The sequence below is a fragment of the Sphingopyxis jiangsuensis genome (genome assembly GCF_016734905.1).
Classification (GTDB): domain Bacteria; phylum Pseudomonadota; class Alphaproteobacteria; order Sphingomonadales; family Sphingomonadaceae; genus Sphingopyxis; species Sphingopyxis jiangsuensis.
This window is the reverse complement of record NZ_JAERPO010000001.1, coordinates 1-57,671: the sequence shown is the minus strand read 5'-3', so window position 1 is coordinate 57,671 and position 57,671 is coordinate 1. Positions and strand designations below refer to the sequence as shown.

General features: G+C 63.1%; 50 protein-coding genes, 1 tRNA gene, 1 other RNA gene and 2 pseudogenes (1 of these 54 running past the window's edge). 33 read left to right on the top strand and 21 right to left on the bottom strand.

Features of this window, described 5'->3' with window-relative positions:
- Together JI743_RS00270 and JI743_RS00265 are read right to left on the bottom strand one after the other, a co-directional pair.
- Positions 1–687, bottom strand: the 5' portion of a protein-coding gene (locus JI743_RS00270; protein ID WP_236659640.1) for a glucoamylase family protein. The gene continues 675 nt to the left of window position 1, outside the view; the window shows 687 of its 1,362 coding nt (coding positions 1–687); its start codon is at positions 685–687; the stop codon falls past the left edge of the window.
- Between the two features lie 206 nt (positions 688–893).
- Positions 894–3,956, bottom strand: a complete 3,063-nt coding sequence (locus JI743_RS00265; protein WP_330901881.1) for a TonB-dependent receptor — start codon at positions 3,954–3,956, stop codon at positions 894–896.
- Between the two features lie 250 nt (positions 3,957–4,206).
- Here JI743_RS00265 and bglX point away from each other — a divergent pair, with 250 nt between their 5' ends.
- Both bglX and JI743_RS00255 read left to right on the top strand, forming a co-directional pair.
- A complete protein-coding gene (bglX, locus tag JI743_RS00260; RefSeq protein WP_201924823.1) occupies positions 4,207–6,525 on the top strand; it encodes a beta-glucosidase BglX in 2,319 nt (772 codons plus the stop codon).
- Between the two features lie 11 nt (positions 6,526–6,536).
- Entirely contained in the window at positions 6,537–8,126 is a 1,590-nt protein-coding gene (locus JI743_RS00255; protein WP_330901880.1) for a sulfatase family protein, read from the top strand.
- Here JI743_RS00255 and JI743_RS00250 read toward each other — a convergent pair.
- On the bottom strand, positions 8,123–9,010 hold the full coding sequence (locus tag JI743_RS00250) for an SGNH/GDSL hydrolase family protein (protein WP_201924822.1): 888 nt from the start codon (positions 9,008–9,010) through the stop codon (positions 8,123–8,125). The genes JI743_RS00255 and JI743_RS00250 overlap by 4 nt on opposite strands.
- A gap of 36 nt (positions 9,011–9,046) precedes the next feature.
- Positions 9,047–9,673: a cation efflux transmembrane domain-containing protein gene (locus tag JI743_RS00245; RefSeq protein WP_201924821.1), complete on the bottom strand. Its 627-nt coding sequence runs from the start codon at positions 9,671–9,673 to the stop codon at positions 9,047–9,049.
- 69 nt (positions 9,674–9,742) lie between these two features.
- Between JI743_RS00245 and JI743_RS00240 the strand changes: the two genes are divergently transcribed.
- Positions 9,743–10,153, top strand: coding sequence for a MerR family transcriptional regulator (locus JI743_RS00240; protein WP_201924820.1), 411 nt, complete (start codon positions 9,743–9,745; stop codon positions 10,151–10,153).
- Positions 10,154–10,174: 21 nt separating this feature from the next.
- Here the strand turns inward: JI743_RS00240 and JI743_RS00235 are convergent, their stop codons facing one another.
- Positions 10,175–11,179 (bottom strand): NADPH:quinone reductase, encoded by a 1,005-nt coding sequence (locus JI743_RS00235; protein ID WP_201924819.1) that lies wholly within the window; start codon positions 11,177–11,179, stop codon positions 10,175–10,177.
- A 116-nt stretch (positions 11,180–11,295) separates the two neighbouring features.
- Between JI743_RS00235 and JI743_RS00230 the strand changes: the two genes are divergently transcribed.
- Both JI743_RS00230 and JI743_RS00225 read left to right on the top strand, forming a co-directional pair.
- The gene (locus JI743_RS00230; RefSeq protein WP_201924818.1) at positions 11,296–11,673 is read left to right on the top strand and encodes a winged helix-turn-helix transcriptional regulator; all 378 of its coding nucleotides are present in this window, start codon (positions 11,296–11,298) and stop codon (positions 11,671–11,673) included.
- A 70-nt stretch (positions 11,674–11,743) separates the two neighbouring features.
- A complete protein-coding gene (locus tag JI743_RS00225) occupies positions 11,744–12,241 on the top strand; it encodes a CinA family protein (RefSeq protein WP_201924817.1) in 498 nt (165 codons plus the stop codon).
- A 38-nt stretch (positions 12,242–12,279) separates the two neighbouring features.
- Here the strand turns inward: JI743_RS00225 and ssrA are convergent.
- Positions 12,280–12,634, bottom strand: a transfer-messenger RNA (tmRNA) gene (gene ssrA / locus JI743_RS00220).
- 36 nt (positions 12,635–12,670) lie between these two features.
- Complete coding sequence (gene mscL, locus JI743_RS00215; protein WP_201924816.1) at positions 12,671–13,096, bottom strand: large conductance mechanosensitive channel protein MscL; 426 nt, start codon at positions 13,094–13,096, stop codon at positions 12,671–12,673.
- 123 nt (positions 13,097–13,219) lie between these two features.
- Here mscL and JI743_RS00210 point away from each other — a divergent pair, with 123 nt between their 5' ends.
- From JI743_RS00210 to JI743_RS00195, 4 genes are all read left to right on the top strand, one after another.
- Positions 13,220–13,816: a LemA family protein gene (locus JI743_RS00210; protein ID WP_201924815.1), complete on the top strand. Its 597-nt coding sequence runs from the start codon at positions 13,220–13,222 to the stop codon at positions 13,814–13,816.
- 128 nt (positions 13,817–13,944) lie between these two features.
- Positions 13,945–14,763, top strand: coding sequence for a TPM domain-containing protein (locus JI743_RS00205; RefSeq protein ID WP_330902139.1), 819 nt, complete (start codon positions 13,945–13,947; stop codon positions 14,761–14,763).
- Between the two features lie 12 nt (positions 14,764–14,775).
- Positions 14,776–15,465, top strand: a complete 690-nt coding sequence (locus JI743_RS00200) for a TPM domain-containing protein (RefSeq protein WP_201924813.1) — start codon at positions 14,776–14,778, stop codon at positions 15,463–15,465.
- Positions 15,466–15,469: 4 nt separating this feature from the next.
- The gene (locus tag JI743_RS00195; RefSeq protein ID WP_201924812.1) at positions 15,470–16,012 is read left to right on the top strand and encodes an NUDIX hydrolase; all 543 of its coding nucleotides are present in this window, start codon (positions 15,470–15,472) and stop codon (positions 16,010–16,012) included.
- Positions 16,013–16,115: 103 nt separating this feature from the next.
- On the opposite strand, the gene JI743_RS00190 is transcribed toward JI743_RS00195, so the two are convergent.
- From JI743_RS00190 to carA, 5 genes are all read right to left on the bottom strand, one after another.
- Positions 16,116–16,751, bottom strand: coding sequence for a rhomboid family intramembrane serine protease (locus JI743_RS00190; RefSeq protein WP_201924811.1), 636 nt, complete (start codon positions 16,749–16,751; stop codon positions 16,116–16,118).
- Between the two features lie 13 nt (positions 16,752–16,764).
- Positions 16,765–17,241: a transcription elongation factor GreA gene (gene greA, locus JI743_RS00185; protein ID WP_201924810.1), complete on the bottom strand. Its 477-nt coding sequence runs from the start codon at positions 17,239–17,241 to the stop codon at positions 16,765–16,767.
- A gap of 96 nt (positions 17,242–17,337) precedes the next feature.
- Entirely contained in the window at positions 17,338–20,658 is a 3,321-nt protein-coding gene (gene carB, locus JI743_RS00180) for a carbamoyl-phosphate synthase large subunit (protein WP_201924809.1), read from the bottom strand.
- Positions 20,658–21,020 (bottom strand): ribonuclease E inhibitor RraB, encoded by a 363-nt coding sequence (locus tag JI743_RS00175; protein ID WP_201924808.1) that lies wholly within the window; start codon positions 21,018–21,020, stop codon positions 20,658–20,660. The genes carB and JI743_RS00175 overlap by 1 nt, the downstream gene beginning before the upstream one ends.
- A complete protein-coding gene (gene carA / locus JI743_RS00170; RefSeq protein ID WP_201924807.1) occupies positions 21,017–22,288 on the bottom strand; it encodes a glutamine-hydrolyzing carbamoyl-phosphate synthase small subunit in 1,272 nt (423 codons plus the stop codon). The genes JI743_RS00175 and carA overlap by 4 nt, the downstream gene beginning before the upstream one ends.
- 132 nt (positions 22,289–22,420) lie before the next feature.
- Here carA and JI743_RS00165 point away from each other — a divergent pair, with 132 nt between their 5' ends.
- The 8 genes and pseudogenes from JI743_RS00165 to JI743_RS00130 all read left to right on the top strand — a co-directional run bounded on the left by JI743_RS00165 (position 22,421) and on the right by JI743_RS00130 (position 30,244).
- A complete protein-coding gene (locus JI743_RS00165) occupies positions 22,421–22,876 on the top strand; it encodes a GatB/YqeY domain-containing protein (protein WP_201924806.1) in 456 nt (151 codons plus the stop codon).
- A 108-nt stretch (positions 22,877–22,984) separates the two neighbouring features.
- Positions 22,985–23,373, top strand: a pseudogene (locus tag JI743_RS00160) (endonuclease domain-containing protein).
- Positions 23,370–25,265: a DNA primase gene (dnaG, locus tag JI743_RS00155; RefSeq protein ID WP_201927175.1), complete on the top strand. Its 1,896-nt coding sequence runs from the start codon at positions 23,370–23,372 to the stop codon at positions 25,263–25,265. The pseudogene JI743_RS00160 and the gene dnaG overlap by 4 nt, the downstream one beginning before the upstream one ends.
- A 23-nt stretch (positions 25,266–25,288) precedes the next feature.
- Positions 25,289–27,301: an RNA polymerase sigma factor RpoD gene (gene rpoD / locus JI743_RS00150; RefSeq protein ID WP_201924805.1), complete on the top strand. Its 2,013-nt coding sequence runs from the start codon at positions 25,289–25,291 to the stop codon at positions 27,299–27,301.
- Positions 27,302–27,628: 327 nt separating this feature from the next.
- Complete coding sequence (locus tag JI743_RS00145) at positions 27,629–27,925, top strand: PspC domain-containing protein (protein ID WP_201924804.1); 297 nt, start codon at positions 27,629–27,631, stop codon at positions 27,923–27,925.
- Between the two features lie 267 nt (positions 27,926–28,192).
- Entirely contained in the window at positions 28,193–28,864 is a 672-nt protein-coding gene (locus JI743_RS00140) for a DUF6975 family protein (RefSeq protein ID WP_201924803.1), read from the top strand.
- Between the two features lie 110 nt (positions 28,865–28,974).
- Positions 28,975–29,820: an AAA family ATPase gene (locus tag JI743_RS00135; RefSeq protein ID WP_201924802.1), complete on the top strand. Its 846-nt coding sequence runs from the start codon at positions 28,975–28,977 to the stop codon at positions 29,818–29,820.
- 4 nt (positions 29,821–29,824) lie between these two features.
- Positions 29,825–30,244 carry a GFA family protein gene (locus JI743_RS00130; protein WP_201924801.1) on the top strand — a complete coding sequence of 140 codons (420 nt, stop codon included), beginning with the start codon at positions 29,825–29,827 and terminating at the stop codon, positions 30,242–30,244.
- Here the strand turns inward: JI743_RS00130 and JI743_RS00125 are convergent.
- Positions 30,241–31,638, bottom strand: coding sequence for a methyl-accepting chemotaxis protein (locus tag JI743_RS00125; protein ID WP_227339547.1), 1,398 nt, complete (start codon positions 31,636–31,638; stop codon positions 30,241–30,243). The two genes, JI743_RS00130 and JI743_RS00125, sit on opposite strands and share 4 nt — an antisense overlap.
- Positions 31,639–31,806: 168 nt before the next feature.
- Between JI743_RS00125 and JI743_RS00120 the strand changes: the two genes are divergently transcribed.
- Genes JI743_RS00120 through JI743_RS00110 form a run of 3 tightly spaced genes read left to right on the top strand, consistent with a single transcriptional unit; the run spans position 31,807 to position 34,598 of the window.
- A complete protein-coding gene (locus JI743_RS00120) occupies positions 31,807–32,985 on the top strand; it encodes a vWA domain-containing protein (protein ID WP_201924799.1) in 1,179 nt (392 codons plus the stop codon).
- Between the two features lie 7 nt (positions 32,986–32,992).
- A complete protein-coding gene (locus JI743_RS00115; protein WP_227339545.1) occupies positions 32,993–33,691 on the top strand; it encodes an immunity protein Imm33 domain-containing protein in 699 nt (232 codons plus the stop codon).
- Positions 33,684–34,598, top strand: coding sequence for a DUF817 domain-containing protein (locus JI743_RS00110; RefSeq protein WP_227339544.1), 915 nt, complete (start codon positions 33,684–33,686; stop codon positions 34,596–34,598). The genes JI743_RS00115 and JI743_RS00110 overlap by 8 nt, the downstream gene beginning before the upstream one ends.
- On the opposite strand, the gene JI743_RS00105 is transcribed toward JI743_RS00110, so the two are convergent.
- From JI743_RS00105 to JI743_RS00095, 3 genes are read right to left on the bottom strand one after another with little or no spacing between them, the layout of a single operon-like run.
- Positions 34,529–35,773 carry a M24 family metallopeptidase gene (locus tag JI743_RS00105; RefSeq protein WP_201927171.1) on the bottom strand — a complete coding sequence of 415 codons (1,245 nt, stop codon included), beginning with the start codon at positions 35,771–35,773 and terminating at the stop codon, positions 34,529–34,531. The genes JI743_RS00110 and JI743_RS00105 overlap by 70 nt on opposite strands.
- A gap of 14 nt (positions 35,774–35,787) precedes the next feature.
- Positions 35,788–36,990 (bottom strand): exo-beta-N-acetylmuramidase NamZ family protein, encoded by a 1,203-nt coding sequence (locus JI743_RS00100; RefSeq protein WP_201927169.1) that lies wholly within the window; start codon positions 36,988–36,990, stop codon positions 35,788–35,790.
- Between the two features lie 2 nt (positions 36,991–36,992).
- Positions 36,993–37,496, bottom strand: coding sequence for a DOMON-like domain-containing protein (locus JI743_RS00095; protein ID WP_227339542.1), 504 nt, complete (start codon positions 37,494–37,496; stop codon positions 36,993–36,995).
- 100 nt (positions 37,497–37,596) lie between these two features.
- Between JI743_RS00095 and tyrS the strand changes: the two genes are divergently transcribed.
- Together tyrS and JI743_RS00085 are read left to right on the top strand one after the other, a co-directional pair.
- Entirely contained in the window at positions 37,597–38,823 is a 1,227-nt protein-coding gene (tyrS, locus tag JI743_RS00090) for a tyrosine--tRNA ligase (protein ID WP_201924797.1), read from the top strand.
- Positions 38,824–38,897: 74 nt separating this feature from the next.
- On the top strand, positions 38,898–39,239 hold the full coding sequence (locus tag JI743_RS00085) for a PilZ domain-containing protein (protein ID WP_201924796.1): 342 nt from the start codon (positions 38,898–38,900) through the stop codon (positions 39,237–39,239).
- On the opposite strand, the gene recG is transcribed toward JI743_RS00085, so the two are convergent.
- Positions 39,236–41,302: an ATP-dependent DNA helicase RecG gene (recG, locus tag JI743_RS00080; RefSeq protein WP_201924795.1), complete on the bottom strand. Its 2,067-nt coding sequence runs from the start codon at positions 41,300–41,302 to the stop codon at positions 39,236–39,238. The genes JI743_RS00085 and recG overlap by 4 nt on opposite strands.
- A 146-nt stretch (positions 41,303–41,448) precedes the next feature.
- Between recG and JI743_RS00075 the strand changes: the two genes are divergently transcribed.
- Positions 41,449–41,709 carry an FAD assembly factor SdhE gene (locus JI743_RS00075; protein WP_201924794.1) on the top strand — a complete coding sequence of 87 codons (261 nt, stop codon included), beginning with the start codon at positions 41,449–41,451 and terminating at the stop codon, positions 41,707–41,709.
- On the top strand, positions 41,706–45,209 hold the full coding sequence (gene mfd, locus JI743_RS00070; RefSeq protein ID WP_201924793.1) for a transcription-repair coupling factor: 3,504 nt from the start codon (positions 41,706–41,708) through the stop codon (positions 45,207–45,209). The genes JI743_RS00075 and mfd overlap by 4 nt, the downstream gene beginning before the upstream one ends.
- Positions 45,210–45,301: 92 nt before the next feature.
- Here mfd and JI743_RS00065 read toward each other — a convergent pair whose 3' ends face one another.
- Entirely contained in the window at positions 45,302–46,498 is a 1,197-nt protein-coding gene (locus tag JI743_RS00065) for a bifunctional diguanylate cyclase/phosphodiesterase (protein WP_201924792.1), read from the bottom strand.
- A 60-nt stretch (positions 46,499–46,558) separates the two neighbouring features.
- On the opposite strand from JI743_RS00065, the gene moaA reads away from it, so the two are divergent.
- From moaA to JI743_RS00050, 3 genes are all read left to right on the top strand, one after another.
- Positions 46,559–47,569 (top strand): GTP 3',8-cyclase MoaA, encoded by a 1,011-nt coding sequence (gene moaA / locus JI743_RS00060; protein ID WP_201924791.1) that lies wholly within the window; start codon positions 46,559–46,561, stop codon positions 47,567–47,569.
- Between the two features lie 25 nt (positions 47,570–47,594).
- Positions 47,595–48,365 carry an NAD kinase gene (locus tag JI743_RS00055; RefSeq protein ID WP_201924790.1) on the top strand — a complete coding sequence of 257 codons (771 nt, stop codon included), beginning with the start codon at positions 47,595–47,597 and terminating at the stop codon, positions 48,363–48,365.
- Between the two features lie 109 nt (positions 48,366–48,474).
- Positions 48,475–48,549: transfer RNA gene (locus JI743_RS00050), tRNA-Asn, on the top strand.
- Here the strand turns inward: JI743_RS00050 and JI743_RS00045 are convergent.
- Positions 48,535–49,032, bottom strand: coding sequence for a hypothetical protein (locus JI743_RS00045; RefSeq protein ID WP_201924789.1), 498 nt, complete (start codon positions 49,030–49,032; stop codon positions 48,535–48,537). The two genes, JI743_RS00050 and JI743_RS00045, sit on opposite strands and share 15 nt — an antisense overlap.
- Before the next feature lie 335 nt (positions 49,033–49,367).
- Positions 49,368–51,068: a winged helix-turn-helix domain-containing protein gene (locus tag JI743_RS00040; RefSeq protein ID WP_201924788.1), complete on the bottom strand. Its 1,701-nt coding sequence runs from the start codon at positions 51,066–51,068 to the stop codon at positions 49,368–49,370.
- Positions 51,069–51,372: 304 nt separating this feature from the next.
- On the opposite strand from JI743_RS00040, the gene JI743_RS00035 reads away from it, so the two are divergent.
- The 6 genes from JI743_RS00035 to JI743_RS00010 are packed head-to-tail and all read left to right on the top strand — an operon-like array spanning position 51,373 to position 57,054.
- Positions 51,373–52,155 (top strand): SDR family NAD(P)-dependent oxidoreductase, encoded by a 783-nt coding sequence (locus JI743_RS00035; protein ID WP_201924787.1) that lies wholly within the window; start codon positions 51,373–51,375, stop codon positions 52,153–52,155.
- Positions 52,156–52,168: 13 nt separating this feature from the next.
- Complete coding sequence (locus tag JI743_RS00030; protein WP_201924786.1) at positions 52,169–52,753, top strand: VOC family protein; 585 nt, start codon at positions 52,169–52,171, stop codon at positions 52,751–52,753.
- Entirely contained in the window at positions 52,746–53,192 is a 447-nt protein-coding gene (locus JI743_RS00025; RefSeq protein ID WP_201924785.1) for a nuclear transport factor 2 family protein, read from the top strand. Before JI743_RS00030 ends, JI743_RS00025 begins: the two co-directional genes overlap by 8 nt.
- The gene (locus JI743_RS00020) at positions 53,189–54,496 is read left to right on the top strand and encodes an NRAMP family divalent metal transporter (RefSeq protein ID WP_201924784.1); all 1,308 of its coding nucleotides are present in this window, start codon (positions 53,189–53,191) and stop codon (positions 54,494–54,496) included. The genes JI743_RS00025 and JI743_RS00020 overlap by 4 nt, the downstream gene beginning before the upstream one ends.
- Before the next feature lie 18 nt (positions 54,497–54,514).
- Complete coding sequence (locus JI743_RS00015; RefSeq protein WP_201924783.1) at positions 54,515–55,492, top strand: sulfotransferase domain-containing protein; 978 nt, start codon at positions 54,515–54,517, stop codon at positions 55,490–55,492.
- Positions 55,489–57,054, top strand: a complete 1,566-nt coding sequence (locus JI743_RS00010; protein WP_201924782.1) for an SMP-30/gluconolactonase/LRE family protein — start codon at positions 55,489–55,491, stop codon at positions 57,052–57,054. Before JI743_RS00015 ends, JI743_RS00010 begins: the two co-directional genes overlap by 4 nt.
- Before the next feature lie 409 nt (positions 57,055–57,463).
- Here the strand turns inward: JI743_RS00010 and JI743_RS00005 are convergent.
- A pseudogene (locus tag JI743_RS00005) lies at positions 57,464–57,671 on the bottom strand (IS110 family transposase); the annotation flags it as partial.

Sequence of the window (57,671 nt, the reverse complement as noted above, 5' to 3'; positions counted from 1 at the left end):
GTAGCCGTAATAGGGGCCCCAATCCTTTTCGAGATTGGCCGCCCATCCCTTGTCCCACGCATCCGTGTCGACGGGGTGCGTCGGCGACCCGAGCGCGAGAATATAGACGAGCATCCCTTCGTTATAGCCGACCCAGTCGTGCGTGCCGAAGTCGCCGCCCTCGCCCCGCTCGGGATACCAGCCCATCGCAATCGACTTGGGACCGCCGCCGTTGCGCGAGGCGATGCTGCTGTTACCGCGCTGGACGAAGGTCCAGTCGACGCGGCCGTAAATTTTCTCGGCCAGGTCGCGGATCTCGGTCTCGACCGGCGTGGCGCGGTCGAAATAGCTTTGCGCAAAAAGCACGCCGCCGAGGAGCAGCGATGTATCGACCGTCGACAGCTCGGTCTTGCCGCGCCGCGTCCCGTCTTCGCTGTTGAGGAAATGATAGAAAAAGCCCTTGTGGCCGGTCACGCCGGAAACGGCGGGCCCCTGCGGAGCTTGCCAGTAAAAGCGCAGGCAGTCGCGCGTGCGCGCTGCGGCTTCGTCGCGGCTGACGTAACCACGCTCGGCGCCGATGCCATAGGCGGTGAGCGCAAAGCCGGTCGCCGCGATGCTCGAAAAGGGATTGCTCGGCCAGCGATCGGGCGCGAGGCAGCGCTGGGTGTCGGTCGTATCCCAGAAATAGCGGAAGGTGCGTTCGGTCAATTCTTCCGAAAAAGCCGCCTCGCTGATCGGTGGGAGCGTGTCCGACGCTGTATCGGGCAAAACCGCTGGCGGCGGCGTGGTTGAACAGGCTGCAGTAAGCGCCAGAAGGGGCAAGGCGAACGACCCGAGCCGAGAGACCATCTGTAACTCCAAAAGAAAAGGCGCCGGTCACGGGAGGAATGTGACCGGCGCCGATGTTAGATCGGTTAGAACGAGAAGCCGACCGAGAATTTGAACGTCCGCGGCGGGTAACCGCCTGTACCGAAATTCGAGATATCGCCGAAAGATCCGTTGACGTCGTTGGGATTATTGTCGTTCGCGTTGCCGTTGTAATTCACGTAATTCTTCTCGTTGAGCACGTTGAACACGTCGACGCGGAGGCGAATGCGCGAATCCTGGCTCAGGAACGGCAGGCCCACATATTTGGTCAACGCGAGGTCTAGCTGACGGATCGCCCAGATGTCGCCGACGATGAACGGCTTTTTGTTATTGCCGAACGTCCCGACGATCCGGCGCTCGCCGGTGACAGGGTCGTTGGTGAAGCCCTTCAGATAGGGCGGCGACGCAAGCGTGAGTTTGCTCGACAGGGTGAAGCCCAATGGAAGATCGACCGCGCCCGCCGTTACGAAACGGTGGCGGGAAACGCCCGACGAACGGAGCACCGGATAATCTTCGATCGACGGAAAATCGAGCGAGAAGGTTTCGCCGAACGCGCGATTTTCTTCGGCCTCGGTGAAGGTATAGGTCGCCGTGATGTTCCACGGCGAGCTTTGCGTATAGCGCTTCACCAGCTTGATATAGGCCGAGTCGGCGCTTGTCTCGATTCCGTTCGTACCGATGATGATGCTTCCGCGTCCCGGAGGCGCATTGCCGAACGGCGAACTCTGCGGCGTCGGTGCCGGCGCAAAGAAGCTGCCGTCGGGACGACGGTTGCCGAGGAGCCACGCAAAGCCATCATGGCTTTCGATGTGCGTATAGCCGATTTCCGCGTTGAGGAGGCCGAACTGACGGCGCAGGCCGAGGCTGAACTGGTCCGAATAGGGGACCTTCAGATCATTATCGATGAAGCGAAGTTCGGCACCGCCTTGCGAACCGACCGACGCCACCAGCTGCTGGCGGCCAGCCTCGGTCAAATAAATCGGATCCCAGGGTACGCAAGTCGGCGACGGTGTGCAGTTGTTGCGCGTATCGCCCGGCACCTGGAAGCGGAAGGTGCGCGTCGTAAACCCGCCGACGCTCGTTTCCTGCTGGATGAAGTCGAACTGGTTGCGGTCGTACGAGCGTCCGAAACCGCCGAACAGAACGAACTGGCTTTCGGGATCGATTTCATAAGTGAAGCCGATACGCGGCTGGAAGGCGCCCGTGAAGGTCTTGCGTTCGCTGCCAGTCGATATGAAGTCGTTGATGTCATAATCGGCGTTGACGAGGTTAGGATAATTGGCCGCCGAAACAGCGGCCAACGCCTGCGCCGAATGTACGAAATTCACGAATGCGGGCGTGCGGTCATAGTCCCAACGCAAGCCCACGTTCAGCGTAAGCCGATCGGTCACTTCCCAATCGTCCTGGACATAGAGGCCGAGCTGGAAGTTTTTCGATTTGACCACCGGGTTGCCGCCGAGGCCTGAATCGAAACCGAACTGAACCTGATAGGGGATCGTGTCGTTCCACGTCGCCCCATTGTACATCGTGTTATAGGTGAACACCGGATTGAAGAGGTTGAGCTGCAGCGAATTGAGCTTGACCCACTTCGCCTTCACGCCCGCCTTGATCGTGTGGCGCTCGGTCCCGGTCCAGGTGAAATCATTCTGGAACGAAAAACCTTTTTGCCCCTTGTCCTGATAGTTGGAGCCGCCGCCGGTCTGGAAAATCTGGCCGCCCGTGGCGTCCTGGTAGCGGAACGCATTCTCGAACGTACGCGGCGTCGGCGCCCAGCTAACATTCTCATAGGTCAGCTTGAGGTCGTTGATCCAATTGTCTGCCGTATGCTCCCAGCGCAACAGGCCGCGATATTCGGTAACATTCTGATCGATGGTTGTCGAACGAAGGTTCGAGCCCGAGTTGATGCCGTCGCCGGTTTCGCGGCGATATTTGAGCGACGCCTGGAACAGGTCCGACGAATTGGGCGTGAAGTCGAGCTTGCCGAAGATCAGATCTTCGTTGAAGCGCTTGCTGAAACCGCCAAATTCACCCGCAAATGCGGCGGGGATATTCGCGACATTGTTTGCACTTCCCGGCTGGATGTCGAGCGGCTGGTCAATCCGCTTGCCTTCGTAGGCGCCAAAGAAGAACAGCTTGTCCTCGATGATCGGCCCGCCCAGCGAGACGCCGAACTGCATGTCGCGCATCGGCGTCTTCGGCACATCGATTTCTGTAGGCACATTGGGTGAACCGCTGAATTTCTCGTCGGGACGCCGCGAACGAAGATGCTCGTCAGCATACTCGAAGAAAGCGTCGCCGTGGAATTCATTGGTACCCGAACGGGTTACGGCAGTGACCGCTACCGAACTCACCTGATCGAACTCTGCCTTATAGTTTGACGTGAGCACGCGATATTCGCCGATGGCCGACTGCGGGAAAGGGTTGCCGACGCTCGAATCCTGGCCGGTGATGCCGTTCTTGAGGACGTAATCCTTCTGCCCGACGCCATCGATAAAGATGTTTGTGGTGCGGCTGTCCTGCGCGCCGCCCTGCAGACGCGATTGCCCGGCCGCATTGGTCACGAACTGGACGCCCGGCGCCAGATCCGCGAACGCCAGGAAGTTGCGGTTCGACTGCGGCAGCGTCTCGATCTCGCGCTGCGTGATATTGAGACCGACTTCGCCGCCTTCCATCGTGCGGATGCGGCTGCCGGTCACGATGATCGCATTGTCATCACCGGTCGCAATTTCGGGCGCCGACAAATCGAAATCGAGCACCGCATCCTGCGCGACCAGCAAGGTGAATTCGTCGGTACGGCGAACACCGCCCGGCGTCGTCAGTTCAAGACGATACGTCCCCGGCGGCAGCGAGGCAAAGGTATAGGCGCCACCAGCCGTGACTGTCGAGGTACGCGACAGTCCGGTATTCACATTGACAGCCGTGACCTGCGTCACGCCACCTTCGGCAGCGACGGTACCACGAAGCGATGCGTTGACCTGCTGCGCAAAGGCCGGCGCCGAAAATCCGACGGCGAGCGCACCAGCGGCGCTGCTCCACGCCAATGCGGCGGCGAGCGCACGAGCGCGCGACGGGCGCGCAGAATGAACCTGACTCTGACGAAATGACTTCACGGCATCCTCCCTTACGGTGTCCCCGGACCCCCGCCTTCGCCTTTCGAACCCGCGCGGCTTTTGAACCGTCGCGGCGACGAATCGCAGGAAATCCCGTTGCTGCTTTTTTGATTTGTAACCGGTTTCATGATGACTGTATAGGGGGAAGTGCAATCGACGGACGATATTTGTCCGTCGCGCCAAAAGTCGCCATTTTCTGCGGCCCAAGGCACAAAGGCATTGTAATAGATCTGTTTGGGAAGGACGAATCATGTCGCCGATTTCGCGCAACCTCACCCGTTTGACGCTGGTGTCGCTGCTGGTCGCAGCACCGCTGGTGCCGACGCCCGCACTCGCCAAGTTCGCACCCAACGCGACTGCTGGCGAACTGGTGGACTCGACTGCCTGGACGCGCGCTGACCCCAAGATGGATCGCTTTGTCGCCAACCTCATGGCGAAGATGACGCTCGACGAGAAGATCGGCCAGTTGACCCTGCTCACCAGCAACTGGGAGTCAACCGGCCCAACGATGCGCGATTCTTATAAGGAGGACATTCGAAAGGGCCGCGTCGGCGCGATCTTTAACGCCTATACCGCCAAATATACGACCGAGTTGCAGCGCCTCGCGGTCGAAGAAACGCGCCTCAAAATCCCGCTGCTCTTCGGTTATGACGTGATCCACGGCCATCGCACCATCTTCCCGATCTCGCTCGGCGAAGCGGCGAGCTGGGACCTTCAGGCCATTGAAAAAGCAGCGCGAATTTCGGCGCTCGAAGCATCGGCAGAGGGCATTCACTGGACCTTCGCGCCGATGGTCGACATTGCGCGCGACCCGCGTTGGGGCCGCATTTCCGAAGGGTCGGGCGAAGACGTCTATCTCGGCAGCCTGATCGCCAAGGCGCGCGTGCGCGGTTATCAGGGCAGCGACCTGTCGCGCCCCGACACGATCCTTGCGACCGCCAAGCATTTCGCCGCCTATGGCGCTGCGCAGGCGGGCCGCGACTATCACACCGTCGACATCAGCGAACGCACGCTGCGCGACGTCTATCTGCCGCCGTTCAAGGCTGCGGTCGATGCCGGAGCGGCGACGTTCATGACCTCGTTCAACGAGGTCGACGGCGTCCCCGCCTCGGGCAGCCGCTACCTCCTCACCGACGTGCTGCGTCATAAATGGGGGTTCAAGGGTTTTGTCGTAACCGATTACACGTCGATCAACGAAATGGTCCCGCACGGCTATTCGGCCGACCTCAAACAGGCGGGCGAGCAGGCAATCAATGCCGGGGTCGATATGGACATGCAGGGCGCGGTCTATATGGAAAACCTTGCCAAATCGGTCGCCGATGGCAAGGTCGACGTCGCACGCATCGACGCCGCGGTGAAGGCAATTCTCGAGATGAAATATCGCCTCGGTCTGTTCGACGATCCCTATCGCTACGCCGATGAGGCGCGCGAGAAGGCGACGCTCTACAAGCCCGAATTCCTAGAGGCTGCGCGCGACGTTGCGCGCCGGTCGATGGTGCTGCTCAAGAACAAGGACAATACCCTTCCCCTCGCCGCTTCGGCCAAGTCGATTGCAGTCATCGGGCCGCTCGGAAACAGCAAAGAGGACATGATCGGAAGCTGGGCCGCCGGCGGCGATCGCCGCACACGCCCGGTAACGGTCCTCGAAGGATTGCAGGCGCGTGCGCCAAAGGGCGTCAGCGTCGCCTATACCAAAGGCGCGGGTTATAATTTTGACGATGCGGGCAAGGCCGAGGGCTTCGCCGAAGCCCTTGCTCTCGCGGAGAAATCCGACGTCATCATCGCCGCAATGGGCGAGCATTGGAACATGACCGGCGAAGCAGCAAGCCGCACCTCGCTCGACCTTCCCGGCAACCAGCAGGCGCTGCTCGAAGAGCTCAAGAAGGTCGGCAAGCCGATCGTCCTCGTGTTGATGAGCGGCCGTCCGAACAGCATCGGCTGGGCCGAGGAGAATGTCGATGCGATCCTGCACGCTTGGTATCCGGGAACACAAGGCGGTCACGCCATCGCCGATGTGCTGTTCGGCGATTACAACCCATCGGGCAAATTGCCCGTCACCTTTCCGCGCAATGTCGGGCAGGTGCCGATCCATTACGACATGAAGAACACAGGCCGACCGATCGAACTCGGCGCGCCGGGCGCGAAATATGTCTCGCGCTATCTCAACACGCCGAACAGCCCGCTCTATCCATTCGGCTATGGCCTCAGCTACACAAGCTTCACCTATTCGCCGGTGACGCTCAGCAAAGCGAGCATCCGTCCGGGCGAACCGCTGACGGCGACCGTGACCGTGACGAACAGCGGCAAGCGCGACGGCGAAGAAGTCGTGCAGCTTTATGTCCGCGATCTCGTCGGGTCAGTGACGCGTCCGGTAAAAGAACTGAAGGGCTTTCAGAAGGTCATGCTCAGGAAGGGCGAAAAGCGTACGCTGCGATTCACGCTGACCGACGCCGACCTTGCCTTCACACGGCAGGACATGAGTTGGGGCAGCGAACCCGGCAAATACAAGCTGTGGATCGGCCCCTCGTCGGCCGAGGGGTCGGAGACCGAGTTCGAGCTGACGCAGTAAGGAGATTGTCCGTGCGATACCATCTCTCGATCGCCGCGCTCGCCGTCCCGCTGATGCTGGCGGGCGCGGCGCAGGCGAAGGACCAGAAGGGCACGACCCCGCAGCGTCCGAACATCGTCTACATCATGTCGGACGATCACGCTTATCAGGCGATCTCCGCCTATAGATCGGAGGTGTCGAAGCTCGCGCCCACGCCCAATATCGACCGCATCGCCCGCAATGGCGCGATCTTCACCAACAGTTTCGTCGGCAACTCGCTCTGCGGGCCTAGCCGCGCGACGCTGCTGACCGGCCGGCAAAGCAACGCCCACGGCTTCAAGCAGAATGGCAACAAGTTCGACAACAGCATCTGGGTGTGGCCACGCGCGCTGTCGCAGGCGGGCTATGCCACCGCGCTGTTCGGCAAGTGGCACCTCAACTATTCGCCCGAAGGCATCGGCTTCGACGATTGGAAGGTGCTCGACGACCAGGGGGAATATTATAACCCCGACATCATCACGCCCAAGGGGCGGAGCATCGTCGAAGGCTATGCGACCGACCTGACGACGCAATACAGCCTCGAATGGCTCAAGAGCGGGCGCGACAAGTCGAAGCCCTTTGCGATCCTGATCCACCACAAGGCGCCGCACCGCAATTTCATGCCCGCGCTGCGTCATCTGCAGAAATATCAGGGCGTGACATTTCCCGTCCCGACCAATTATTTCGACGATTACGCCGGACGTCCGGCGGCGGCGGCGCAGGAAATGAATATCTACCGCGACATGTATGAGGGGCACGACCTCAAGATGACGGTTGCGGAGGGCACCGCGCAATTGCGCTACAATCGCTGGCCGGGCGGCTTCGACCGCATGACCCATGCGCAGCAGGCCGAATGGGACCGGCTGATGCAAGCCCACAACGACCGGATGAACGCAGCGAAGCTGACGGAACGCGAATTGGCGGTCTGGAAATACCAGCGCTACATGCAGCAATATCTGGGCACCATCGCCTCGGTCGACGAAGGCGTCGGCGCGGTGCTCGATTATCTGGAGGAAAGCGGCCTCGATAAGAATACGGTTGTCGTCTACACCTCCGACCAGGGCTTTTACCTTGGCGAGCATGGTTGGTTCGACAAGCGCTTCATCTATGAAGAATCGATGCGCACGCCCTTCCTGATCCAATATCCGGGGCATATCCGCCCCGGCACGCGGGTCGCTGCACCGATCCAGAATGTCGACTATGCCCCGACCTTCCTCGAGCTTGCCGGCGTCAAAGGTCCCGACACGCTGCAGGGCCGCTCGCTCCGCGCACTGTTTGCCGGACGCACCCCCGCCGACTGGCGCAAAGACGTCTATTATCACTATTATGAATATCCCGGCTTTCACGCGGTGCGGGCGCATTATGGCGTGCGAAGCGACCGCTACAAGCTCGTCCGCTTTTACAGCAAGGACATCAACAATTGGGAATTCTATGACCTGAAGACCGATCCGTCGGAGATGCACAACCGGATCGACGATTCGAAACTGCAGCGACAGATCGCGCAAATGAAAAAGCGCCTCGTCGCACTCCGCCGCCAATATGGCGACAACGACGGCCCGGCTGTTGACGCGCCGCTGAACTAACGCTCTACGCCGCCGGGCAGCCGGAGCTGTTCGGCGGCAACGCGCTGCAAGACCGCGGTCACGCGCGGATCGAGGCCAATTTCGTGCGCCGCCTTGTCGCCTGCGCCCAAGGTGCGCGGATCGACGCCGGTTACGCGCCCGAAGACGACGAGCGCCTCCAGGTAAGATCCTGCGGCGCTCGCGTGATATTGGTCGTAACTCCACAGATCGACCTGCCCGAAGCTGGTCCCGTCATAGGGATTGGGATCGGCGATCCCCGCCGCCATCGCGCGGTTCCACGCCGCGCCCACCGGGATGACGCCGTCGATGGCATCCGATGCGGCGTCGATCCTGTCCAGCGCCCGCTGTACATCCTCTGCCATGCTGGCGACCGGTCGGCCGTACCAATGGCCGGCGGGCGTATAGATCTGGTCGGCGCGCGACCAGGTTGCCATCAGATAGATGGCGGCACCGGGGTTGGCCTTCTCGATATGGCGCGCGAGTTCGGGAGCGGTTTTGGCCGTGATTTCGGCATTGCCCGGTCGCTGAGGGTCGAGCGTGCTATATTCCTGCAGCACCGCCACGTCCCACCGACCCGCCATCAACGGCAGCCGCTCGCGGATATGGTCCGCCAGGGTAGCGCCGCCGCGCGTCACATGGACGACGCGCCAAATCTGCCCCGTCTGCTCGGCGAAACGTGCGAACAGCGCGGGAATGCCGCCGACATCGGCCTCGACGCGTCCCTCGACCGATTGCGGGCGATAGCGCAGCACCGCCGAATTGGCGCCTTGGGTAAAGCTGTTGCCGACGAACAGGATTGATCGCGCCTCTTCGGCGAAGGCGGGCAGCGACAGACCGGAAAGGGTGAGCGCGAGCAACGCCGCGCGGACCGAAGCAATGGACATATGCGCGACCTGCCAGCCGCGCGCCACGACGTCAATTCACTGCGCGCGAACCGTCGCCAGCTCGATCCGCGCCTGCCGGAACACCTCAACGCTGCCCCACAGCGCGAGCACCGCCATGATTGCTGCGACGACCAGATCGGGCCAGCCCTGCCCCGTCCCGAACACGCCGAGCGCGGCAGCAAGCACCGCCAGATTGCCGATCGCGTCGTTGCGCGAACATATCCACACCGACCGCATATTGGCGTCGCCGGTGCGATAGCGGAACAGCAGGAGCGCAACGACGACATTTGCCGCCAGCGCCAGCGCACCGACGATCCCCATCGTTTCGGCATGCGGCGCGCTTCCGTTCACGAACGCCCAGGCGGTCGAACCGATCACCCACAGGCCGAAGGCAAGCATCGTCGCCGCCTTGACCAGCGCGGCGCGCGCGCGCCACGCCAGCGCCATGCCTGCTACACCCAGGCTGATCGCATAATTGGCCGCATCGCCAAGGAAATCGAGCGCGTCGGCCTGAAGCGCGCGCGAATCCGCCGCCACACCCGCCGCAATTTCCACGCCGAACATCATCGCATTGACGATCAGCGCGATCCACAGGATGCGCCGCCAGCGCGGATCGTTGAGTGCGGTGGTCCCGCTCTTGCTGGCGCAACATTGATCGGCCATCGCCGAAGCCTCCTTGGTGTTTCGAGTCGGCCACCTATATGCACCCTGTAGCAACTACAGGGTCAAGCCATGAAAATCGGCGAGCTATCGCGTGCCACCGGCACCAATGTCGAAACGATCCGCTATTATGAGCGCATCGGTCTGCTTCCCGAGCCCGCGAGGTCGGCGGCCAATTATCGCAGCTATGGTCCCGACCATCGTGCGCGGCTCGTCTTTGTGCGCCACTCGCGCGAGCTTGGCTTCACCATCGAGGAAATCCGCTCGCTCCTCGACCTGTCCGATGACCCGACGCGCGACTGCACCGAGGCCGACCGCATCGCGAGCGCGCATCTGGCGCAGGTAGAAGACAAGATCGCCCAGCTTTCGCTGCTCCGCGACGAACTGAAGCGCATCGTCGGCCGCTGCCGCGGCGGACTGGCGGGCGATTGTCGCGTCATCGAGGCGCTCGCCGACCATTCGCAATGCGAAAGCCAGCATTGAACGATCGGCGCCCCGCCGGGGTCAACTCGTAACGATGATCTTGCCGATCGTCTTGCCATCCTCGAGCGCCTGATGGGCCGCTGCAATGTCGCTGAGCGGGTAGCGCGCGCCGATCGCATGCGTCAGCCGCCCTGCCACGAGTTCCTCGTTGATCGCAGCGGCCGCCGCCGCGTGTGCAGCCTTGTCCATCACATAGACCAGCACGAACCGGATCGTCGCATCGAGCATGACGAGCGACCAGAAGGGCAGAAGGGGTTCGGGGACCGCATCGGACGAATAGGCGGCGACCGCGCCGCGCGGCGCCAGCAGCGCCGTGATCATGTCGAGGTTGGCGCCGAAGGCCACCTCCACAAAGCGGTCGACGCCGCGCTCGGTCCCAGTGAACGCGCGAACGCGCTCGATCAGATCGTCCCCGGAGCGATAGACGACCAGGTCGGCCCCCGCAGCCAGCGCGGATTGTTCCTGCTCGGCTCGGCGGACGCTCGCAATCACGCGCGCCCCACCCGATTTGGCGAACTGGATGGCATAACGTCCCACGGCGCCCGCGCCGCCCGAAACGAACACGGTCTTGCCGGTGACCGGGCCATCGGCGAACACGCAGCGATGCGCGGTCATCGCCGGAACGCCCAGGCACGCGCCTTCCTCGAACGAGACCCCATCGGGCAGCGCGACGACCTTGACGGCAGGGAGAGCCACATATTCGGCGGCGGCGCCAAACGGACGGCCAAGCTGCGCTTCGTAGAACCAGACGCGGCGCCCTACCCATTCAGCAAGCTCGGCCGACCCGGCTCCCACCACTTCTCCGGCACCGTCCTGGTGCGGAATAATGCACGGGTAGGGCATGGAGGTGCGGCCGCGCGCGCCGCTGCGGCCCTTGGTGTCTGACGGGTTCACCCCCGACGCGCGGACGCGGATCAACAATTCGCCATCCTTTGGCACCGGCATCGGCTGCTCGCCGACCACCAGCACGTCGGCTGCGGTCCCGGTCCGTTCGTACCATGCCGCCATCATCGTCTCTTCCGCCATAATCTCTTTCCTGTCGCTCGCGGGGTCTGCCGCGAGGGGCTCAAGCCCGTTGCCGAAGAAGGCATAGGCTGGTAGAAAGAATTGCGTAAGTACGCACAATTTGGGCCTATACTATCATGAACGTAACTATTGCGGAAAATGGAGCGAAACCACCCGTACTCACGGGCCGGAAACGTGCGCAAAAGACGGGATGCGCCGTGGAGGCAACGCTGTCGGTGATCGGCGGCGTGTGGAAACCGGTGATTCTCTTTCACCTGCTCGACGGGAAATTGCGCTTCAATGCGATCTGCAGGCTGACCCCCAATGCGACGCAGCGCATGATCACGTTGCAGCTGCGCGAACTCGAAGCCGATGGCATCATTGCGCGGACCGTCTATCCCGAGGTGCCGCCGCGGGTGGAATATGAACTCACCGCTCTCGGACGCTCGCTGGAACCGGTGCTGTTGAGCATGCGCGCGTGGGGGGCGAGCTTCCAGAACGGGTATGGCGAATGAGTCGGACGCTGCGATTGTGAACCCCCTCCCTCTGCGTGCGTTTGACGCACGGTCCCAGCGGGAGTGAGTGATGACCAACGCGCAAAGTCTTGAATCGCTGGCCGCACGGCTGCTTCAGACCGCAAAGGACCGCGAATGGCGCATCGCAACCGCCGAAAGCTGCACGGGCGGGCTTGTCGCGTCGCTGCTCACCGACATTGAGGGGCTCGGCCATGTGTTCGAGCGTGGTTTCGTGACCTATAGCGACGAGGCCAAGACCGACATGCTCGGGATTGAGCAGCAGCTGATCGACGAACGCGGCGCGGTGTCGGCCAAAGTGGCCGAAGCGATGGCGCGCGGGGCGCAGCAGCGCTCGCGTGCGGAACTCGCTCTGGCCATAACGGGTTTCGCCGGGCCTGCGGGGCCAGGTGACGAGGAGGGACTGGTCTATGTCGCCGCCCGCTGCGGCGCGCGGATGGAAATTGGCGAACATCACTGGGGAACGATCGGCCGCGACGCGGTGCGCGCAAGATCGGCGCGCGCGGCGATGCGGCTGCTGCTCGATCTTGTGGAACACGATGGGAAATAGGTGGGACGATTCTGTTGCCCGGCTCGTCCCCAGCCGCTGGTATCCGATTCTGTTGCCCGGTTCGGTCCGAACCGCGTTCTATTTGTCTAACCTTAGGCCGTGAGGCTTATCGGTTAGGCAGCAAGAGCGAGTGCTTCGTTATCGTTAGCACTTATAGGTTTGAGCCTTTAACGGGTTACTCAGCCCGGAAGAAAACATCGCCTTTGAACACACGTCGATCCTGGTTCGGCCCCGTCAGAAGCCCGCTCGCCATGCGGCAGCGCGGGTTTGTGGTGGAGCCGCCGGGTACTGCCCCCGGGTCCGCTGTGTCTATTCCACGACACCATTTATCCTCATAGCCGACCTAAGCCGGCACCGACCAATATAGGAAAGCCGCCGGCGCTTGGAAAGGGCGCGGGCGGCTTCATCACACAAATATCTGATATTAATTTATTTTTTTCGCAATTCGTCGCGAATCTCGGTCAGCAGGTCGACCTCACTCGGTCCCGCCGGCGCGGGCGCTTCTTCTTCCTGCCTGCGCATCACCCGGTTCACCCAGCGCACGAGCAGAAAAATGATGAACGCGAGGATCAGGAAGTTGATCACCGCGGTGATAAAAGCGCCATAGCCGACCATCGCCACGCCCGCCTCTTTCAGCGCGGCATAGTCGTCCGCCGCTACGCCATCGGGCACGCTGCCGAGCAGGATGAATTTGCTCGAGAAATCGACCCCGCCGAATATTGCGCCGACGGCCGGCATGATGACATCCTCGGTCAGCGAGGTGGTGATGGTCGCAAAGGCGCCGCCGATGATGACACCGACCGCAAGGTCCATGACATTGCCCTTGGCAATGAATTCCTTGAATTCCGACAACATGTTGGCATTCCCCTTTTCCATGTTTCGCAGCGTTGAGCGTGGCGCGGCGATTGCACAAAGGCAAGCGGCTTCCTATTATCTGTATTGTTGCGGCAAAACGCCGCCGGAGGGAGATTTACGACCATGACCATTCGTTCCGCCCGCTGGCTGATCCTGCCCGCCGCCGCGATGAGCCTGTCGGCCTGCGGCATCAACAGCGTGCCAACCAAGGAAGAAGCCGCGAAGGCGAAGTGGGCGAATGTCGAGGCCGCCTATCAGCGGCGCGCCGACCTGATCACCAATCTTGTCGAAACCGCCAAGGGTGCGGCGCAGATCGAGCAATCAACACTGGAAGGCGTCATCCAGGCGCGCGCATCGGCAACGCAGGTCAAGCTCAGCACCAACGACCTCGAAGATCCGGCGAAGGTGCAGGCGTTCCAACAGGCGCAGGGCAATGTGTCGAGTGCGCTCGGCCGCCTGCTCGTCACAGTCGAGCGTTATCCCGACCTCAAGAGCCAGCAACGCTTCGCCGATCTGATGACGCAGCTCGAAGGCACCGAGAACCGGATCAATATCTCGATCCAGGACTATAATGCGGCCGTTCAGGATTATAACACCACGATCCGCACCTTCCCCGACATCATCGGCGCCAAGATCGTTCACGGCGCCGACCCGATGACGCCTTACAAGGCCGTGAATCCGAACGCCGAACAGGCCCCCAAGGTCGATTTCGGAAGCTAGGGCAACAGGATATGCCCCATTTTACGTTCGCCCTGAGCTTGTCGAAGGGCCGTTCCGAGCCTCCAAGCGAGAAGAGCGAAGAACGGTGCTTCGACAGGCTCAGCGCGAGCGGCATTTTTCGGAGTAAAATCTGGCAACTCCTGTCGGGGATTGTCACATTTGGCGTTATTGTCTCGGCTCCCGCCACTGCCCAGACCTTTCCCCAACGCGCGACCGAACCCGTGGTGGATCAGGCGGATATCATCCCGGCTGACAAGGAAGCCGCCCTCAACGCCCAGCTCACGCAATTGTTCGAAACGACCGGTCGCCAGCTCGTCGTCGCCACGGTCAACGACCTCGAGGGCCATGATGTCGCCGACTATGGCTATCGGCTCGGCCGCGAATGGGGGATCGGCGATGCCGAGAAAGACGACGGCGTCGTCTTTCTGATCGCGCCGAACGAGCGGCGTATGCACATCGCGGTTGGCTATGGGCTCGAACCGGTCCTGACCGACGCGCTGTCGGGGCGCATCATTCGTGACGTCGTGACGCCACGCTTCAAGGCCGACGATTATCCTGGCGGAATTCAGGCGGGGGTCGACGCAATCGCCGAGCAGATCCAGCTTCCGCCCGAGGAGGCCGCGGCGCGCATCGCCGAGGTTGAGGCGCAGGAACGCGACCGCGCCGACGACGGCAATATCGGCGGGCTGTTCTTCGTTGCCTTCATCGTCATATTTTTCTTCATCCTGCCTATGGTGGGCGCCTTTGGGCGACGCGGCAGGCGGCATCGCCGGAATCGCCCGTGGGGCGGCGCGCCCATCATCATCTGGGGCAGCGACTGGGGCAGCGGTGGCGGTTCGTCATGGGGCGGTGGCGGATCGAGCTGGGGCGGCGGTGGCGGCGGCTTCGGTGGATTTTCGGGCGGTGGCGGGAGCTTCGGCGGCGGCGGCGCGTCGGGCGGCTGGTAGGAGGGCGAGCCAATGGCACTCAGAAAAATCAGCCACGTCAGCGAGGCCGACCACCGTATTGTTACCGACGCGGTCGCCGACGCCGAGCGCGGCACTGACGGCGAGATCGTCACGATCATTGCCGCGCAGTCGGACGGTTATGACGATGTGGCGCTCGTCTGGGCAAGCGTCGGCGCCTTTGTTGCCATGTCGCTCGTGGCGTTGTTTCCGGCTTGTTATCAGGGATTGTACCAGACGCTGACCGGAGGCTGGGGCGCCGAGCCGACCGCAAACCAGTGGCTCGGCATCGTGCTGGCCTTTGGCGCGCTCAAATGGATCGGCATCTGGATCATACTGCTGTGGCGGCCGCTGCGCCTTGCGCTCACGCCGCACGCGATCAAGGCGGGGCGCGCCCGCGCGCGCGCGATCGACCTGTTCAAGGTCGGGACCGAGGCGAAGACCGTCGGGCGCACGGGCGTCGTGCTCTACGTCAGCCTGAAGGAGCATCGCGCCGACATTGTCGCCGACGAAGCGATTGCGGCCAAGGTCGCGCCCGAGGTGTGGGGAGAGGCCATGGCCGCGCTGATCGAGCGTATCCGCGCCGGCCAGCCGGGCGAAGGCATGGCCGAAGCGGTCAGGCAGATGGGCGTCGTCCTCGCTGAACATTTTCCCAAGAGCGACAACAACCCCAACGAGCTTTGCGACCGGCTGATCGAGATTTGACCCAATGACCCGCCCTGCCCCCGGCACCCCCGTCGAGGCGCGGTGGGAGGGCCGCTTCATCACCGTCAGGCAGCAGGGCAATTGGGAGTATGTGGCACGCGCGCGCGGCATCCATGCGGCGGTCATCCTTGCCATCGACGATGCGGACGACGGGCGCCACGTCCTGCTCGTCGAACAATATCGCGTCCCGCTCGGCCGATATTGCCTCGAACTGCCCGCCGGGCTCGTTGGCGACGATACCGCAGGCGAGGCGCCCGAGACCGCAGCTGCGCGCGAGTTGGAAGAGGAGACCGGCTACCGCGCCGCCGAATGGCAGACCGTCGGCGAATTCTATTCCTCGCCCGGCATGGTGAGCGAGAGTTTCACGTTGCTTGTCGCGCGCGGCCTCACGAGGGTTGGCGAAGGCGGCGGAGTCGATAGCGAGGATATCATCGTCCACCGAGTCCCTCTGAGCGGCATCGCCGACTTTGTCGCGGCAAAACGCGCCGAAGGCTGCGGCATCGACGTGCGCGTCGCGATGTTGCTTGCGGGAGGGTTACTGGCTTGATGACTCTCTTCGACCGAAGGTCGTGCCTTATTTGATCGTCATCCCCGCGAATAAGCAGATGACTGCTTTCACCTCAAACCGCCGTTGGCAGCGACGTGATGGCCTACCGTCCGCCGAAACGCCAGCGCAGCAGCGGTCGTGCCAGCAGAAGACCTGCGAGAAATCCACCGACATGCGCCCAGATCGCCACCGCGCCGAATCCACTGCTGCCTGCAAAGCCCAGCAGCAATTGCAGCCCGATCCACGCCGCAGCGAGCCACAATGCGCGCACCCAATGGCTGGGAATCGGCCCTATCGCGGGCGCCTGGCTGCGGCTGAACAGCAGTGCGAACACCGCGATCAGCGCAGAGATTGCGCCGCTTGCACCAATCATCGGCACCGCCGAAGCGGGCTCCGACAACCATTGCGCTGCCGCACCCGCATAGGCGCCGACGAGGATCAGCACAGCCATCGCCTTGCTCCCCAGCGGCGCCTCGAGCTGGCGGCCGACGAACAGCAATACGACCATATTGAAGACGAGATGCAGCACCCCGCCGTGCAGGAAGGCCGATGTGAGCGGCGTCAACGCAAAGGGTACCATCGTCCCCGGCGGCAGGATCAGTTCGCTGCCCGACCGCGCGGGAACGAATCCCGCGCGGACGATGGCCTCGATCTGCAGGCCGGTAATCGACAGCAGGATGAACAGCACCGTGCAGGCGAGCGCATAGCCCGTGACCAGCGGCGTATCCTGCGGCCTCATCCCGCGCGGCCGATCAGAGGAATTCGATCTTGGTCACCAGATAATATTTGTCGCCCGACGGGACCGTAACTTCGATCTCGTCGTCGACGCGGCGGCCGATCAGCGCGCGGCCGAGCGGCGAATTATAGCTGATCTTGCCAACTTTGGCGTCGGCCTCGGCCTGTCCGACGATCTGGTATTTGACCGGCTTGTCGTCTTCGTCCGACAGGGTGACGGTCGCTCCGAACACGATGCGGTCGCCCGATAGCGTCGAGGGATCGATGACCTGCGCGCGCGACAGCTTGTCCTCGAGGTCGCCGATCGTGGCTTCGACCTGACCCTGGCGCTCCTTCGCGGCATGATATTCGGCATTTTCCGAAAGATCGCCGTGCGCGCGCGCTTCTTCGATCGCGTCGACGATCAGCGGTCGCTCGGCTTTGAGGGCGGCGAGTTGCGCGCTCAGTTTCTCATAGCCTTCCGCCAGCATCGGCACCTTTTCAACGCTTGCCATTATCATCTCGTCCTTCGTCAAATATCCCGTCCCGGCGGCGAAGCGCCGGGCGGCTGAGCCGCTGTATCCGTCGATGTCGGGGGGTGAAGCGGTTCCTCAATAATAGTCTTGAAGCGGCTTTACTTCAAGAGAGCGTGCACGCAGCGCCCCGATCGCCTCGGTCGCCGCATGGCTTGCCGCGGCGGTCGTGTAATAGGCGATGTCGGCGCCGAGCGCCGAAGCGCGGATCGACTGCGAATCCTGCAAGCTCTGCCACCCCTCGGTGGTGTTGAAGATCAGCTGCACATCGCCATCCTTGATGCGGTCGACAATGTGCGGCCGCCCTTCGGCAACCTTGTTCACCCGCTCGACGGCGACCCCCTGTTCGGCAAGATAATCGGCGGTGCCGCCGGTCGCGATCACCTGCCACCCCCATTCGGCGAGCTGGCGGACGGGCGCGACGATGCGCGGCTTGTCGCTGTCCTTCACCGACACGAACAGGCGTCCCTCGGTCGGCAGGCGGTCGCCCGCGCCGAGCTGTGCCTTGGCGAAGGCGGTATTGAAATCGCTATCGATTCCCATGACTTCGCCGGTGGACTTCATCTCGGGCGACAAGACGGGATCGGTGCCAGGGAAGCGCGCGAAGGGGAAGACCGCCTCCTTGACCGCGACGTGGTCGATATCGCGATTGATCTTTGGCAGGTCGGCGAGCTTTTCGCCCGCCATCACGCGCGCCGCGATCTTGGCGATCGGCGAACCTACCGCCTTTGCGACGAACGGCACGGTGCGGCTCGCGCGCGGGTTGACCTCGATCAGGAAGACTTCGTCGTCCTTGATCGCGAACTGGATGTTCATCAGCCCGCGCACCTCGAGCGCGCGTGCGAGCAATTCGGTCTGGCGCTCGATTTCGGCAATGATCGTGGGCGACAGGCTATACGGCGGGATCGAGCAGGCGCTGTCGCCCGAATGGACCCCGGCTTCCTCGATATGCTGGAGCACGCCCGCGACCACGACATCGGTCCCGTCACAGATCGCGTCGACGTCGACCTCGATCGCGTCGCGCAGATATTGGTCGATCAGGACGGGAGAGTCCCCCGACACCTGCACTGCCGTCTCGATATAATTTTCGAGCTGCGCCTGGTCGTCAACGATCTCCATTGCGCGCCCGCCAAGGACATAGCTGGGACGGGTCAGCACCGGATATCCGATCCGCGACGCGACCGCGACCGCCTCTTCGCGGCTGCGTGCGATGCCGTTGTCGGGCTGCTTGAGGCCGAGCTTGTGGACGAGCGCGGCGAACCGCTCGCGGTCTTCGGCGAGGTCGATCGCGTCGGGCGAGGTGCCGAGGATCGGGATGCCCGCGTCCGACAGCGCCTGCGCAAGCTTCAATGGCGTCTGGCCGCCGAACTGGACGATCACGCCCGCCAGCGTCCCCTTCGACATTTCGACGTGCAGGATTTCGAGCACATCCTCTGCCGTCAGCGGCTCGAAATAGAGGCGGTCCGACGTGTCATAGTCGGTCGATACCGTTTCGGGGTTGCAGTTGACCATGATCGTCTCGAACCCGGCGTCCTCGAGCGCGAAACAGGCGTGGCAGCAACAATAGTCGAACTCGATCCCCTGCCCGATACGGTTCGGTCCGCCGCCGAGGATGACGACCTTCTTGCGCTCGCTGGGGCTCGCCTCGCACTCGGGCTCGCCAAAGGTCGGCGCTTCATAGGTCGAGTAAAGATAGGGCGTCTGCGCCGCAAATTCGGCGGCGCAGGTGTCGATCGTCTTGAACACCGGCCGCACGCCGAGCTTGTGACGCAGCGCGCGCACTTCCTTTTCAGTGACGCCGCCCGTCATCGCCTTGACCGCCTCGTGGATCAGCCCGGTGCCGCGCGCAGTCGAGCGGCGCGTGCCCGGCTGGAGGTTCGCCGACTGGAGCGCCAGATAGGCAAGGCGCTTGTCCGAAAAGCCCATCGCCTTCAGCTTCCGCAGTCCCGCGGCATCGCGCGGCAGGCCGTTGCGGCACACGTCGCTCTCGGCCGCGACGATTTCCTCGATCCGCTGCAGGAACCACATGTCATAGCCTGCGACGCGGTTGATCTCCTCAAGCGGCAGCCCCTCGCGGATCGCCTGCGCGGCGATGAGCAGCCGGTCGGGGGTGCGGCGCGCCAGTTCGTTACGAAGCTGCTCGTGGCTCGCGCCCTTCAGCCGGTCGACGAAATTGAAGCCCGACAGGCCGGTCTCCAGCCCGCGCAGCGCCTTCTGCATCGATTCATGAATGGTGCGACCGATGGCCATCACCTCGCCCACCGACTTCATCGCGGTCGACAGCAACGGTTCCGACCCCTTGAACTTTTCAAAGGCAAAACGCGGGATCTTGGTGACGACATAGTCGATCGTCGGCTCGAACGACGCCGGGGTGACGCCGGTGATGTCGTTCATGATCTCGTCGAGCGTATAGCCGACGGCAAGCTTCGCCGCGACCTTGGCGATGGGGAAACCGGTCGCCTTCGACGCGAGCGCCGACGAACGCGACACGCGCGGGTTCATCTCGATCACAATCAGGCGGCCGTCCTTGGGATTGACCGCGAACTGGACGTTCGACCCGCCGGTTTCGACGCCAATTTCACGCAGCACCGCGATGCTCGCGTTGCGCATGATCTGATATTCCTTGTCGGTCAGCGTCAGCGCGGGGGCGACGGTGATGCTGTCGCCGGTATGCACGCCCATCGGATCGACATTTTCGATCGAACAGATGATGATGCAATTGTCCTTGCGGTCGCGCACCACCTCCATCTCATATTCTTTCCAGCCGAGGAGCGATTCCTCGATCAGGACTTCGGTGGTCGGCGACGCGATCAGGCCGCCGCGGACGATATGTTCGAACTCCTCGCGGTTATACGCGATGCCGCCGCCGGTGCCGCCCATGGTAAAGCTGGGGCGGATGATCGACGGCAGGCCGGTGCGTTCGAGCACCGCGAACGCCTCGTCGAGCGTATGCGCAATGCCCGAGCGCGCGCTTTCGAGGCCGATCTTGTCCATCGCGTCGCGGAACTTGATCCGGTCTTCGGCCTTGTCGATCGCCTCGGCATCGGCGCCGATCATCTCGACGCCATATTTTTCCAGCGTCCCGTCGTTGAACAAGGCGAGCGCGGTGTTGAGCGCGGTTTGCCCGCCCATCGTCGGCAGCACGGCGTCGGGGCGTTCCTTTTCGATGATCTTGGCGACGATCTCGGGCGTGATCGGCTCGACATAGGTCGCGTCGGCGAGCTCGGGATCGGTCATGATCGTCGCCGGGTTGGAGTTGACGAGGACGATGCGATAGCCCTCCTCCTTGAGCGCCTTGATCGCCTGCGTCCCCGAATAGTCGAACTCGCACGCCTGACCGATAACGATCGGGCCGGCGCCGATGACGAGGATGGATTGGATGTCGGTTCTTTTGGGCATTATTTTTTTTCCGTTTGTGCCACGCAGCCCCAACCGTCGCACTCGACGCCGAAACTGTCTTCAATCTGCAAATAGGTCATCGTCAGGTCACGCATCGCATCATCGTCGGTCGTTTGCGTTCGGACCAAAAACAACCAAGGCTCGCCCTCCTCGTCGGCCTCGATGAACTCCTGCACGGTAAAGCCGAAATTCTCACACGCCGCTTGGAGCCGCCGGAGCGCGTCCATCGGACCGCGAAAGGAAACATCGACCTCGCGCGGGACGTCCGGCAGATCACCATTCTCGCGCAAATTGCGCAGAACATCGAGATCTGCTGCCCAAACCTCATCCCACTGATCAGGAGAAGGAATCTGCGAACTCACTTTAACCCACCAACAAACTTCTCGAACAGGTAAAAGCTGTCCTGCGGCCCCGGGCTCGCCTCGGGGTGATATTGCACGCTGAACGCGTTCTTGCCCGTAATCGCGATGCCGCAGTTCGATCCGTCGAACAGGCTCTTGTGCGTTTCGACCACGCCCGCGGGCAGCGTCGCGGCGTCGACCGCGAAGCCGTGGTTCATGCTCGTGATCTCGACCACGCCGTCCGCAAAATCGCCGCCGACGCGCTGCACCGGATGGTTCGCGCCGCGGTGGCCCTGATGCATCTTCACCGTCCTTGCCCCCGCCGCGAGCGCGAGCAGCTGGTGGCCCAGACAGATGCCGAAGATCGGGACGTTGCGTTCGAGCAGCCCCTTGATCACCGGCACCGCATAATCGCCCGTCGCCGCTGGATCGCCGGGGCCGTTCGACAGGAACACGCCCGCGGGCTCCAGCGCCAGCACTTCGTCGAGGGTCGCGGTCGCGGGCACCACGGTGACGCGCGCGCCAGCCTTCACGAGATTGCGGAAGATATTGTCCTTCGCGCCATAGTCGATCGCGACGACATGGGGGCGGACTTGAGCCGTCGCCCCATTTCCGTTCGTGTCGAGCGAAGTCGAGACACCGTGAGGTCGTGCGCCGTCGATGGGCATCTCGACTTCGCTCGATGCGAACGGGATTTGGTAACCCTTGCCGAGAGCCCAAACGCCGCCGGTCCATTCGCCGGTGTCGGTGCGGCTGACGCCTTTCGCCAGGTCCATGCCCTCCAGCCCGGCCCAGCCGCGCGCCATCGCCAACAGCTCGTCGATGTCGAACTTGCCCTCGGGGCTGTGCGCGATCACGCCGTTGGGCGCGCCCGCTTCGCGGATGCGGCGCGTCAGAGCGCGCGTGTCGATACCCGCAAGCCCGATTACGCCCTGTTCGGCCATCCAATCGGGCAGCGTCTGGAAGCTGCGGAAATTGCTGGGCGCCGTCGGCAGCTCGCGCGTGATGCAGCCAAGTGCGCCGTGCACGCCGCGTTCCATATCCTCGGGGTTCGCGCCGACATTGCCGATGTGCGGAAAGGTAAAGGTGATGATCTGCCCGGCATAGCTCGGGTCGGTCAGGATTTCCTGATAGCCGGTCATCGACGTGTTGAAGCAGATTTCGCCCACACCGGCACCCACAGCGCCATAACCCACGCCCCACAGGATCGTGCCATTGGCAAGGACAAGAACGCCGGTGGCGCCGGAAGGCTGGCTTTTGGGCGCGGCAGAGGGATTGGCTGGTGCCATTTAACATGCTCCGGTCGGGGGGCTAAACGGCCGACCAATTAGGCGGCAAAAAAGTGATTCACAAGCTATCGGATTTGGAATCTTGCCGCTAAAGGTGCTCCTTTCCGAAATGAGAAAAGCTGGGGACACGCAATGATTCGTGATGCTCTTAAGGCTGCGCAGGTCGCCGCAATGAAGGCCGGCGACAAGGCGCGGCTCGGCACCATCCGCCTGATGCTGGCCAAGATCAAGGACCGCGACATCGAGCTTCGCACCGGTACCGCACCCGCAGACGACGATGTGCTCGTCACCGACGTCCTTCAGAAAATGGTCAAGCAACGCCGCGAATCGATTGCGATGTACGAACAGGGCGGCCGCCAGGAACTCGCCGACATCGAGGCGGCGGAAGTTGTCGTGATCGAGGAATTCCTGCCCGCACAACTGAGCGAAGAAGAAGCGACCGCTGCGATCCGCGCCATCATCGCCGAACTGGGCGCAAGCGGCCTCAAGGACATGGGCCGCGTGATGGCGACGGTCAAGGAACGCCACGGCAGCGAACTCGACATGAGCAAGGCGAGTGGGTGGGTGAAGGGGGCGCTTTCCGCCTAAAGGGGACATGCCCTGCCCTAGCCCCCCGCCCGCAGGAGAGGGATTGGCTGGGCCGCGAGCGCATATTTCTCCCCTCCCGCTTGCGGGAGGGGTCGGGGGAGGGCCTGTTTGGACAAGGGCTACAAACGAGCGACCGCAAATTCCCGCGAGTTGAGACTCAACGCGACCGACGCCGAACGGAAGCTATGGGCACAGTTAAGCGCCCGTAAAGTCCGGGGTGTCCGCTTCAATCGCCAATTCCCGATCGGCCCGTTCATCTGCGACTTCGTATCGCGCAGCGCCAAACTTGTGATTGAAGTCGATGGCGGCCAGCACGCGCTTGATGTAGCCAGCGACAAAGCGCGCACTCCTATTTGCAAGCACGGGGATATCGAGTGATCCGGTTCTGGAACAATGATGTGCTAGAACGGATCGATGGGGTCGTGCGCGAGATCGAGCGCGTGCTAGCCACATGCCCTCCCCCGACTCCTCCCGCAAGCGGGAGGGGAGTACCGTGACCCTCACCCCCCAATGGCTGGACGAATTGCGCGCGCGCATCACCTTGTCGACCCTCATCGGCCGCACGGTGAAGATCACGCGCGCCGGTCGCGAGTATAAGGCGTGCTGCCCCTTCCATAACGAGAAGACGCCCAGCTTCACGATCAACGACGAAAAGGGCTTCTATCACTGCTTCGGCTGCGGCGCGCATGGCGATGCGATTCGCTGGATGACCGAGCAGCGGGGGCTCGGTTTCATGGACGCGGTAAAGGAGCTTGCCGCCGAGGCCGGGATGGACGTCCCCGCTCCCGACCCGCGCGCCGCGAAAAAGGCCGAGGCTCAAGCGAGCCTGCGCGATGTCGTGCAGGCCGCCGCCGACTGGTTCGCGCAGCAGCTCGAGAGCAGCAACGGCGCCCCGGCGCGCGATTATCTGGCGCGACGCGGCATTTCGGAGGCGACGCGCAAGGCGTTTGGCTTCGGCCTTGCCCCCGATAGCCGCAGCGCGCTGAAAGAGGCGCTCAAGAAATTTCCGACCGCGATGCTTGTCGAGGCGGGGATGCTGATCGCGGTCGATGACAAAGAGCCTTACGACCGCTTTCGCGGCCGCCTGATGATCCCGATCTGCGACGCGCGCGGGCGCGTGATCGCCTTTGGCGGCCGCATCCTCGGTGACGGCGAGCCCAAATATCTGAACTCGCCCGACACGCCGCTGTTCGACAAGGGGCGCACGCTCTTCAACCTCGACAAGGCAAGCCCCGTCACCCGCCGGACGAACCGCATCATCGTCGTCGAGGGCTATATGGACGTGGTCGCGCTTGCCGAAGCGGGGATCGACGACGCCGTCGCGCCCCTCGGCACCGCGCTCACCGAAAATCAGCTGGGGCTGCTTTGGCGGATGGTGCCCGTGCCGCTCCTCTGCTTCGACGGCGATGCGGCGGGTCAAAAGGCGGCGATGCGCGCCGCGACGCGTGCGCTGCCGCTGCTGCGCCCCGGTTTCAGCCTTGCCTTCGCGACGCTTCCCGCCGGGCAGGACCCCGACGATCTGGTACGCGCCAAGGGCGCCGACGCGTTCGAGGCGATCCTCGAGAGCGCGCAGCCGCTCGTCGAGCGACTATGGGCGCACGAGGTCGCCGCCGGACCGCTCGCGACGCCCGAGGAGCGCGCCGCGCTCAAATCGCGCCTGCTTGCTCACGCCGACGCGATCGAGGATACCGATGTGCGCCACCATTATCGCGAGGCGTTTCGCGAAAAGCTCGATGCGCTCTTCGCGCGTCGACGCCCCGACCGCGGGCCGCGCGTCCCCTGGGCGCCGCAGGGCGCGCGCGGCGGCGGCCGGCGCTTCGCCCCCGACCCACGGTTGCAACCTCCGGCCGAGGAAACGCGTTCGATCGGGCAGGCAGGAATCGCCGCGCCCTATGCCGCGGCGCTGATCGGGGGCTTGTTGCGCCATCCGCAGGCGATTCGCCGTAACGAGGAGGCTCTGGTGCGGCTCGCAATCCCCGACCCTGGCGACGCAGAATTGCTCGCCGCGATGCTTGACATCGCAAATGCCGAGGAAGGGCTTGATTGCGAGGGGTTGCTTGCCATATTGGAGCCCATGAAGGTGTATAATAGGGCGATGACATTGCTCAGAGCCGATGGAATGCACTTCTCGTTCAATCGACGGCTTGAAGAGGGCGAAGGGGCCGCGGCGGCGCGCGAATCCGCGCTTCGCGACCTTGACGAATATATCGGCGTGCTGGTGACGCAGCCTGAAATCCGTGCCCGGCTGGCCGAGGCGACTGCGGATTTCCAGCGCACGATGGACGACGAAGGCCTGGCGCGGCAGCAAAAGCTGCGCGCTTTGGATGAGGATTTGACCCGCCGTTTGGCCGCGCTGTCCGACAGCAGCCACGGCTCGACTATGAATTAATTGCCCCAAGGCAAGGAAACAGAATGGCCACCAAGAACGAAGCCGACACCGACGCTCCGCTGATCGACCTCAACGAAGCCGATGTCAAAAAGCTGATCGCGCGCGGCAAGAAGCGCGGCTACCTCACCTATGACGAGCTGAATGCGGCGCTGCCGCAGGACGAAATGTCGTCGGAACAGATCGAGGACATCATGTCGGCGATCTCCGACATGGGCATCAACATCGTCGAAAGCGATGAGGATGTGCAGGAAGAAACCGACGCCGAGCCCGACGACGAAGTCGATGTCAGTGCAGGCACCGGGTCGGTTTCGAATCCCGCTATCGAAAAGAAGAAGGAAACGGTCGATCGCACCGACGATCCCGTTCGCATGTACCTGCGCGAAATGGGGGCGGTCGAGCTGCTGAGCCGCGAGGGCGAGATCGCGATCGCCAAGCGCATCGAGGCGGGCCGCGACACGATGATCCTGGGGCTGTGCGAAAGCCCGCTGACCTTCAACGCGATCATCGAATGGTCGAACGCGCTCAACAATGGCGACATGCAGCTGCGCGAGATCGTCGATCTCGAAGCGATGCTGTCGAAAGATCCCGCGCCCGAGAATCTTGAGGAAGAGGGCGCCGAGGACGACGGCGAGATCAGCGAAAAGACCGCCGGCGTCTCGTTCAAGGACGAGGATGAGGTCGAGGAGGAGCCCTCGGCCGACGGCGAGGATGAAGATGGCGAAGGCACGTCGGGCAAGCGCGAGCGCTTCGACGACGATGACGAAGACAATACGCTGAGCCTCGCCGCGATGGAAGAATTGCTCAAACCCGACGCTCTAGAGAAATTCGCCGCGATTACCAAGAGCTTCAAGGCATTTTCGAAGCTGCAGGACGCGCGGCTCGAGGCCTTGTCGGGCGGCGAGGAATTCCCTGCCGCGTCAGAGAAGAAATATCACAAGCTGCGCGAAGAGCTGACCGCTCAGGTCGAAAGCGTCCAGTTCCACGGCACCAAGATCGAATATCTGGTCGACCAGCTCTATAGTTACAACCGCCGCTTGACCGCGCTCGGAGGCCAGATGCTGCGGCTTGCCGAACGCCACAAGGTGCCGCGCAAGGCCTTCCTCGACAATTATATCGGACGCGAGCTCGAGGAAAACTGGCTCGACGAAGTCGGCGGCATCGACAAGAAATGGGCCGCCTTCGCCGAGAATGAAGCAGGCGCGGTCGACCGCATCCGCGTCGAAATCTCCGAGATTGCACAGGCCGCGGGCATGAGCCTCGTCGAATTCCGCCGCGTCGTGAACATGGTCCAGAAGGGCGAACGCGAGGCGCGCATCGCCAAGAAGGAAATGGTCGAGGCGAATCTGCGCCTCGTGATCTCGATCGCCAAGAAATATACCAACCGCGGGCTGCAGTTCCTCGACCTCATCCAGGAAGGCAATATCGGCCTGATGAAGGCGGTCGACAAATTCGAGTATCGCCGCGGCTACAAGTTCAGCACCTATGCGACCTGGTGGATCCGGCAGGCGATCACCCGCTCGATCGCCGACCAGGCGCGCACGATCCGTATCCCGGTCCATATGATCGAGACGATCAACAAGCTCGTGCGTTGCAGCCGCCAGTTCCTCCACGAAAGCGGCCGCGAGCCTACCCCAGAGGAAATGGCCGAGCGTCTGTCGATGCCGCTCGAAAAGGTCCGCAAGGTGATGAAGATCGCCAAGGAGCCGATCAGCCTCGAAACGCCGATCGGTGACGAGGAAGACAGCCACCTCGGCGACTTCATCGAGGACAAGAACGCCGTCATTCCGGTCGACGCCGCCGTGCAGTCGAACCTGAAAGAGACGGTTACGCGCGTCCTCGCCTCGCTGACCCCGCGCGAGGAGCGCGTTCTGCGCATGCGCTTCGGTATCGGGATGAACACTGACCATACGCTCGAAGAAGTCGGGCAGCAGTTCAGCGTGACGCGCGAACGTATCCGCCAGATCGAGGCGAAGGCGCTGCGGAAACTCAAGCACCCGTCGCGCAGTCGCAAAATGCGTAGCTTTCTCGACCAGTAACCTTCGGGCGACATTCGTCGAATTTTTTGGGCGTCCGGTCTAACCGGGCGCCCATTTCGGTTGGCCGACGCATTATGTCGGGCGCGTCCGTCGGAACGGCGGCGCTCTCCCCCACCTTTCCTCGAGTTTGAGCCATGACAATAACAACGATCTGATGGCGTCACTTCCCGACCATTGGGATATTTTCCCTATCGGTGACCAGCGGAAGCGCTGTCCGATCCGCCAGAAGGCCGGGAATTCAGCCGTTCAGAAAAATTGGCACGCCCTTTGCGAAGCATTGGGCACGAACGCGGGGCGGTGCCCGCTACGAGAATAGGAAAGACAAAAATGGTACAGGAAACCACCAACCTCTTCCGCCGTCGCGACACCTTTTTCGGTATTTGCGAGGCCGTGGGCCAGGATTTCGGCTTTAATCCCCTGTGGCTGCGTCTGGCGTTCATTGCGCCGCTCTTCTTCTTTCCGGTGCAGACCTTTGCGGCCTATTTCGGCCTCGGCGCGATCGTGCTCGCTTCGCGCCTGCTCTTCCCTGCCAAGGCGGGCGCCGCCGAACAGCCGGTGCTCTCCGAAGTCGGGGGCACCGCGCCGACCGCCGACAAGGCCGAGGAACTCGCACTCGCTGCTTGAGAGGGCGCGGGCGGCCTATCCCCTCTCCCCTGGTCCGCCCGTCCCCGCCTCGATGGCGCCCCCCGCCAAAGCGACCAGACCCGGTAGGCTCCCCGGCCTGCCGGGTCATTTCGTCCGCTCCGAAATGTCTGCTGTCCCGCGTCGGAACAGAATCTGACGAAAAGCACAGCCGCCCATAAACGCGACGTTTACGACGTTGCTTTATGGCTGACGGCAACAGTTCATCGGCGCGGCTGAAGCTCGTCGCCCCAGGCCAAGGATTTCGCATTGAGCCCATCGATCCAGCCGAAGCAACCGGCACGCGGCGTCGCCGAACTGCTTGATTCGCTCGTCGCCAGCGAAGGCGCGGGCGCGCATCCCCACATCAAGGCCGGAGCGCTGTCGACCGGCCCCGACGCGATGCGCAACCTGGCCGATGCCGTCCATTTCCTGTGCCTTTTGCACGGCCGCTATCCGGGCGTCATCGACAATGCCGCGCGCAAGGCGGTCGACGCCGCCTCGCGCCGCTGGATGGACGAAGCCGCCAACGCCTTCGCGCTCGAGCGCGCCTTCCTCTCGAAAATTGCCGCCGCGGCCGGCCCGGTGCCAAGCACGCAAGGTCAGGCGCAATGCGAAGCCGCCGTTGCCGCGCAGCGCAAGGCCATCGAAATGCTTGCGGAATCGGATCGCCACGGATGCGCTCTCGGTGCCGCCATCGCGCTGACGCTCGACTGGCGCACGGTCCGCGTGCTGCTCGACATCAGCGCGCAGAAGCTCGAAATGGCCGTTCCGCGGTGCACGCTGCCCGACCTCCGCGACACGGCGCGGCTCGCCGGTGCCATCGGCGGAACTCCCGCAGCCGAGCGCGCGATGATGTTCGGCGCACAGCAGTTGATTGCCCAGCACAGCGGGCTGTGGGATCTGCTTTCGGCCCGCGCCGCCAGCCGCGCGCATCCCTGACCCCGCGCCCGCGCGCCCAAATCTGCAAAGCATGTGAGGTTGCGCCGTCAAGCGCGCGCAGCTATGCCATCCCCGGTTGACGTTCACGTTAAGGGAAAGGCATTCCGCCCATGCGCTTCGAAGGCACCAGCGCCTATATCGCCACCGAGGACCTGAAGGTCGCGGTCAACGCGGCGACGATGCTTCGCCGCCCCCTCCTCGTGAAGGGCGAGCCCGGAACCGGCAAAACGGTGCTGGCCGAAGAGGTTGCCAAGGCGTTCGACGCGCCGCTCATCACCTGGAACATCAAATCGACTACAAAGGCACAGCAGGGTCTCTACGAATATGATGCCGTTGCGCGCCTGCGCGATGGCCAGCTCGGCGAAGAGCGCGTCCACGACATCCGCAACTATATCAAGAAGGGCAAGCTGTGGGAGGCCTTCACCAGCCCCGAGCTCCCCGTCCTGCTGATCGACGAGATCGACAAGGCCGACATCGAGTTTCCGAACGATCTGCTCCAGGAACTCGATCGCATGGCCTTCCATGTGTACGAGACCGATGAGACGATTACCGCGAAGGAAAGACCGATCGTCGTCATCACCTCGAACAACGAAAAGGAACTGCCCGACGCCTTCCTGCGTCGCTGTTTCTTTCACTATATCAAATTTCCGGACCGCGACACGATGGCCGAGATTGTCGAGGTTCACTTCCCCGGCATCCAGAAAACGCTGGTCAGTCGCGCCATGGATATTTTCTATGAAGTGCGCGACGTTCCGGGGCTCAAGAAAAAGCCTTCGACGAGCGAACTCATCGACTGGCTGAAGCTGCTGCTGGCCGAGGACATGCCGCTGGAGGTTCTGCAAAACCGCGATGTCGGCAAGGCGATTCCGCCGCTGCACGGGGCGCTGCTCAAGAACGAACAGGACGTGATGCTGTTCGAAAAGCTCGCGTTCATGGCACGGCGGCAGGGCGGCTGACACAATGGCCTATAGCGGCCACTGCGCCTGCGGGGCAGTTGCCATTCGCATCGACGGCGAACCGCTGGTCGTGCGGCAATGCTGGTGCGCGCAGTGCCAGAAGCTTGCCGCCGGCGGGCCGACGCACAACGCCATCTTCCTGACCGCCGACATCGAAGTGACCGGCGAGATCGCGTCGAACCGCCGCATGGCGGCGAGCGGCCGCGAACTCGCCTGGTCCTTTTGCCCGGCTTGCGGGACTCAGCTTTTTGCTGCGTCCTCGGCGGGGCCGCACATGCGCGCGGTCCGGCTTGGCCTCCTCGACGATCATGGGCTTAAACCGACGATCGCGATCTGGACCGACGATGCCCCTGCTGGAGCGACGATCGATCCGGCGATGGAGCAATATCCGGCGCAACCGCCCCCGCCGGGGGCACCGCGTTAGAGCTGGTACGCAACCTCGACGTCGCCCCAGCGACGGCCGTTGATCGTCGCGGGCATATAGACATTGCGGACGGTGATAAAGTTCGTCCCGTCGCCCTCCTGACGATAAACCGCCATGAAAAAGGGTGCCGTGCTGCGCTTTGCCGCGGCATCGGTCGCATCGAACAGGATACGCCCGTTGCGGCAATGCTGGGTGTCATGCTCGATATCGCCCGTCGGCGCGCGCGAGCAATCGGTGATATGAGTCGGCAGAAATCCGTTCATGTCGCCGGCGGACGACATCAACACTTCGGGATGCTCGCGGACGATCTCGTCGAACAGCGGTCGCCAATGCGCATCGGCCCAATCGCACAGGCTGGTCCGAAACCGTTCGGGGTTCGAGTTCGGCACGCGGACATAGTTGGTGTCGAACAGTTGCTCCATCGTCAGCGCGCCCTGCGCCACGGCATCTTCGGCAATCGCCACGAAACGGTCGCGCACACGCGAGGCGAGCTGGACGATAGCCGAATCCTGCGGCGAGACGCCCGCAGAGATCACGGCGTTGAACATCCTGTTCGATACATATTCCATCGACAGGATCGAATCGCGCGTGCCGGCGAGCGTGGCGCTGTTATCACGCACCGAGGCAACGACGCTGTCCATCGCCTCGCGCACCTTGGCGCCATTGGCGTGTACCATCGCGCTCGACTGCGCGATGCGGTCGCTCTGGTCGTCGAGCAGGGCAACAAGGTGCGTCGCATCGTGCAGCGCGTCGGTAATCGTCTCGAACTGCGCCTCGGCGCGGCTCGACTGTTCGACCCCCGACTGAATTTCCGCAACGAGCCCGCTCGCCTCTGTTGCGAGGCTGCCGATGCTGCGGCGGATTTCGTCGGTCGCGCCGCGCGTATTCTGCGCAAGTTTCTTCACTTCAGCGGCAACGACCGCAAAGGTCCGGCCCGCGTCGCCCGCACGCTCGGCCTCGATTGCGGCGTTGAGCGCAAGCATGTTGGTCGTCTTGGCAATCTGCTCGATTGACTGGCTGACCTGCTGCACCTGCTCCATCACGGCAGCGAAATTGGTGACATGCGTTCCGAGGCGCGCGACAAGGTCGATGACCGAGCGGAATTCGGTGACGGCGCTGTTGACGCGCTCGGCCCCGGCGTCGAGCTGTTCGCAAGCGCGCGCCGACAGAAGCTTGGCTTCGTCGGTCGAATCGGCGATCTGGCGCTGATCCGCCTCAAGGCTGACGACAAATTCTTCGAGCCGCCCAAGCTCGGAAATCTGCCGTTCCATCTGATCGGTCGCAAGCTTGATGCGGCCCGCCGCATCACTGCACCCGACAGCAAGCTCGCCGCAATCGCTTGCGACGGACTGGTCGAGAACCGCCGTATTGGCGTTGATCGGTTCGAATTTCATCGGCTTACCCACGTCCCTGTGCCATCGCGCAGCTATGCCGAACATTGGTTAATGCGGCGTCAACGGGTGGAGTCTGGCGCGATGCCGCACGCCCGCGGGCCTTACCTATCCACTTTCCGTAAACGTAAAGTGATTGCGCGGGCAATCTCGACGGGCTACCCCTAGGCCATGCTTCTCGGCTTTCTCGACGAACTGCGCGCTGCGGGGATCCCTGCCAGCCTCAAAGAGCATCTGATGTTGCTTGAGGCGCTCTACCGCGAGGTGATCGACCGCAGCCCCGAGCAATTCTATTATCTGTCGCGCGCCATCTATGTGAAGGACGAGGGCCTGCTCGACCGGTTCGATCAGGTGTTCAACAAGGTCTTCAAGGGGATTCTTACCGACTATGGCCAGAACCCGGTCGATGTACCCGAGGAGTGGCTGAAGGCGGTCGCCGAAAAATATCTGACGCCCGAGGAGATGGAGGCGATCAAATCGCTCGGCGACTGGGACGAGATCATGGAGACGCTGAAAAAGCGTCTCGAGGAACAGCAGAAGCGCCACCAGGGCGGCAACAAGTGGATCGGCACCGGCGGGACGAGTCCCTATGGCAACTCAGGCTATAACCCCGAAGGCGTGCGGATCGGCGGCGAAAGCAAGCACAAGCGCGCGCTGAAGGTCTGGGAGAAGCGCGAGTTCCAGAACCTCGACAACACCAAGGAACTCGGCACCCGCAACATCAAGATCGCGCTGCGCCGCCTGCGCAAATTCGCGCGTGAGGGCGCGGCCGACGAACTCGACATTCCGGGTACGATCGACGGCACCGCGCGGCAGGGCTGGCTCGACATCCAGATGCGCCCCGAGCGCCGCAACGCGGTCAAGCTGCTCCTTTTCCTCGACGTTGGCGGCTCGATGGACCCGTTCATCAAGCTGTGCGAGGAATTGTTCAGCGCCGCGACCACCGAATTCAAGAATCTCGAATTCTTCTATTTCCACAATTGCCCGTATGAAGGCGTGTGGAAGGACAACAAGCGCCGCTGGTCCGAACGCCACCAGATGTGGGACATCCTCCACAAATATGGCCATGATTATAAGGTGATCTTTGTCGGCGATGCGTCGATGAGCGCCTATGAAATCACCCATCCGGGCGGCAGCGTCGAACATTTCAACGAGGAATCGGGCGCGGTCTGGCTGGGCCGGATCACCAAAGTCTATCCCGCCGCGGTGTGGCTGAACCCGGTGCCCCAGGCGCATTGGGGCTATACCCAGTCGGTGAAGCTGATCAAACAACTGATGAACGACCGCATGTATCCGCTCAGCCTCGCCGGGCTGGACGATGCCATGCGCGAATTGACGCGCAAGCATTGAGCGCGGCGTGGGTAGGTTCAGGGACAGGCTGCGCGGCTGGTTCGGACGATATGCGATAGAAGACCCGCGGCCGACCGCCGCCAAGGCACCCTATACCTTCTATCTACCCTCAGAAAATGAGCTGTTGGCGGTATCGCCCGGCGACCTCGTCAAACTGATTTTCCGGTCGATTCCCGATAGCGGCGAATGGGACGCCGAACGCATGTGGGTCATCGTGACGGCGGCAGAGGGAGCACGACTGACCGGTACGCTCGACAACGATCCACTCGACATGCCCCAGCTCAAGGCCGGTGATGCTGTGACGTTCGACCGTGCACATATCATCGACATCGACTGGAGCGAGGATCGCGCCGCCCCTCCCCCGACCGCGCCCGAACGGCGGGAATATTGGGACCGCTGCTTCGTCGATGACCAAATTCTCGATGGCCGGCTCAAGGTGGAGTTTCTATATCGTGAGGAGCCCGATCCACCGCGCGAAGGCGACAAATACCCCGACAGCGGCTGGCGCTTTCGGTGCGACACACGCGGTCTGACCGACGCCGAATATGACAATCCGAGCTTCAGCTACATCGCGCTCGGCAAGGTGCTGAACGGCGACGACAGCTGGCTGCACCTGATCGATGCGCCGGTCGGCAGCGCCTTTCTGCGCGACCGGGACACTGGCGCTTTCCATCCCACGGCGATGCCCGACGTCGGTGATGACTGATCCCGACAGGCGTCATTCGCGCTTCCACGCGGTTCGCTCACGGCTCGAGGCGATGGCGGTCGCGCCGGGGCCGCGCGGCTGGTTCCTCGAATTTCTCGTCTTCGGCTTCAAACAGGGCTGGGCGTGCCTGTTCGGCGCCCTGATGCTCGCGCTTTTGCTCGGCACGCATCTGTTCTGGCCCGACGATGCGCCGGTCCACCGTTATGACGCGATCACCATCGGCGCGGTGCTGATCCAGCTCGGCATGCTGGCGTTCCGGCTGGAGACGCCGAAGGAAGCGCTGGTTATCCTGATCTTCCACGTCGTCGGCACGGTGATGGAGTTGTTCAAGACTGCGGCGGGATCGTGGCAATATCCCGAGCCGAGCCTTTTCCATATCGGCGCGGTGCCGCTCTTCTCGGGCTTCATGTATGCGGCGGTCGGCAGCTATATCGCGCGCGTCTGGCGCATCTTCGACTTTCGCTACACCGGCTATCCCCCGCTCTGGACGAGCTTCGCACTCGCCGCCGCGATCTATATCAATTTCTTCGCGCACCATTGGACCTACGACATTCGCTGGTTCCTCTTTGCGGCCACCGCCCTCCTCTTCTGGCGCTGCCAGGTGTGGTTCCGGCCGCTCCACGTCCACCGGCGCATGCCGTTGCTCGTCGGCTGGGGCCTTGTCGCGCTCTTCATCTGGTTTGCCGAGAATATCGGCACCTTCGCCCGCGCGTGGAGCTATCCGAACCAGGCGAACGGATGGGAAATGGTCGGGATCGAAAAGCTCGGGAGCTGGTATCTGCTGATGATCATCTCCTTCGTGCTCGTCAGCATCGTCCAGCGCCCGAGCGGGCTCGCTCAGCCGAAGGGCGCGTCGATCGAGGGAGGCGGTTCGGAAAACCAGCGCGGGCCGTCGGCGGCCATATAGAAGCAATCCTCCAGCCGGATGCCGAATTCGCCGGGAATATAGATCCCGGGCTCGTTCGAAAAGCACATGCCGGGCGCGAGCGGGGTCGTCTCGCCGCGCACGAGGTTCACCGGCTCGTGCCCGTCGAGGCCAATGCCGTGCCCGGTACGGTGCGAGGTTCCGGGCAGCTTGTATCCCGGCCCCCAGCCAAGGCTTTCGTAATAGGCACGCACCGCGTCGTCGACCGATCCCGCGGGTGCGCCGACCTGGGCTGCGGCGAAGGCAACCTCCTGCCCCTGACGCATCTGCTCCCACACCTTGCGCTGGCGCGCCGTCGCCTCGCCAAAGACAAAGCTGCGCGAGATGTCGGACTGATAGCCATGCACTGACGCGCCGCAGTCCATCAACACGACCTCGCCCTTTGCGACGCGCTGCGGCTTGCCGCTGCCGTGCGGATAGGCGCTCGCCTCGCCGAGCAGGATCAGCTCGAACTCGCTGCGCGCGCCCATCGCGACCGTCGCCGCACGCATAATCATGCCGATGTCGGCGGGAGTCATCCCTTCCTCGATACGCGGCGCCGTGTGGCGATAGGCGGCGATGGTGATGTCGTTCGCGACCTGCATTAGCGCGAGTTCGGCGGGCGATTTGATCATTCGGCACCCGCGCACGACCGGCGCGCCGTTCACGACCGGCGCTTGCGGCATCGCCTTTTCGAGCGCATCGACCGCGAAATAACGCACCGTTTCCTCAACGCCGATCCGCCCCTGCGCAAGGCCGCGTTTGCCGAGCCATGCCGCGACCTTTGCAAGTGGATTTTCATCCTCGTTCCACGTCAAAATCTCGGCCTCTATGCCGAGGCTTTCGCGCACCGACGGTTCCTCGAAAAAGGGCGTGACGACCGCAACCTCGCCCTCACGCGTGAGAATGGCAGCGGTCAGCCGCTCGCTCCGCCACCACTGCACACCGGTGAAGTAGATGAGGCTCGATCCCGGCTCGATCAAAAGCGCGCCGATATCATTCGCGGCCATCAACGCCTTTGCCTTGGCGATGCGCGTCATGCGTTCGGCCTTGCCGATGGGAGCCGCCTTTGCCGCAAGGTTGGCAAGGTCGGCCGCGTCGGCGGCGAGAACCGACGGAGGCAGGCCCACCGCAAAGGCGCCGACCGCTGCGGTGCCAAGAAACTTTCGTCGCCGCATCATCGCCGTGCCTTTCAGCTGTAAAGAAGAAGCTGTGAAATCTCGTCCCGCCACGCCGCTTCATCGGGCAGCGCGAGCGCGTCGAGGTCGCCCGGCGCGGCGCCTGCATCGTCGACCCACTCGCGCAGCAGCGGCGAGCCGTTGATCACGTCGATCGCGAGCACGTCGTCAGTATATTCATATTTGAAATCGAGCCCGCGCCAGATCGGGTAGTCGGGATAAAGGCTGCGGATCGCCTTGAAGCCGAGCGCCTGGACACGCCAGGGACGAAAGGCGTTATGATCGTACCACGGCCCCTCGGCATGGATATGGACGCCGCTGTTGAGGCGGCCGACATGCTTGTGGAAGGTCGGCTCGAACCACAGGTCGCGCAGCTTGCACCCGGCAAGCCACTCGGGCGCGATCCGTTGCATCTCGGCAATTACCGCGCGCGCGTCGATGTCGGGCGCGCCGAACAGTTCCAGCGGGCGCGTGGTTCCGCGCCCTTCGCTCAAGGTCGCGCCTTCGACCATCACCGTTCCGGCATAGGCGCGCGCCATGTTGAGGTTTGCGGCATTGGGGCTGGGGTTAATCCAGACGCGGTCGGCGGGCCAGCCGAAGCCCGCGCCTTGTGGCTCCCACCCCTCCATCTCGATCACCCGATAATCGACGTCGAGATCGAAATGGCGGATGAACCAGCGCCCCATCTCGCCCATCGTCAGGCCGTGGCGCATCGCCATCGGCCCCGCGCCCACAAAACTCTCCCAGCCTTCGCGCAGCAATGTGCCTTCGACCGGTCGTCCGGCGGGGTTCGGACGGTCGAGCACCCACACCGCCTTGCGGTGTTTGGCGGCGGCCTCAAGCACATAAAGGAGCGTCGTCACATAGGTGTAGATGCGGCAGCCCAGATCCTGCAGATCCACCAGCAGCACATCGAAGCTGTGCATCGACTGACCGGTCGGGCGGCGCACCTCGCCATAGAGGCTGAAACAGGGAACGCCGTACACCGGGTCGGTGAAATCGGGCGATTCCATCATATTGTCCTGCAAATCTCCGCGCACGCCATGCTGGGGACCGAACACCGCGGTCACATTCACCCCCGCCGCGACGAGCGCGTCGAGGCTGTGGACGAGGTCGGCCGTCACCGATGCCGGGTGGGCGAGCAGAGCCACGCGCTTGCCCTCCAGCGGTTGGCGAAGGAGGGGGTCGGCGAGCAGGCGGTCGATGCCAAATTTCACGGTCATGACGCGTCGGGTGCCCCAAGCGTGAGCGCGAAGCAATCGGGATGATGAAAATCGGGTCTGCCCGGCGGATGCGCGAGCGCCCAAAAGCTCTTGGTCCCATCCACCTCCTCGATCACGGCCGACAGGCCGAGTTTCGTCGTCGCTTCGGGCAATATCCCCGGCTCTATTCGCAGCGCGTAGCGCGTCGCCTCGCGCGCGGCCTGCATCGCCCAGGGCGCCAGCTCGTCCGGCCGCTGCAATACGCGATAATCGTCAAACTGGTAACAGGCCCAGCGACCGTCCGGCGCATAATTGAATTCTGTATAGTCTGTTCCGCCCTCGTCGGTCAGAAAGGCTTCGAAACAGCTGCTTTGCCACAGTCCGTCGGTCGCGCTGTCAGCGATGACGAGTTCGCCCTGCCCTTCGGGGAGGATGACCGCGGCGATATCGCCCGCGACGACGAACTCCAGAGCAAAACCATCGTCGAACGACAGCGTCACCTCGACCGCAACCGATCGCACAGCTTTCGCCGGGGTCTGCGGATGACATATCAATTCCGCGCGCATGCTACCCAAATCCGAAACCCCATGCTAAGCGCCCCCGGCTTTCCAAGAGGCTGTTATGACGACCTATCAATCCGACCTGCTGCGCCTGCTCGATGAACGGGGCTATATCCATCAGATGACCGACGCGGAAGGGCTCGATGCGCTCGCCGCGAAACAGGTCGTTCCGGGATATATCGGCTTCGACGCGACCGCGCCGTCGCTGCACGTCGGCAGCCTCGTCCAGATCATGATGCTGCGCCGCCTGCAACAGGCGGGGCACAAGCCGATCGTGCTGATGGGCGGCGGAACGACGCGGATCGGCGACCCGACCGGTCGCGACGAAAGCCGCAAGATGCTCGATGACGCAACGATCGAGGCGAATATCGCGTCGATCCGCACCATTTTCGAACGCTTCCTGACCTTCGGCGACGGCCCGACCGACGCGGTGATGGTGAACAATCACGACTGGTTGGGACAGCTCGGCTATATCGAACTGCTTCAGGAAGTCGGCACGCACTTCACCATCAACCGAATGCTGACCTTCGATTCGGTCAAGCTGCGGCTCGACCGCGAACAACCGATGACCTTCCTCGAATTCAACTACATGATCCTGCAGGGTTACGATTTCCGCCACCTGTCGAAAGCAATGGGCGTACGGCTGCAAATGGGCGGGTCGGACCAGTGGGGCAATATCGTCAATGGCATGGAACTCGGCCGCCGGATGGACGGCGCCGAACTGTTCGGCTTGACGACTCCGCTGCTCACGACGGCTGCGGGCGCCAAAATGGGCAAAACTGCAGCGGGCGCGGTGTGGCTCAATTCGGGACAGCTCAGTGATTACGACTATTGGCAATATTGGCGCAATTGCGACGACCGCGACGTCGGGCGATTCCTGAAGCTGTTCACCGATCTTCCGCTCGACGAGATCGCGCGGCTCGAGGCGCTCGACGGCGCCGAAATCAACGAAGCGAAGAAGGTGCTGGCGAACGCGGCGACCGCGATGTGCCGCGGCCCGGAAGCAGCAAGAATCTCCGCCGAAACCGCCACGCAAACCTTTGAAAAGGGTCAGATAGGTGGCGACCTGCCGCAGGTCACAGCGCCCGCCGGGGGGATCGACATTTTGACCGCGCTTCGTGAGCTGGGCTTCACCGCCTCGAACAAGGAAGGGCGGCGCAAACTCGACGAAGGTGCGGTCAAGGTGGACGGGGTCGCGGTCCGCGATCCGCACCACAAAATCCTGCCTGCCGACGACCCCGTTCCGCTCAGCCTGGGGTCGAAAAAGCACGGTCTCGTCACGCGCTAAAGCCAAAGCCGGATTTACTGATTCTTCAGTAATTCTGCCGATCCTTGTACGCACATAACAAGGGTTCAGTTCGAATGCGCAAGATTGACACCAGCAAGGCCCATTACGTTGGCCTCGACCAGCGGATCGCGCCGCGTAGCGACGTCTATTGCCGCTTGCCTTTCGTGTTGCCTGACGGGCGGCAGGAAATGTGCACCTGCGTCAACATCAGCGCCGACGGCCTGCTGATGCGTTATGAACGCGGGCTCGAGCCCGGCGACCTCGTCGTCTTCCGCATGCCGATCATCGGCCGCACCGCGGCAAAGGTCATCTGGTCGCTCGGCGGCAAGACGGGTGTGCAGTTCGACAAGTCGATCTCGGTCGAAGACTATCTGCCGATGATCCGCGCGATGGGTGCGCGCGGCGACGTCAACTAACCGCTTCGGAGCAGCGGCACCGCCGCATCGCGCTCGAAGAGATAAAGGCACAGACGCACCGCCTCCCCCCGTTTCCCCGTTATGCCGCCGTCGCGCTCGACGAAGAGCCGCGCGTCGTCGTGCGCTGCGGGGAGAAGCCGCACGAGCTGTTCGGCGCTCGCGACGCGATAATCGGCGTCGCCCGATTGCTTGAGCCCAAGCAATTCGCCCCCGCCACGCAGTTCGAGATCCTTTTCGGCAATGACGAATCCGTCGTTTGTCTCGCGCATCAGCGCCAGCCGTTCACGCGCCGTCTCCGACAGGTTCGGCGAACGCAACAGCAAGCACACCGATTTTGCCGCACCGCGTCCGACGCGACCGCGAAGCTGGTGCAGCTGCGCGAGACCGAAATTCTCGGCATGTTCGACGATCATCAGGCTAGCCGCAGGAACATCGACCCCGACCTCTATCACCGTGGTCGCGACGAGCACGCCAATCTCGCCCGCCGCGAACCGCGCCATGACGTCATCCTTGTCCGCGCCCTTCATCTGCCCGTGGACAAGCCCGACCCGCTCGCCCCCCAGCCGCGCACGGAGCAGCGCCGCGCGCTCCTCGGCTGCCGCCAGCTCGCTCGTTTCGCTCTCGGCGACAAGCGGACACACCCAATAGGCCTGCGCGCCACCATCGAGTTGCCGCTCGAGCCCCGCGACGACCTCGTCGAGTCGTTCGATCGATACGACGCGCGTGTCGACCGGCGTGCGGCCCGGCGGCATTTCGTCGAGGCGCGACACGTCCATCTCGCCATGATTGGCGAGCAGAAGCGTCCGCGGGATCGGCGTCGCGGTCATCACGAGCAGATGCGGGGGCCGCGCGCCCTTGTCCGTGAGCATTAACCGCTGCGCGACGCCGAAACGATGCTGTTCGTCGACGACAACGAGCGCGAGGTCGCGATAGGTCACCGCCTGCTGGAAGATCGCATGCGTACCGACGAGGATGTCGATGCTGCCGTCGGCGAGCCCCATCAGTGTCGATTCGCGCGCGCGGCCCTTGTCGCGCCCGGTGAGAATCGCGAGATTGACCGGCAGGCCCGCGAGCATTTGCTGCAACGTCGCATAATGCTGGCGCGCGAGGATTTCGGTCGGCGCGAGCAGCGCCGCCTGCGTCCCCGCTTCGACCGCCGCCAGCATCGCGCGCAGCGCGACGAGCGTCTTGCCCGATCCGACATCGCCCTGCAGCATCCGCAGCATCGGCGTATCCTGCGCCATGTCGCCCGCAATCTCGCGCCCGACGCGCTCTTGCGCGCCCGTCAGGCCGAAAGGCAGCTGCAGCGCACCGGTCAGCCGCCCGTCGCCGACGATCGCCCTGCCCTTGCGCGTCCGCAATCCTTCGCGGATCAGCATCAACGCAACCTGGCTCGCAAAGATTTCGTCATAGGCGAGCCGGTCGCGCGCCGCCTCGTCGCGCGGGCTGGCATGCGCGCGTTCGAGCGCGTCGCGCCACGCAGGCCAGCCCCGGCTCGCGAGCAGGGGCGCGTCGATCCATTCGGCCAATTCGGGCCGCCGTTCGAGCGCCACCGCCGCCAGCTGCGACAGCCGCGCGTTGGTCAGCCCCTCGGTCAGCGGATAGACGGGCTCGTGTACAGCGATGCCGCCCTCGTCGCCCGGCTCGGCGACATGATCCGGGTGGACGATCTGGCGCATGTCGCCATAAAGATCGAGCCGCCCCGACACGCGGCGTTTCTCGCCGAGCGGGAAGAGCTTGCGCGCGAGGCCCGAAGTGCGGCCGAAATAGACAAGCCGCACATGGTCGCCCGCACTGTCGAACGCCTCGACCCCGAAGGGCGCGCGCGGGCTGCGGCCGGGGCGATAGTCCTGCGCGGCCACCTCGACGATGATCGTCTGTCCCGGCTGCGCATCGTCGAGCCGCTCGACGGGCACGCGCGAAATCAGCCCCGTCGGCAGGTGGAAAAGCACATCGACCACCCGCTCGAGCCCGAGCCGCGCGAGCGGCTTCGCAAGTTGCGGCCCGACGCCCTTGAGGTCGGTGAGCGCGGCGAAGAGCGGGTTGAGGATATCGGGTCGCATCGGTCGTTGCTGTGTAGCGTGAGCTTTGCGAAGTTGCATCACCCTCTCGAACATCATCTTTCGTCATCCCGGACTTCGCCGGGATGACGAAAGCGAGCGAAGGGTCGTCACTTGATACCTAGCGCCACCGCTCTAAAAGGCCCGCCATGCAAGACCGCCTGAAACGCCTGAAATTTCGCGCCTGGCATCGCGGCACGCGCGAAGCCGATTATATGATCGGCGGCTTTTTCGATCGCTATTCGCCCGAATGGGGTGCGGCGGAGATCGACTGGTTCGAGGCGGTCTGCGACGAGGATGATGTCGACATCATGGGCTGGGCGCTCGGCACCGGCGCGCCGCCGGCGCATCTCGACCGCCCGGAACTCATCGCTGCGATGCGGCGTCTGGATTATATCCCGCTGCCATGACGCGACCCGCCGCCGATATTTTTGCCGCCATCGGGCAGGCGTCTGCGCCGCTGACGCTCGCGCGCGCGGCCGACGGCTTCCTGCCGCTGCTGCTCGCCGATCTGGCGCGTGCGAGCGAGCACCGGCTGCTCTATATCGCGACCGACGATGCCGCGATGCAGGCGATCGCCGACGCCGCGCCTTTCTTCGCACCCGACCTCGTCGTCCATCGTTTCCCGGCCTGGGATTGCCTTCCCTATGACCGCGCGGGGCCATCGATGCGCGTCAGCGCCGACCGGCTTGCCACGCTTTCGGCGCTGCAGGCGCCGGCTCGTCGCGGCGAACTGATCTTGACGACTGTCGCGGCGATTACCCAGCGCACGCTGACGCCTTTTCGCATCCGCCAGCTCGCAACGACGCTGGCGTCCGGGCAGCGGATCGACCGCGATGCGCTCGCCGAATTGCTCGTCGCCAACGGCTTCAGCCGCGTCGACACCGTTGCCGACCAGGGCGAGTTCGCGGTGCGCGGCAGCCTCGTCGACCTTTTCCCCGCAGGCGAAGAAACGGGCCTGCGCGTCGACTTCTTTGGTGACGAGATCGAGAGCATCCGTCGCTTCGATCCCGCCGACCAACGCAGCCTGGGGCCCGCCAAGGCGCTGCAACTGCTCCCCGCCGCCGAAACATTGCTCGACGAAGCGACGGTCAAGCGCTTTCGTACCCGCTATCGTGAGCTGTTCGGCGCGCAAGCGACGGGCGATCCGCTCTATCAAGCAGTGAGCGAGGGCCGGCGACAGGCGGGGATGGACCATTGGCTGCCGCTGTTCGAGGAGCGACTCTCGATCCTGTTCGACCATATTGCGGCGGAAACCCCCGTGCTGCGCGGCCACCGCACCGACGCGACCGCGGACACGCGCTTCGAGGCAATCCGCGACTATCACGCCAACCGCGTCGCCGCCGAGCAAGAGCAAGCGGGCAGTTACCGTCCGCTGGCACCCGATGCACTCTATCTGACCGAAGGCGAATGGCGCGATGCCGAGGCGGCGCGGCCAATCCATATCGCCACGCCGTTCGACGTGCCCGAAGCAGCAGGCGTGCTCGACCTCGAAACCGTTGCCGCGCGCGATTTCACCCCCGAACGCGCCGCCGACCTCAACGTCTATGACAAGGTCGCCGACCATCTGGCCGACGAGCGTCGCAAGGGAAGACGCACGATCATCGCCAGCTATTCGAGCGGTGCGCGCGACCGGCTTGCAGGACTGCTGAAGGAGCATGGGGTAACGGGGCTCGCGCTCGCCGAGACATGGCAGGCGGCGTTGGGCTTGAGTTCCGAAAAAGGGTCACTTGGAACGGGCACCGTCGCCCTCATCGTCCTCCCGCTCGACCACGGTTTCGCCTCGGGCGCGCTCAGCCTGCTCACCGAACAGGATATCCTCGGCGAGCGGCTTGTTCGCCGCAACAAAAAGCGCAAAAGCGCCGATGCTTTCCTTGCCGAGCTCGCGACACTCAGTGTCGGCGACCTTGTCGTCCACCTCGATCACGGCATCGGCCGCTATGAAGGGCTGACCTCGATCCCGGTGGGAAGCAGTCCGCACGATTGCGTCGCGCTCACCTATGCGGGCGGCGACAAGCTCTACGTTCCGGTCGAGAATCTCGACGTCCTTTCGCGCTACGGCGGCGAGAGCGAAGGCGTCGCGCTCGACAAGCTCGGCGGCGAGGCGTGGCAGCGGCGTAAGGCGCGGATGAAGGAACGCATCCGCGAGATTGCGGGCGAACTGCTGAGCACAGCGGCCCAGCGAGCGCTGCGCCCCGGCGACGTGCTGGCGCAGGACGCCGCCTATCCCGCCTTTGCCGACCGCTTCCCTTATCAGGAAACCGACGACCAAGATCGCGCGATCGGCGACGTGCTCGAGGATATGGCGTCGGGCCGCCCGATGGATCGACTAGTGTGCGGCGACGTCGGCTTCGGCAAGACCGAGGTCGCGCTGCGCGCCGCCTTCGTCGCGGCGATGGCGGGGGTGCAGGTCGCGGTGGTCGTGCCCACCACCTTGCTCGCACGCCAGCATTTCACCAATTTCGTCGAACGCTTCAAAGGCTTTCCGGTCAATATCGGCCGCCTGTCGCGCCTCGTCCCTGCTGCCGAGGCGCAAAAGACGCGCGAAGGCCTTGCGAGCGGCCAGATCGACATCGTCGTCGGCACCCATGCAGTGATCGCGAAATCGGTCGAGTTCAAGAATCTCGGCCTCGTCATCGTCGACGAGGAACAGCGTTTCGGCGTCGTTCACAAGGAACGGCTCAAGCAGCTCAAGGCCGACGTCCATGTGCTGACGCTGACCGCGACGCCGATCCCGCGCACGCTCCAGATGGCGATGTCGGGGCTGCGCGAACTCAGCGTCATTCAGACACCGCCCGTCGACCGGCTCGCGGTGCGCACCTATGTCGCGCCGTGGGACCCGGTCGTCATCCGCGAGGCGCTGCTGCGCGAACATGATCGAGGGGGGCAGAGCTTCTTTGTCACCCCGCGCATCAAGGATCTGCCCGATATCGAGGAGTTCCTGCGCAACCGCGTACCGGAAATCAAATATGTCGTCGCGCACGGCCAGATGGCACCGGGCGAGGTCGAAGAACGAATGAGCGCCTTTTACGACCGCAAATATGACGTGCTCGTCTCGACCACCATCGTCGAAAGCGGGCTCGATATCCCGAGCGCCAACACGCTGATCGTCCACCGCGCCGACCGCTTCGGGCTCGCGCAGCTCTACCAACTTCGCGGGCGCGTAGGGCGGTCGAAAACGCGCGCCTACGCCTATCTCACGACGCCCGAAACCGGCGCCATCACCGACACGGCGGAAAAGCGGCTGAAACTGCTCGGCGATCTCGACACGCTTGGCGCAGGTTTTCAGCTCGCGAGCCACGATCTCGACATTCGCGGCGCAGGCAATCTCGTCGGCGACGAGCAGTCGGGGCATATCCGCGAGGTCGGGTTCGAGCTGTACCAGTCGATGCTGGAAGAAGCGATCCTTGTCGCCAAGGCCGAGGGCGCCGGCGTCGCACCGCCGCGCGAAGCCTTGTCGCCGGTGATCACCGTCGATGCGCCGATCCTGATTCCCGAGGATTATGTTCCCGACCTCCCGCTGCGCATGGCGCTCTACCGCCGCCTCAACGAAGCCGAGGACCGCGCCGCGCTCGACGGCTTCGCTGCCGAGATGATCGACCGGTTCGGTCCACTGCCGCCAGAAACTGGAAATCTGATCCAGCTTATGGAAATCAAGGCGAACGCGAAGGCCGCAGGCATCGCAAAGCTCGACGTCGGAACGAAGGGCGCCCTCGTCAGCTTCCACGACGACGAATTTGCGAACGTCCCCGGCCTGATCGCCTATGTCGAGCGGCTGAAGGGCCGCGCGCGCATCCGCCCCGACAACAAGCTGTCGGTGAGCGGCGAGTGGGCCAGCGCGGGCGCACGGCTCAACGGCGCGCTGCAATTGTCAAAGGGATTAGGCAAGCTGGCGAAGCAGGCGGGGTAGCCGTTGCCCCCGCGCAAGCGGGGGCCGCTATCGGTTTACCCAGCAACGCGGCTCAAAGTTGCCGACGGCACCTGCCTGCGCGCGGGCGATGATTATTCTATCAACTCCGACAGTTGATCTCCCGGAACCGGCCCCGATTTCAGGAACCCCTGCCAGCTCGCGACGCCCAGTTCAGCGAGCCGCGCGAGCTGCGTCTCCTTTTCGACCCCCTCGGCGACCACACGCAGCCCCAGAGCGCGCGCCAAGTCAACGATCGCGCGCACGACGATTCGATCGCGATCGCTGCCATCGATTGTGCGGGTAAAGCCGCTGTCGATCTTCAAATAATCGATCGGCAACCGCGCGAGCAGCGACAGGCTGGAATAGCCCGTCCCAAAATCGTCGATTGCGATTGCGCAGCCGAGCGCACGCAGCTGCGAAAGCTGCGCCGCGGCGCTCGCCGGATCGCTGAGCATCGCCTGCTCCGTGAGCTCGAGCGTCAAGCGGTCCGGCGCAACATCGCTGGCACGCACCATCGCTGCAAAACGGTCGGCAAATTCTGGGTCGCCCAGATCGGCGGCGGTGATGTTGAGCGCAACATGAAGCTTTGCAAGCGCTGCCGGCCACGTGGCAATCTCGGTCAGCGCGACGCGATGCGCATGTTCGGTCAGCTCGCATTCGAGCCGCGCGGCGCGCGCGGCAGTGACGAGCGGCCCCGCGCCGAGCAAACCAAGTTCGGGATGCTGCCAGCGCAGCAGAGCTTCGACACCCACCATCGCTCCCGAGGCGACGTCGAACTGCGGCTGATAGAATATGGCGACTTCATTATGCGCCAGCGCCGATTTGACCATCGCACCGTCGCGCGCCGATGCCGGGCGCGCCAGTTGATCGGCGGCGGCACGCAGTTGTTCGTCGATTGGTTCGTCGCGCGTGATTACCGCGGCGGCAATACGGATTGCAAGCCGGCCGGCGGGGTCGCCGACCATCGGCTCGGCAAGGACGAGGTGCAGCGCGCGCTCCTGCGCATGAAGCGCGCCGAGCGAAAGCGGCGTTGCCGGCGCGATCAGGAAACGCGGACCGCCGAGCCGTGCGACATGCGAACCAGGGCCCAATTCGTCGCTGGCAAAAGTTTCAAGCCGTCGCGCGACCTCTTCGAGCAGCGCGTCTCCTGCCTCGGGGCCCGCGCTGTGATTAATGCGCGCAAGCTGGTCGACCTGCACCAGGATGACGCCAACGTCAGTCTCGTGTTGCGCTTGCAGCGCCTGCAAGTGGCGGACGCTCGCAGCGTTCGTATCGTCCCTATGATTCATTGGCGCCCCCCTAGCAGGCTTTTCTTGCCATTCCCTTCCCTTTTGCATCACATTGTGCCGATGGACGCGAATTCGCCCTACAGCGCCCAACTCACCGACGCCCATGGTCGCCGGATCAGTTATTTGCGCCTGTCGGTCACCGACCGCTGCGACCTGCGCTGCCGCTATTGCATGGCGGAGGATATGACCTTCCTCCCCAAATCGGCGGTGCTCAGCATAGAGGAAATGGGCGACCTCGCCGAACGGTTTGTTGCGCGCGGCATCCGTCGCATCCGGCTGACCGGCGGCGAACCGCTCGTGCGCCGCGGCATCGACACGCTCGCAAAGCGTCTCGGCGCACTGATCGGGAATGGCCTCGACGAGCTGACGCTGACCACCAATGCGATGAGGCTTGCCGAACATGCGCCGATGCTGGCGGCAGCGGGCGTCCGGCGCGTCAACGTCAGCCTCGACACGCTCGACCCGCAAGCCTTCCGCCATATCACCCGTGTCGGTAATCTCTCGGTGGCGCTGGACGGTGTCACCGCAGCGCGCAAGGCGGGCCTCTCGGTCAAGATCAACATGGTCGCGTTGAAGGACATCAACGAAGACCAGTTGTTGCCGATGCTCGACTGGTGCGCCGCCACCGGATGCGACCTTACCCTTATCGAAACGATGCCGCTCGGCGAGGTCGAAAGCGACCGGAGCGACCATTATATCCCCCTCCACCAGTTCATTGCGCCGCTGCGCGACAAGTGCGCGATCTTTCCCACCGCGCAGCGCACGGGTGGCCCGGCGCGCTATTTCGCGGTCGAAGGCAGCCCGGTGACGCTGGGGCTGATCACGCCGCTCAGCGACAATTTCTGCGCCACCTGCAACCGCATCCGCCTGACGGTCGAGGGGCGCATCTATATGTGCCTCGGCCAGGACGATCACGTCGACCTGCGCGCCGCACTGCGCACCGGCGACATGGGCCATGTCGACGGGTTGATTGACGCGGCATTGGCTGGCAAACCCCGCGCGCATGACTTTCTTATCGAACGAAAGTCTGAGCCGGCGGTCGCGCGTCACATGAGTGCAACGGGCGGGTAGGACCCCGTCCGGAGGGGGATACAGAATGCAACGCAAGATCGCGCTCGTCGCGTCGAACGCGCCGTCGGCACTGGAGGCGGAGGCCGAACTGCGGCCGCTTTACGACTTTGTCGACATTGCCGAGGCCGACTTGCTCATCGCGCTCGGCGGCGACGGATTTCTTCTCCACATGCTGCACCAGTTGCTCGACCAGCGGCGCAACATGCCCGTGTTCGGAATGAACCGTGGCACCGTTGGCTTCCTGATGAACGAATTTCGCGTCGAAGGCTTGCTCGAACGTATCGCGTCGGCGCGGCCCTTCCTGATCCACCCGCTGTCTGGCGACATCACGACGATCAGCGGCGAACGCCACATCCTGCCCGCGATCAACGAGATTTCGCTGCTCCGCGAAACGCGCCAGGCGGCAAAGCTCGAGGTTCTGATCAACGAGCGCACGATGCTGGAAGAACTCGCGTGTGACGGGGTGCTCGTCGCGACGCCGGCGGGTTCGACCGCCTATAACCTCAGCGCCAACGGTCCGATCCTGCCGCTGGAATCGGAAATGCTGGCGATCACACCGATCAGCCCCTTTCGTCCGCGGCGCTGGCGCGGTGCGCTCGTTCCCGAATCGACCAGCATCCGCTTCAATGTTCGCGAGGCCGCCAAACGCCCCGTTTCTGCGGTCGCCGACCAGCGCGAGATTCGCGACGTAAAGACCGTGCGCGTCACCACCGATCGCAGCCGCCCGCTCACCCTGTTGTTCGACCCCGACCAAGGCCTCGACGAACGCATCGCGATGGAACAATTCATCGTCTGACCGCAAAGCGGCCGACCGATCGCTGACGCGAGAATTTTTTCCGAATACCCCCTTGATAAAAACATCGGTTGGCGGCAAAGGGACCGCCTTGCCCGCCACGGCGGTTTGTTCCTCGGTAGCTCAGCGGTAGAGCAATCGACTGTTAATCGATCGGTCGTAGGTTCGAATCCTACCCGGGGAGCCATTTCCGATTTTTGCCGATTTTGGCGCTTGAAGCACCCTCCGAAGCCTTGGCCTTCGGCAGACTTTCCACAATGATATCAAAGGGTTTACGGAAGGTCACTGACACCTCTCCGTCCTTGTAGGAACAGTTCGATAGTAGGTGGTGGAGAATGTTTCTCTTACCCGCAAAATCGGCTTCCCCGAACATCCGGCGTGCGTCCTTGGCGATGCCCAGCAGCGCGATGCCGTCGTCGATATAGGCATGATCGGCCTCTGACAGACGATCGAACTCCCGCGACAACCCCTTCAGGTCTTCGCGATAGTCTTCGGAGATTCGGGCGAAGAGACTTTCGTCGAGCTTGCCATCGACGTGGTCGAGGTAGGCCTTCTTCATGCGTTCACGGATGTCGTCCTGATCGCGGCGGAGACGGTCGAGCACGCGCGCGTGTTCGGTTTCTATAAGGTCGCTGTTTTCTTTCAGTGCCTGGCCGAGCCATTGGTGCATGCGCGGCGTCAGCTACGCTGCCTTCAGCCGGGAAGCGAAGGCAGCCGGCTGTGCGGGCTATCTCGTCTCCTTCCTCGGGCGCCGCATAGTCTATTATGGTCGCACCGCTGAGACCCACGTCGAATTCTTCCCACAATAGCGTCACTTCAGTCAATGGCGGGGGCCGGTCGATATAACGGACGTTCAAATGATGGCCGGTGGCGGACAGTCTGCACTCTGCTTGATCTCCTGAAAAGTGGGCCTTCCGCAGATGATCCGATGCAAGTCAACGGTCGATTGACCGGATTGGGTGAGACCTATTGCAGCACCAAGCAACTACGACCTTGGAATTGGCTTCACCCAAGGCAGGCGCGAACACGTGCGTCCGCCTCCTCGCGTGTGTGGTCAGGAGGGCCAGGATAATTGACCGTCGCCATCAGGCGTTCGAACCTTCTCAGGTTGAACCTGGGGTCGATGCTTCTCGCTCTTGCCGCCGTCTCTCGTGCGTCTTCACGATCGCCCAAAAGACATGCGTAATGAGCGTAAGAATAATATGGTCCCGAGTAATTGGGGTTCCGATCGATTGCATCCTGCGCAGCATCGCGCGCCAATCGGTTTTCCCCCTGTGCGCCGTGACATCCGGCCCTGAACCACGGCCAGATCGCGTAGCGCGGATGATTGGGCGCCCGTGCCTCAGCATCAACGATCAGTCGCATCCCCTCGGCATGTTCGCCCTGATAGCATTTCTGCAAACCCAGCACTGCGGATGCGTGCGGTTCATTCGGGTCGATCGCCAGCGATTCCTCCAGCAACCTGATCGCGGCCTTTTCGTCGCCCTGGACATAGAGGCGGACAAGGGCTGTGGCGGTCAGAACTTCGGGATCACGCGGCGACCGTGCGCGCATTTGCTCCAGCATCTGGAGCACCCTTGGAATGTCGCGGGCCGGGTCGTCCGAATATCCGCTGATGACATTTTGTGCGAGCTGTGTAGCCAGGATCGCCTGGGCCGAGTAATTATCCGGATCGATTTCGAGCGCGCGCTGCACATCTTCAATCGTCATCATCGCAGCTTCGCGGCCATAGGCGTAGCGACGCGACCGCGCTCTTTGCACCAGTTCATAGACTGACAGATTGAACCGGCCCTTATCCTGGACCGCCCTCATCTCGAACGCCTGGATCTCCGACGATACCGAAGTCGAGATAGCCTGGATCACGTCCTGCTGAAGATCGAAGAAGCCCGTGAGCGGTTCGACAAATCGCTTCGACCAGACTTGCTGGTTGCTCGCTGCATCGCTCAAATCCACCCTCAGAACCAGTTGGTCGCCCTGTGTCGTAAGGGACCCGGACACGATGTAGCGCACGCCCAGCGCTTCGGCCGCCGCAGCACGCCGACTGTCATCTGCAAAGATTCGGGCGGAACTGTACGGCGCAACTCTCAGCCGAGGCACCCTCGACAACAACGAAGTGAGGTCACGTGTCATGCCCTCAGCGAGAAAGGCCTGCTGGCTGGTCCCGGTCAGATTTTCAAAAGGCAGGATGGCAAGGCTGGTTTCCGGCTCGTCCCTGGCAACCGCCTCTCCTGTATCGTCGGCCATGCTGAACCATATCGCCGCGACGATGGCGGCGAACAGGACCACGATCGCTGCGGTTTTCCGCCATCCGCCCGTTGCCGGCGCGCCTTTCGTGGCAGGCAAAGCGGCGCTGTATGATGTCTTGTCCGTGAGCACATCGGCGTCCAGCCGGTATCCAAGCGTCGGGACGGTAGTGATAACATCTTCCGCGCCATGATCGTTCGCCAGCGTCTTGCGCAGGAGCGACACGAGCCTGCTTAGACCCTCGTCGCTTCCATGACCCGATGACCATAGCGCATCGCAAAGCTCCCCGCGCGTCCATAGCTGGCGGGGTCGTTGCGAGAAGACCACCAGCAACGCCATCATCTTGGGTTCGATCGTCGAAACGCCGAGCTCGCTTGTCAGCGTCAGCGCAGATGGGTCAGCCGTCACGCCGGCGACAACGAATTGGCCGCCTGCGATCATCGGCCCTGAATTGGCATCCATCCTGTCTCGCACCCCCTGCAATGCCCCGCTCACGTCTTAAACCAGTACGCGCGGATGTACGAACTGCATTTTTATTGCATCCAGGTTCGTAAAATAATTACGCGATTTCAGCGCATAAGGAAAACCTAAGACCAAACGAACCTTAGCATCAGGACGTGGGCGGCGGTGCTCGACCATGAATGGCGCAGGTCGCTCGATATTGGGGGAAGCGGCCAATCCGGGGGGATAATGGCATGAACAATCCAAATTTCCTGTTCGAGATCCTGGCTGCATTGAATCCTGCCGGGGCGGCGAATTGATCACCATGACCACGCAGGGACCATCCTTCGGCCTTTCCGGACAAGTTGCTTGCGTCACCGGAGGCAATCGCGGCATCGGGCGGGCCATCGCGCTAGGCTTCGCGCAAGCGGGTGCCTCGGTGGCGATCATGGCGCGTGATGGCGAGCGCAGCGCTTACGTCAGACGCGAGATCGAGGCGCTCGGCGTTGCGTCCCATGCCTGCGGGCTTGACGTCACAGATCGCGCCGCGCTTGCCCCTGGCTTAGCGCAGGTGGAAGAGGCGCTCGGTCCGCTCGACATTCTCGTCAACAATGCCGGGAACACCGATATCAGCGGCGGCGTGCTGCACCAGTCGGAAGACGGCTGGGACAATGCCATCGCAACCCATCTCACCGCCACGATGCTTCTGTCGAAGCTGGCGGCGACCTCGATGATCGAACGGGGGTCGGGCAAGATCATCAACCTTGCAAGCATGTACTCGATCTTCGGAGCCGCAGCCTTGCCGAGTTACGGCGCGGCCAAGGGCGGGATCGTCCAGCTTACCAAGGCGATGGCGGTCGAACTGGCTCCGCACGGCATCCAGGTCAATGCCATCGCTCCAGGCTGGATTACCACCGAGATGACGCAGGTCGCCCGCGACGACCCCGACTGGGCGGATTTCCAGACGATGCTGCTGGCCCGGACACCGATGGGGCGCTGGGGCGAGCCCGAAGAATGCGCCGGCGCCGCCGTTTTCCTCGCCAGCGACGCAGCCCGTTTTGTCACCGGCGTCACCTTGCCGGTGGACGGCGGATATTCGGTCTTTTGAAGGAGGAAGCCCAATGCCCATCCCCGCGCCCAAACCGGCCCATGTCGTCTATCGCACGAGGCGTCTTTCCGAGATGCTCGACTGGTATGCAAAGGTCTTCGGGGCCGAGATCGTTCATCAGAACCCGGCACTCGCATTCCTCACGCATGACGAGGAACATCACCGCTTTGCCTTTGCCGATCTCGACGTGATTGCACCGGGCGACGGGCTCGATCATCGCGGGCCGATCGGGGTCGATCATATCGCCTATGACTGCCCGTCTATGGCGGAACTGCTCGAGGCCTATGCCGATCTCAAGGCGCAGGGCGTCGAACCCTATTGGTGCGTCAATCACGGGATGAGCGCCTCGCTCTATTACGCCGATCCCGACGGCAACCAGATGGAATTCAGCGTCGACTGCTTCGCCAGCAAGGCAGAGTGCACACGCTACTTCAAGGGCGAAAAATTCGGTGAAAACCCTGTCGGCGTCGAATTCGACCCCGACGAATGGCTCGCGAAATTGCGCGGCGGAATGGCCGAGGCCGACCTGCTCAGAATCGATGCGAACGGTCCGGTCTCGCCGATCAGGGGCGAACTCATGGAGATGGTGGATGGATAAGATGAGCAAATGGGAAGCCGCCGACGCGGCGGTAGCCAAGGCGCTGGAACATCCGCGTGTTGCCGCCGCAATCGAGGCGATGAGCGCGCTCGATGCTGCGATCGTAGCTGGCGACAAGGACGGGTTTCTGGCCGCGTTCGACGAGGAATCGGTCACCAACAACCCGATGAATGCGATCAGTCGCATCGCCGACAGCGCGCGCTTTTTCGCGGGCGGCAAACTCGCTTATTCCTACTTTCACCGGACCATCGACTACGCAGCGCCGCGGGGCGACGACGAAGTCATCCTGATGGGCGGCGAAGTGTTCGAACCAATCGGCGGCGCTCCAAATGCCGGGCACACGGTGCGCCGGCGCTTCACCGATCTCTGGCAGCTCAAGCCTGACGGCTGGAAGGTAGCCGTCAGGCAATCGACCGTATTCGACGCCAGCCCGGCATGAATGTCGCCAGCGCCCATCCGCAACCCATAAAACCGGCCGACGCTGTCGGTCGCAAGCAAGCCGTATGGCGATTGATCGGCCCCGCGCTGCTGTTTTCCGGCGTGGCGATCGGAACCTCGCATCTCGTCCAGTCGACCCGCGCAGGGGCAGTATATGGTCTGGGTCTGGTGGGCGTCATCGTGCTCGCCAACCTCCTCAAATATCCGGCATTTCGCTTCGGGGTAGATTATGGGCATACGACCGGGCAATCGATCCTTGCCGGTTACCGGCACTTGGGCCGCTGGGCGGTGCTGCTGTTCGCGCTGGCGATCTTGCCAATCACTCCCATCATTCACGGCGCGGTCGCGGCCGCTACTTCGGGCGTCTTCATAGCGGTCACCGGTATCGATGCAACGACGCCGGTCGTCGGGGCAATCCTGCTGCTGAGCGTGGGCGGCGTGCTCCTTGCCGGAGGATATGACTGGCTCGACAAGATCAACCGCGTCCTGCTGTCCTTCCTCGTCATCTCGACCGTGCTGGCAACCGCGCTGGTATTGCCGCGGGTTGCGTGGCCCACGCTCACCGACTTCACATGGATGATGGATCCGGTTGCCGTGCTGTTCGTGATCGCGCTGGCCGGCTTCATGCCCAACCCGCTCGAAGTGTCGGTCTCTCAATCTCTCTGGACAGCGAGAGTGGAGAGCGACCTTCGCGGCGAGAATTCGGGAAGCGGTGGGGGCAGCCGGCTCGAAGATGCGCGGTTGGCATTTGCATCCGGCTATGCGTTGACCGCGATCCTGGCGATCTGCTTCTGCATCATGGGCGCCGGAGTCATGCATTCAGGCGCGGTAACGCCTGAAAGCAGCGCGCCGGCATTCGCGGCGCAAGTGATTGATCTTTACCGCTCCGTCCTCGGCGATGGCGCTGCGCTCCTGGCTTCGGTTGCCGCGCTCAGCGTGATGCTGACCACGCTGCTGGGCGGCGTCGATATCGGCTGCCGGATCGTGGCATCTACAGTGCAGCAGGCGACGGACCGCACCGAGCCAGCCTTCTTCGGCGCGATCTACCGGGTAGTCGTCCCTGTCATCGTGGGGCTCGATATCCTCGTTCTGTTCACCCTGCTGTCCGATTTCACCACCTTGATGGACCTTGCAACCAGCCTTGCGTTCATAGCAGCGCCGGTGATCGCCATCCTCAATCACCTTTCGGTGACCGGGCCCACCATGCCTGCCGAGGCGCGCCCGTCGCGGCGGATCCAGGCCCTCAATCTTGCAGCCATCATCGTCATGCTCGGTCTGACGGCTGCGTTTTTCACCTTGCGATAAACGCCCGGGAGAAGAGCCTTGCTCATCCAGAAGCCGCAACAAACCATCCGCACCTGGCACACCGATACGCGGGTCTGGGACGATTTCGAATTCCGTGCAGGCGACATACTGATCTGTACGCCGCCGAAGACGGGGACCACCTGGACGCAGCGCATCGTCAGCATGTTGCTTCATCAATCGGCAGAGCCCCGCCCCTTCATCGATGAGCAACCGTGGCTGGACGCGCGCTTCACGCCACAGGCAGAGATTGCCGAAGCCCTGTCACAGGCGCCCGGAGTGCGTTCGCTCAAGAGCCATTCGCCGCTGACTGCATTGCCGCTCCACGACAACGTTCTTTACATCAATGTCGCACGCGATCCGCGCGATGCGGCGATGTCATTTCACAATCACGCGACGCATTATACGGCGGAGTTCGAAGAGACGCTGGACCAGAGCGGTCTCGACGACCCGCAGATCGCCCGCCCCTATCCAAGGGCACGGGCGGATGCGCGCGCTTTCTTCCGCCGCTGGCTTCGCGATCCTGCCTATGCGCCTTTCGATGATTTCACCATCGCCGAATTCCTGGAGCTCGAACGCAGTTTCTGGGACGAGCGGCACCGCCCGAACGTCCTGCTTGTCCATTACAACGATCTGAAAGCCGACCTCGAAGGCGAGATACGCCGGATCGGCGATTTCTGCGGGATCAAAACGCCCGAGCCGCTGATGGCGCAAATCGTCGAGGCGGCCGGCTTTTCGAGCATGAAGCGCGACGGTGCCAAGATGCTTGGCATTATCAACGTCGCCTTCAAGGGCGGCACGGACACGTTTCTTCACAAGGGCACCAATGATCGCTGGAAAGCTGTCCTCACCGAACAGGACCTCGCCGACTATCGCGCCGCGATCGAAGCTTCTGTGCCGGAAGACCTGGCGCGGTGGTTGGAAAAAGGACGGCATGCCGCGGGCGATCCGACACCCGCTTCTGACCAAAAAACCGAAACAAGAGGGCCGACAAAGTGATCCGCAATCTCACACTCCTCGCAGCTGCGGCTATCGCGAGCGCTTGCCCGGCACACGCCGAAAGCCAAACTGCCGAACAGCGCGCGGTGGAGCTAAGCACCGAGCAAGCCGCAGTCTGGCAGGGCGAGGTCGATTACTGGGATCGGGTAAATTCGCGCGATCTCGAAGGGTATCTAGACCTCTGGCATCCTGACTTTACCGGCTGGCCCTGCGGCGCGGCTGGCCCGGCCGACCTTTCGGGGCTGGCCGAGTTTGCTGAAGCTTGGTTTGAAGGTATGACCGCGCGCGGGCAGCGGACTGTACCGACCGCAGAGGCGGTAATCGTCAAGAACGGTTTTGCAGTCACCTATCTCTCGGCAGTCACCACCTGGACCGAAGCCGGTGGGGGCCCGGCATCAAAGCGCGAGAAATTCGTCCACACCTGGCAGGCAACCGACGATGGCTGGAAGATCGTTGGCGGCATGTGCGCCCCGCTGGTGAGCTACGACGCTGCGGAAACGAGCGATCCAGTCGCAATCGGAGCGGCCGAAACCGCAAAGGGTCTTACGACCGAGTATTCGCTTTTCCCCTCCGACGGCTCGCTGACGCATGCCGAGGACGGTGTGGTGCTTCCCGATGGCCGCCTGCTGGTTGGCGACTGGGATCATGGGTTGGTGACGCTGGCACCCGATGGGACCAGGCGCCCCTTTGGCAATTTCGTCGCCGCCGGCTTCCGGACCAAAGCCGAGCCGCTGTGGAACAGCCCCAACGGTGTGTCTTTCGAGCCCGACGGCCGGCATGTCCTCGTTGCCGACATCACTGGCGGGCACATCTACCGCGTCGACACGCAAACCGAGCAGGTCACGCTGATCTACGACCATCCCTTCGGGGTAAACTCCGTCGTTCGAGATACGTCAGGGGCGATCTGGTTCACCCAGTCGACCCGGAACAAAGCCGGCGAAGGATCCGAGGCACGCATGTTTGCAGCCGCAGACAAGCCGCTCGGCGATGGATCGGTCTGGCGGATAGCCCCCGAAGAGCTGGACCGGGCCAAACCGGTCGCGGTCGAAATGGTTTCAAGCCTCGATTTTGCCAATGGTATCGCCTTCGATGCAACGCGCCAGAAGCTGTATGTAGCCGAAATCATGCAAAGCCGGATCCTCAGCTTTGCGGTCGATCCCGATACAGGCGCGCTCGGCGATCGGCGCATTCTTGTGACCCTGCCGACGCCCGACAATATCGAACTCGGCGCTGACGGCATGCTCTGGGTCGCAAGCCCATTTGCCAATGCAGTCTACAGGGTCGATCCCGGCACCGGGGATCGCCAGACGATCTTCAGCCCCACCCCCGACACCAACGCGCAGATCATCGCTGAAACCGCGCGCCGGCTGGAGGCAGGCGAACCGGTGCTCTCGCTTCTCACGCCTGCAATGTGGGGGCCGCTTCCCGGGCTTGTGACGGGCGTGATCCTTGCGCCGGACGGGACTGTCTACGTCTCGAACCTCGGCGATGCGCTGGTGCGGCTGAAGCCAGGAACGGGGCCTGTGTCGGCCACTTCGAACGATGGAGGAAATCATGACTGACCCGCGCGAGGGGCGCTGCCCCTGCGGTGCGGCAACGCTCTGCGCGCCAGCTATATGTGTCCAGCGGAATCAATCCGGCTTGAAAACAGATAGTCGGCCGTTGAGCCGCCGCGTCGTTCCAGCCAGTCTAGGGTCAGGACTTCTGTGGTTGCCGCCCGTGATGCAAGAGGGTTTCTGACCTTTTGAACTGGTGATCGAGTGCGGTCTTCTGTCAGGCCTAGATTGCGGCGCTTTCAGGGGCCGCTGGCCGGTATGGTGATCCGCGGATCAGGTCCAAATCTCATTGGCGAGCTCGATTTGCTCCGAGTCCTGAACTGGTTTTCCTGATCCAGATCTGTTCGATCATTCTGCCCATTCGGGTCGTCGCCTTCTCACACCCCTTCCATCCAGCCGCTCTGGGATAGCCTTATCAGGCTGCCATGACCGGCATCGGATTCTTGTAGTCTTCGTTCTTTGTCAACATGGCCCAAATCTGGCGCGCCATCTTGTTGGCTAGTGCGATGGCGACCAACATGCGCGGCTTACGGGCCATCATGCGCGCCAGCCATGAGCTTTCCGGGATCGCCTTGCGTCCCATCCAGTTCAATCGCGACATGGCACCAATGATCAGCATCTGC

Coding starts and splice junctions, on each gene's coding strand:
- bglX (WP_201924823.1), top strand. CDS start 4,207: ATGTCGCCGATTTCGCGCAACCTCACCCGTTTGACGCTGGTGTCGCTG.
- JI743_RS00250 (WP_201924822.1), bottom strand. CDS start 9,010: ATGTCCATTGCTTCGGTCCGCGCGGCGTTGCTCGCGCTCACCCTTTCC.
- JI743_RS00245 (WP_201924821.1), bottom strand. CDS start 9,673: ATGGCCGATCAATGTTGCGCCAGCAAGAGCGGGACCACCGCACTCAAC.
- JI743_RS00240 (WP_201924820.1), top strand. CDS start 9,743: ATGAAAATCGGCGAGCTATCGCGTGCCACCGGCACCAATGTCGAAACG.
- JI743_RS00235 (WP_201924819.1), bottom strand. CDS start 11,179: ATGGCGGAAGAGACGATGATGGCGGCATGGTACGAACGGACCGGGACC.
- JI743_RS00230 (WP_201924818.1), top strand. CDS start 11,296: ATGAACGTAACTATTGCGGAAAATGGAGCGAAACCACCCGTACTCACG.
- JI743_RS00225 (WP_201924817.1), top strand. CDS start 11,744: ATGACCAACGCGCAAAGTCTTGAATCGCTGGCCGCACGGCTGCTTCAG.
- mscL (WP_201924816.1), bottom strand. CDS start 13,096: ATGTTGTCGGAATTCAAGGAATTCATTGCCAAGGGCAATGTCATGGAC.
- JI743_RS00210 (WP_201924815.1), top strand. CDS start 13,220: ATGACCATTCGTTCCGCCCGCTGGCTGATCCTGCCCGCCGCCGCGATG.
- JI743_RS00200 (WP_201924813.1), top strand. CDS start 14,776: ATGGCACTCAGAAAAATCAGCCACGTCAGCGAGGCCGACCACCGTATT.
- JI743_RS00195 (WP_201924812.1), top strand. CDS start 15,470: ATGACCCGCCCTGCCCCCGGCACCCCCGTCGAGGCGCGGTGGGAGGGC.
- JI743_RS00190 (WP_201924811.1), bottom strand. CDS start 16,751: ATGAGGCCGCAGGATACGCCGCTGGTCACGGGCTATGCGCTCGCCTGC.
- greA (WP_201924810.1), bottom strand. CDS start 17,241: ATGGCAAGCGTTGAAAAGGTGCCGATGCTGGCGGAAGGCTATGAGAAA.
- carB (WP_201924809.1), bottom strand. CDS start 20,658: ATGCCCAAAAGAACCGACATCCAATCCATCCTCGTCATCGGCGCCGGC.
- carA (WP_201924807.1), bottom strand. CDS start 22,288: ATGGCACCAGCCAATCCCTCTGCCGCGCCCAAAAGCCAGCCTTCCGGC.
- JI743_RS00165 (WP_201924806.1), top strand. CDS start 22,421: ATGATTCGTGATGCTCTTAAGGCTGCGCAGGTCGCCGCAATGAAGGCC.
- rpoD (WP_201924805.1), top strand. CDS start 25,289: ATGGCCACCAAGAACGAAGCCGACACCGACGCTCCGCTGATCGACCTC.
- JI743_RS00145 (WP_201924804.1), top strand. CDS start 27,629: ATGGTACAGGAAACCACCAACCTCTTCCGCCGTCGCGACACCTTTTTC.
- JI743_RS00135 (WP_201924802.1), top strand. CDS start 28,975: ATGCGCTTCGAAGGCACCAGCGCCTATATCGCCACCGAGGACCTGAAG.
- JI743_RS00130 (WP_201924801.1), top strand. CDS start 29,825: ATGGCCTATAGCGGCCACTGCGCCTGCGGGGCAGTTGCCATTCGCATC.
- JI743_RS00125 (WP_227339547.1), bottom strand. CDS start 31,638: ATGAAATTCGAACCGATCAACGCCAATACGGCGGTTCTCGACCAGTCC.
- JI743_RS00120 (WP_201924799.1), top strand. CDS start 31,807: ATGCTTCTCGGCTTTCTCGACGAACTGCGCGCTGCGGGGATCCCTGCC.
- JI743_RS00110 (WP_227339544.1), top strand. CDS start 33,684: ATGACTGATCCCGACAGGCGTCATTCGCGCTTCCACGCGGTTCGCTCA.
- JI743_RS00105 (WP_201927171.1), bottom strand. CDS start 35,773: ATGCGGCGACGAAAGTTTCTTGGCACCGCAGCGGTCGGCGCCTTTGCG.
- tyrS (WP_201924797.1), top strand. CDS start 37,597: ATGACGACCTATCAATCCGACCTGCTGCGCCTGCTCGATGAACGGGGC.
- JI743_RS00085 (WP_201924796.1), top strand. CDS start 38,898: ATGCGCAAGATTGACACCAGCAAGGCCCATTACGTTGGCCTCGACCAG.
- recG (WP_201924795.1), bottom strand. CDS start 41,302: ATGCGACCCGATATCCTCAACCCGCTCTTCGCCGCGCTCACCGACCTC.
- JI743_RS00075 (WP_201924794.1), top strand. CDS start 41,449: ATGCAAGACCGCCTGAAACGCCTGAAATTTCGCGCCTGGCATCGCGGC.
- mfd (WP_201924793.1), top strand. CDS start 41,706: ATGACGCGACCCGCCGCCGATATTTTTGCCGCCATCGGGCAGGCGTCT.
- JI743_RS00065 (WP_201924792.1), bottom strand. CDS start 46,498: ATGAATCATAGGGACGATACGAACGCTGCGAGCGTCCGCCACTTGCAG.
- moaA (WP_201924791.1), top strand. CDS start 46,559: ATGGACGCGAATTCGCCCTACAGCGCCCAACTCACCGACGCCCATGGT.
- JI743_RS00055 (WP_201924790.1), top strand. CDS start 47,595: ATGCAACGCAAGATCGCGCTCGTCGCGTCGAACGCGCCGTCGGCACTG.
- JI743_RS00045 (WP_201924789.1), bottom strand. CDS start 49,032: ATGCACCAATGGCTCGGCCAGGCACTGAAAGAAAACAGCGACCTTATA.
- JI743_RS00040 (WP_201924788.1), bottom strand. CDS start 51,068: ATGGATGCCAATTCAGGGCCGATGATCGCAGGCGGCCAATTCGTTGTC.
- JI743_RS00035 (WP_201924787.1), top strand. CDS start 51,373: ATGACCACGCAGGGACCATCCTTCGGCCTTTCCGGACAAGTTGCTTGC.
- JI743_RS00030 (WP_201924786.1), top strand. CDS start 52,169: ATGCCCATCCCCGCGCCCAAACCGGCCCATGTCGTCTATCGCACGAGG.
- JI743_RS00025 (WP_201924785.1), top strand. CDS start 52,746: ATGGATAAGATGAGCAAATGGGAAGCCGCCGACGCGGCGGTAGCCAAG.
- JI743_RS00020 (WP_201924784.1), top strand. CDS start 53,189: ATGAATGTCGCCAGCGCCCATCCGCAACCCATAAAACCGGCCGACGCT.